This is a genomic window from Comamonas sp. A7-5, assembly GCF_039581385.1.
In the GTDB taxonomy this organism is placed as follows: Bacteria; Pseudomonadota; Gammaproteobacteria; order Burkholderiales; family Burkholderiaceae_C; genus Comamonas; species Comamonas thiooxydans.
Genome location: NZ_JBCPWO010000001.1, coordinates 1 through 56,485, shown reverse-complemented (window position 1 = coordinate 56,485; position 56,485 = coordinate 1). Strand labels below are relative to the sequence as shown.

The 56,485-nt window shown below is 62.1% G+C and carries 50 protein-coding genes (1 of these 50 cut by a window edge); 33 read left to right on the top strand and 17 right to left on the bottom strand.

Features of this window, described 5'->3' with window-relative positions:
* A protein-coding gene (locus AAIL67_RS00250) for a MarR family winged helix-turn-helix transcriptional regulator (protein ID WP_051517731.1) crosses the window boundary here: on the bottom strand, window positions 1-116 show its start. Its footprint begins 451 nt before the window's first position; the window shows 116 of its 567 coding nt (coding positions 1-116); its start codon is at window positions 114-116; its stop codon lies off the left edge, out of view.
* Between the two features lie 230 nt (window positions 117-346).
* Window positions 347-817 carry a CopD family protein gene (locus AAIL67_RS00245; protein ID WP_039048689.1) on the bottom strand — a complete coding sequence of 157 codons (471 nt, stop codon included), beginning with the start codon at window positions 815-817 and terminating at the stop codon, window positions 347-349.
* Between the two features lie 155 nt (window positions 818-972).
* On the opposite strand from AAIL67_RS00245, the gene AAIL67_RS00240 reads away from it, so the two are divergent.
* The gene (locus tag AAIL67_RS00240; protein ID WP_224650903.1) at window positions 973-1,221 is read left to right on the top strand and encodes a hypothetical protein; all 249 of its coding nucleotides are present in this window, start codon (window positions 973-975) and stop codon (window positions 1,219-1,221) included.
* A gap of 106 nt (window positions 1,222-1,327) precedes the next feature.
* Here the strand turns inward: AAIL67_RS00240 and katG are convergent, their stop codons facing one another.
* The gene (gene katG / locus AAIL67_RS00235; RefSeq protein ID WP_343483110.1) at window positions 1,328-3,529 is read right to left on the bottom strand and encodes a catalase/peroxidase HPI; all 2,202 of its coding nucleotides are present in this window, start codon (window positions 3,527-3,529) and stop codon (window positions 1,328-1,330) included.
* A 343-nt stretch (window positions 3,530-3,872) separates the two neighbouring features.
* Window positions 3,873-4,415: a PAS and helix-turn-helix domain-containing protein gene (locus AAIL67_RS00230; RefSeq protein ID WP_003055436.1), complete on the bottom strand. Its 543-nt coding sequence runs from the start codon at window positions 4,413-4,415 to the stop codon at window positions 3,873-3,875.
* 74 nt (window positions 4,416-4,489) lie between these two features.
* Between AAIL67_RS00230 and AAIL67_RS00225 the strand changes: the two genes are divergently transcribed.
* The 7 genes from AAIL67_RS00225 to dnaE all read left to right on the top strand — a co-directional run bounded on the left by AAIL67_RS00225 (window position 4,490) and on the right by dnaE (window position 13,988).
* Window positions 4,490-5,188, top strand: coding sequence for a CoA transferase subunit A (locus AAIL67_RS00225; RefSeq protein WP_003079441.1), 699 nt, complete (start codon window positions 4,490-4,492; stop codon window positions 5,186-5,188).
* Window positions 5,189-5,191: 3 nt separating this feature from the next.
* On the top strand, window positions 5,192-5,668 hold the full coding sequence (locus tag AAIL67_RS00220; protein WP_343483109.1) for a DUF3806 domain-containing protein: 477 nt from the start codon (window positions 5,192-5,194) through the stop codon (window positions 5,666-5,668).
* Between the two features lie 30 nt (window positions 5,669-5,698).
* On the top strand, window positions 5,699-6,337 hold the full coding sequence (locus AAIL67_RS00215; RefSeq protein WP_063661116.1) for a 3-oxoacid CoA-transferase subunit B: 639 nt from the start codon (window positions 5,699-5,701) through the stop codon (window positions 6,335-6,337).
* 197 nt (window positions 6,338-6,534) lie between these two features.
* On the top strand, window positions 6,535-7,887 hold the full coding sequence (locus AAIL67_RS00210; protein WP_253233083.1) for an HD domain-containing phosphohydrolase: 1,353 nt from the start codon (window positions 6,535-6,537) through the stop codon (window positions 7,885-7,887).
* A gap of 258 nt (window positions 7,888-8,145) precedes the next feature.
* Window positions 8,146-9,069, top strand: a complete 924-nt coding sequence (imuA, locus tag AAIL67_RS00205) for a translesion DNA synthesis-associated protein ImuA (RefSeq protein ID WP_224650911.1) — start codon at window positions 8,146-8,148, stop codon at window positions 9,067-9,069.
* Between the two features lies 1 nt (window position 9,070).
* On the top strand, window positions 9,071-10,585 hold the full coding sequence (locus AAIL67_RS00200; protein WP_343483108.1) for a hypothetical protein: 1,515 nt from the start codon (window positions 9,071-9,073) through the stop codon (window positions 10,583-10,585).
* Window positions 10,578-13,988, top strand: coding sequence for a DNA polymerase III subunit alpha (gene dnaE / locus AAIL67_RS00195; protein ID WP_343483107.1), 3,411 nt, complete (start codon window positions 10,578-10,580; stop codon window positions 13,986-13,988). The genes AAIL67_RS00200 and dnaE overlap by 8 nt, the downstream gene beginning before the upstream one ends.
* A gap of 36 nt (window positions 13,989-14,024) precedes the next feature.
* Here dnaE and AAIL67_RS00190 read toward each other — a convergent pair whose 3' ends face one another.
* Window positions 14,025-14,933: a LysR substrate-binding domain-containing protein gene (locus AAIL67_RS00190; RefSeq protein ID WP_004340705.1), complete on the bottom strand. Its 909-nt coding sequence runs from the start codon at window positions 14,931-14,933 to the stop codon at window positions 14,025-14,027.
* 115 nt (window positions 14,934-15,048) lie between these two features.
* Here AAIL67_RS00190 and AAIL67_RS00185 point away from each other — a divergent pair, with 115 nt between their 5' ends.
* The 9 genes from AAIL67_RS00185 to AAIL67_RS00145 all read left to right on the top strand — a co-directional run bounded on the left by AAIL67_RS00185 (window position 15,049) and on the right by AAIL67_RS00145 (window position 24,986).
* Window positions 15,049-16,035 (top strand): tripartite tricarboxylate transporter substrate binding protein, encoded by a 987-nt coding sequence (locus AAIL67_RS00185; protein ID WP_063661119.1) that lies wholly within the window; start codon window positions 15,049-15,051, stop codon window positions 16,033-16,035.
* Window positions 16,032-17,279, top strand: coding sequence for a CaiB/BaiF CoA-transferase family protein (locus AAIL67_RS00180; protein ID WP_063661120.1), 1,248 nt, complete (start codon window positions 16,032-16,034; stop codon window positions 17,277-17,279). Before AAIL67_RS00185 ends, AAIL67_RS00180 begins: the two co-directional genes overlap by 4 nt.
* Entirely contained in the window at window positions 17,276-18,505 is a 1,230-nt protein-coding gene (locus tag AAIL67_RS00175) for a CoA transferase (RefSeq protein WP_063661121.1), read from the top strand. The genes AAIL67_RS00180 and AAIL67_RS00175 overlap by 4 nt, the downstream gene beginning before the upstream one ends.
* A gap of 25 nt (window positions 18,506-18,530) precedes the next feature.
* Window positions 18,531-19,040 (top strand): MaoC family dehydratase, encoded by a 510-nt coding sequence (locus AAIL67_RS00170; protein WP_063661122.1) that lies wholly within the window; start codon window positions 18,531-18,533, stop codon window positions 19,038-19,040.
* Window positions 19,041-19,119: 79 nt separating this feature from the next.
* Window positions 19,120-20,112 carry a tripartite tricarboxylate transporter substrate binding protein gene (locus AAIL67_RS00165; protein WP_343483106.1) on the top strand — a complete coding sequence of 331 codons (993 nt, stop codon included), beginning with the start codon at window positions 19,120-19,122 and terminating at the stop codon, window positions 20,110-20,112.
* Between the two features lie 14 nt (window positions 20,113-20,126).
* Window positions 20,127-21,284 (top strand): acyl-CoA dehydrogenase family protein, encoded by a 1,158-nt coding sequence (locus tag AAIL67_RS00160; protein WP_034352480.1) that lies wholly within the window; start codon window positions 20,127-20,129, stop codon window positions 21,282-21,284.
* 14 nt (window positions 21,285-21,298) lie between these two features.
* Window positions 21,299-22,336, top strand: coding sequence for an acyl-CoA dehydrogenase family protein (locus AAIL67_RS00155; protein ID WP_343483105.1), 1,038 nt, complete (start codon window positions 21,299-21,301; stop codon window positions 22,334-22,336).
* A gap of 31 nt (window positions 22,337-22,367) precedes the next feature.
* Entirely contained in the window at window positions 22,368-23,156 is a 789-nt protein-coding gene (locus AAIL67_RS00150) for a crotonase/enoyl-CoA hydratase family protein (RefSeq protein ID WP_343483104.1), read from the top strand.
* Window positions 23,157-23,435: 279 nt separating this feature from the next.
* Entirely contained in the window at window positions 23,436-24,986 is a 1,551-nt protein-coding gene (locus AAIL67_RS00145; RefSeq protein WP_034352489.1) for a methyl-accepting chemotaxis protein, read from the top strand.
* 183 nt (window positions 24,987-25,169) lie between these two features.
* Here the strand turns inward: AAIL67_RS00145 and AAIL67_RS00140 are convergent, their stop codons facing one another.
* A complete protein-coding gene (locus tag AAIL67_RS00140) occupies window positions 25,170-27,383 on the bottom strand; it encodes an AsmA family protein (RefSeq protein WP_343483103.1) in 2,214 nt (737 codons plus the stop codon).
* A 279-nt stretch (window positions 27,384-27,662) separates the two neighbouring features.
* The gene (locus AAIL67_RS00135) at window positions 27,663-28,613 is read right to left on the bottom strand and encodes a LysR family transcriptional regulator (RefSeq protein WP_224650922.1); all 951 of its coding nucleotides are present in this window, start codon (window positions 28,611-28,613) and stop codon (window positions 27,663-27,665) included.
* A 113-nt stretch (window positions 28,614-28,726) separates the two neighbouring features.
* Here AAIL67_RS00135 and AAIL67_RS00130 point away from each other — a divergent pair, with 113 nt between their 5' ends.
* The 7 genes from AAIL67_RS00130 to AAIL67_RS00100 all read left to right on the top strand — a co-directional run bounded on the left by AAIL67_RS00130 (window position 28,727) and on the right by AAIL67_RS00100 (window position 37,375).
* On the top strand, window positions 28,727-29,842 hold the full coding sequence (locus tag AAIL67_RS00130; RefSeq protein ID WP_034352497.1) for an aryl-sulfate sulfotransferase: 1,116 nt from the start codon (window positions 28,727-28,729) through the stop codon (window positions 29,840-29,842).
* A gap of 29 nt (window positions 29,843-29,871) precedes the next feature.
* On the top strand, window positions 29,872-30,867 hold the full coding sequence (locus tag AAIL67_RS00125) for a tripartite tricarboxylate transporter substrate binding protein (protein WP_034405535.1): 996 nt from the start codon (window positions 29,872-29,874) through the stop codon (window positions 30,865-30,867).
* A gap of 85 nt (window positions 30,868-30,952) precedes the next feature.
* A complete protein-coding gene (locus AAIL67_RS00120) occupies window positions 30,953-31,870 on the top strand; it encodes a pseudouridine synthase (RefSeq protein WP_343483102.1) in 918 nt (305 codons plus the stop codon).
* Window positions 31,871-31,955: 85 nt separating this feature from the next.
* Entirely contained in the window at window positions 31,956-32,504 is a 549-nt protein-coding gene (locus AAIL67_RS00115) for a TetR/AcrR family transcriptional regulator (RefSeq protein WP_034352504.1), read from the top strand.
* Between the two features lie 5 nt (window positions 32,505-32,509).
* Window positions 32,510-34,690 (top strand): MFS transporter, encoded by a 2,181-nt coding sequence (locus AAIL67_RS00110; protein WP_343483101.1) that lies wholly within the window; start codon window positions 32,510-32,512, stop codon window positions 34,688-34,690.
* A 16-nt stretch (window positions 34,691-34,706) separates the two neighbouring features.
* Window positions 34,707-35,930, top strand: coding sequence for an HlyD family secretion protein (locus AAIL67_RS00105; protein ID WP_224650926.1), 1,224 nt, complete (start codon window positions 34,707-34,709; stop codon window positions 35,928-35,930).
* A complete protein-coding gene (locus AAIL67_RS00100; RefSeq protein ID WP_224650927.1) occupies window positions 35,927-37,375 on the top strand; it encodes an efflux transporter outer membrane subunit in 1,449 nt (482 codons plus the stop codon). The genes AAIL67_RS00105 and AAIL67_RS00100 overlap by 4 nt, the downstream gene beginning before the upstream one ends.
* 45 nt (window positions 37,376-37,420) lie before the next feature.
* Here AAIL67_RS00100 and AAIL67_RS00095 read toward each other — a convergent pair whose 3' ends face one another.
* The 3 genes from AAIL67_RS00095 to AAIL67_RS00085 all read right to left on the bottom strand — a co-directional run bounded on the left by AAIL67_RS00095 (window position 37,421) and on the right by AAIL67_RS00085 (window position 39,846).
* Entirely contained in the window at window positions 37,421-38,134 is a 714-nt protein-coding gene (locus tag AAIL67_RS00095; protein WP_343483100.1) for a ribosomal protein L7/L12, read from the bottom strand.
* Between the two features lie 37 nt (window positions 38,135-38,171).
* Window positions 38,172-38,936, bottom strand: a complete 765-nt coding sequence (locus tag AAIL67_RS00090) for a YwqG family protein (protein ID WP_034384256.1) — start codon at window positions 38,934-38,936, stop codon at window positions 38,172-38,174.
* A gap of 127 nt (window positions 38,937-39,063) precedes the next feature.
* On the bottom strand, window positions 39,064-39,846 hold the full coding sequence (locus AAIL67_RS00085; RefSeq protein WP_343483099.1) for a type 1 glutamine amidotransferase: 783 nt from the start codon (window positions 39,844-39,846) through the stop codon (window positions 39,064-39,066).
* A 218-nt stretch (window positions 39,847-40,064) separates the two neighbouring features.
* On the opposite strand from AAIL67_RS00085, the gene AAIL67_RS00080 reads away from it, so the two are divergent.
* Window positions 40,065-41,978: a potassium transporter Kup gene (locus AAIL67_RS00080; protein WP_343483098.1), complete on the top strand. Its 1,914-nt coding sequence runs from the start codon at window positions 40,065-40,067 to the stop codon at window positions 41,976-41,978.
* 51 nt (window positions 41,979-42,029) lie between these two features.
* Here AAIL67_RS00080 and AAIL67_RS00075 read toward each other — a convergent pair whose 3' ends face one another.
* Window positions 42,030-42,359, bottom strand: coding sequence for a carboxymuconolactone decarboxylase family protein (locus tag AAIL67_RS00075; protein ID WP_004340750.1), 330 nt, complete (start codon window positions 42,357-42,359; stop codon window positions 42,030-42,032).
* Between the two features lie 126 nt (window positions 42,360-42,485).
* Between AAIL67_RS00075 and AAIL67_RS00070 the strand changes: the two genes are divergently transcribed.
* The 3 genes from AAIL67_RS00070 (at window position 42,486) to AAIL67_RS00060 (ending at window position 47,860) form a co-directional block, all read left to right on the top strand.
* A complete protein-coding gene (locus AAIL67_RS00070) occupies window positions 42,486-44,246 on the top strand; it encodes a VRR-NUC domain-containing protein (RefSeq protein ID WP_343483097.1) in 1,761 nt (586 codons plus the stop codon).
* Window positions 44,243-46,633, top strand: coding sequence for an ATP-dependent DNA helicase (locus AAIL67_RS00065; protein ID WP_343483096.1), 2,391 nt, complete (start codon window positions 44,243-44,245; stop codon window positions 46,631-46,633). The genes AAIL67_RS00070 and AAIL67_RS00065 overlap by 4 nt, the downstream gene beginning before the upstream one ends.
* Before the next feature lie 99 nt (window positions 46,634-46,732).
* Window positions 46,733-47,860: a suppressor of fused domain protein gene (locus AAIL67_RS00060; protein ID WP_063661134.1), complete on the top strand. Its 1,128-nt coding sequence runs from the start codon at window positions 46,733-46,735 to the stop codon at window positions 47,858-47,860.
* Between the two features lie 81 nt (window positions 47,861-47,941).
* On the opposite strand, the gene tsaA is transcribed toward AAIL67_RS00060, so the two are convergent.
* Window positions 47,942-48,424, bottom strand: coding sequence for a tRNA (N6-threonylcarbamoyladenosine(37)-N6)-methyltransferase TrmO (tsaA, locus tag AAIL67_RS00055; protein ID WP_063661135.1), 483 nt, complete (start codon window positions 48,422-48,424; stop codon window positions 47,942-47,944).
* Window positions 48,424-48,849 (bottom strand): TOBE domain-containing protein, encoded by a 426-nt coding sequence (locus tag AAIL67_RS00050; RefSeq protein WP_012838287.1) that lies wholly within the window; start codon window positions 48,847-48,849, stop codon window positions 48,424-48,426. The genes tsaA and AAIL67_RS00050 overlap by 1 nt, the downstream gene beginning before the upstream one ends.
* A 145-nt stretch (window positions 48,850-48,994) precedes the next feature.
* Between AAIL67_RS00050 and AAIL67_RS00045 the strand changes: the two genes are divergently transcribed.
* Both AAIL67_RS00045 and AAIL67_RS00040 read left to right on the top strand, forming a co-directional pair.
* Window positions 48,995-49,528: a GNAT family N-acetyltransferase gene (locus AAIL67_RS00045; protein ID WP_063661136.1), complete on the top strand. Its 534-nt coding sequence runs from the start codon at window positions 48,995-48,997 to the stop codon at window positions 49,526-49,528.
* Window positions 49,529-49,696: 168 nt separating this feature from the next.
* Window positions 49,697-49,978: a DUF1232 domain-containing protein gene (locus tag AAIL67_RS00040; protein WP_063661137.1), complete on the top strand. Its 282-nt coding sequence runs from the start codon at window positions 49,697-49,699 to the stop codon at window positions 49,976-49,978.
* Between the two features lie 58 nt (window positions 49,979-50,036).
* On the opposite strand, the gene AAIL67_RS00035 is transcribed toward AAIL67_RS00040, so the two are convergent.
* A complete protein-coding gene (locus tag AAIL67_RS00035; RefSeq protein WP_156507034.1) occupies window positions 50,037-50,372 on the bottom strand; it encodes a hypothetical protein in 336 nt (111 codons plus the stop codon).
* A gap of 45 nt (window positions 50,373-50,417) precedes the next feature.
* Between AAIL67_RS00035 and AAIL67_RS00030 the strand changes: the two genes are divergently transcribed.
* Window positions 50,418-50,825 (top strand): hypothetical protein, encoded by a 408-nt coding sequence (locus AAIL67_RS00030; protein ID WP_063661139.1) that lies wholly within the window; start codon window positions 50,418-50,420, stop codon window positions 50,823-50,825.
* Window positions 50,826-51,052: 227 nt separating this feature from the next.
* Here AAIL67_RS00030 and AAIL67_RS00025 read toward each other — a convergent pair whose 3' ends face one another.
* Together AAIL67_RS00025 and AAIL67_RS00020 are read right to left on the bottom strand one after the other, a co-directional pair.
* Window positions 51,053-52,684 (bottom strand): ATP-binding cassette domain-containing protein, encoded by a 1,632-nt coding sequence (locus tag AAIL67_RS00025; protein WP_343483095.1) that lies wholly within the window; start codon window positions 52,682-52,684, stop codon window positions 51,053-51,055.
* 169 nt (window positions 52,685-52,853) lie between these two features.
* Complete coding sequence (locus tag AAIL67_RS00020) at window positions 52,854-53,771, bottom strand: LysR family transcriptional regulator (protein WP_063661141.1); 918 nt, start codon at window positions 53,769-53,771, stop codon at window positions 52,854-52,856.
* 439 nt (window positions 53,772-54,210) lie between these two features.
* On the opposite strand from AAIL67_RS00020, the gene AAIL67_RS00015 reads away from it, so the two are divergent.
* Both AAIL67_RS00015 and AAIL67_RS00010 read left to right on the top strand, forming a co-directional pair.
* On the top strand, window positions 54,211-54,633 hold the full coding sequence (locus AAIL67_RS00015) for a VOC family protein (protein WP_034352550.1): 423 nt from the start codon (window positions 54,211-54,213) through the stop codon (window positions 54,631-54,633).
* A 115-nt stretch (window positions 54,634-54,748) separates the two neighbouring features.
* Window positions 54,749-55,378, top strand: a complete 630-nt coding sequence (locus AAIL67_RS00010; protein WP_063661142.1) for a DUF2625 domain-containing protein — start codon at window positions 54,749-54,751, stop codon at window positions 55,376-55,378.
* Between the two features lie 87 nt (window positions 55,379-55,465).
* Here the strand turns inward: AAIL67_RS00010 and AAIL67_RS00005 are convergent, their stop codons facing one another.
* A complete protein-coding gene (locus AAIL67_RS00005; RefSeq protein WP_063661143.1) occupies window positions 55,466-56,005 on the bottom strand; it encodes a DUF1697 domain-containing protein in 540 nt (179 codons plus the stop codon).
* Window positions 56,006-56,485: the final 480 nt, after the last annotated feature.

The following is a 56,485-nucleotide window of genomic DNA, read 5'->3' as shown; positions in this document are numbered from 1 at the left end:
CTGAGCACGCGCCGCATGAGAAAGCCAATGCTTTTGTCCGGCGCGTAGACCCCTGCCTGATAGAAGAAGCTGGATTCGTCCTGCGGGTCGATGATGGGGTCGGTCTGGTTTTGCAATGGCGCCACCAATATTTGCTTGGTCAATGATTGAGTCGGCAATTATTGTGCAGTTGCAAAAAAATGTCAGCAAGGTTTTGAATGGAGCCGGACCTGCCTGCACAGTCTCTGTTTTTGTTGCTATGAAAACAAAAGCAGTTTGCGCATTGTTGGTATGCGCCAGAGCCTTGTCGGAGTCATAAAAAAAAGCCCGGCCATGAAGACCGGGCTTGCTGAAGGCTGCTTCAGGCTCAGAGCGGCACGCGCAGCACGACCACGATCACCAGGCCCAGGGCCAGATTGAAGGAGACCCATTTGCGGATGCTCTCCAGCGCCTTGCCGCCTGCAGGCCAGTCCTTGAGCTGCACGGCCGCATCCAGGCGCTTGAACAGCGCAAAGCGGATATGACCGAACACGGCCATCATCACCAGGCCCAGAATGCTCATCACAATCCAGTTGACCGGCATATTGAACTGGCCGCCGGCCTGGGCGGCCATGGCGTGAATGCTGCCTATCATGCCGATGCCGGTCGCCAGCACGACGACCACCAGCACGAGGACCCAGGCAAAAAAGCGCTGCAGCACGCCATGCATCAGCGTCACGCGCTCGGGTGGCTGCAGTCCCTGGACGGCAGGACGCAGAAAGAAATGTGCGAAGAACATGCCGCCTACCCAGATGATGATGGCCAGAAGGTGCAGAAGTTTGAACAGAATGAAAAGCATGGTTTGTGGGGCTTGATTGGGGAGACATCGCAAGCCTAACGGAGATCGTCCTACGGGTGGAACACACAGGCCGAAATAGCAGGACTTTCGCTTTGCCCAGGTCTGATTAGACTTGGCTGTAATCCACAACAGCCAGCAATGGCGCAGGAGTCCTTATGTCAGAACAAGCCACCGTCGTCGCCTTCAAGCAGTCTTCCGGGCGGGTTGCCTTGCGCACCGACAACGGCCGCTTTGTGCTGGCCGAGCAGACCGATTCCAGCGCGCTGCTTGAAGGACAGAGTCTGAACGGCAATATGAGCGAGTTCGGCCCGGAGGTCTGGAGCGATGACAGCGGGCAAAATCATTACGAAGTCTTTGTGCTGGGCTGGGATCTGTCGCAGGAAGCGGTCGAGCTGGAGATGTGATGTGTTGATCCTGAAAAAACAGCTGCCAGCGCTTGATTGACAGGCGCTGGCAGCTTTTTCTTTTTGGATTTTCCTGGAGCCGGGGCTTTCACCCCGGCGCGCCCTGTTATTTCTTCAGGTCGAAGCGGTCCAGTTCCATGACCTTGACCCAGGCAGCAACGAAGTCCCGGTAGAACTTCTGCTCGTTGCCCTTTTCGGCATAGACCTCGGCCACGGCACGCAGAATGGCGTTGGAGCCGAAGACCAGATCCACGCGGGTGCCGGTCCACTTCTTGGCGCCGCTCTTGCGGTCCACGCCTTCGTAGTTGCCATCCTCAAGGGGCTGCCACTGTGTGCCCATGTCCAGCAGGTTGACGAAGAAGTCGTTCGTCAGCTTGCCCGGAGTCTGGGTCAGCACGCCGTGGTTGCCGGCGGTGTTGATGTTGATGGCGCGCAGGCCGCCGATCAGCACGGTCATCTCGGGGGCCGTGAGCGTCAGCAACTGGGCCTTGTCGATCAGCAGGGCTTCGGCAGGTGCCGGGAAACGTCCTTGCAGGTGGTTGCGGAAGCCGTCGGCCTTGGGCTCCAGCGGCGCGAAGGATTCGGCATCGGTCTGCTCGTCGCTGGCGTCGCCGCGACCGGGAGTGAAGGGCACGTTGATCTTCACACCCGCGTCTGCAGCCGCTTTTTCAACGCCCGCGCTGCCGGCCAGCACGATCAGATCGGCCAGCGAGATGCGCTTGTCGCCCTCGGCAGCCTTGTTGAATTCGCGCTGGATTTCCTCGAGCTTGCCCAGTACCTTGGCCAGTTGCGCAGGGTTGTTGGCGGCCCAGTCCTTTTGCGGAGCCAGTCGGATGCGGGCACCGTTGGCACCGCCGCGCTTGTCCGAACCGCGGAAGGTGGAGGCCGAGGCCCAGGCCGTGGCCACCAGCTCCTGCACCGACAGGCCCGATGCCAGCAGTCTGGCCTTGAGGGCGGCCACATCGGCGTCGTTGACCAGTTCATGCTTGGCGGCGGGGATGGGGTCTTGCCAGATCAGCTCTTCCCGGGGGACTTCTGGGCCCAGATAGCGTGCACGCGGGCCCATGTCGCGGTGGGTCAGCTTGAACCAGGCGCGGGCAAAGGCTTCGGCAAAAGCCTGCGGGTTTTCGAGGAAGCGGCGCGAGATCTTCTCGTAGGCCGGGTCCATGCGCAGCGACAGGTCGGTGGTCAGCATGGTGGGCTTTTTGTTGGGGCCGCCATGCGCGTCGGGGATGACATCGCCAGCGTCCTTGGCAACCCACTGAATGGCACCCGCAGGGCTTTTTTCCTGCACCCATTCATACTTGAACAGGTTCTCGAAGAAGAAGTTGCTCCACTGTGCAGGAGTCTGGGTCCAGGTCACTTCCAGGCCCGAGGTGATGGCATCGCCGGCCTTGCCGGACTTGTAGCTGCTGGCCCAGCCCAGGCCTTGGGCTTCCAGGCCGGCGGCTTCGGGTTCGGCACCCACATGGCTGGCGGGGCCCGCACCATGGGTCTTGCCGAAGGTGTGGCCACCGGCGATCAGCGCCACGGTTTCCTCGTCATCCATGGCCATGCGGGCAAAGGTGTCGCGGATGTCATGCGCGGCCGAGAGGGGGTCGCCATTGCCGTCCGGGCCTTCGGGGTTGACATAGATCAGACCCATCTGCACGGCGGCCAGCGGGTTCTCGAGGTCGCGCTCGCCGCTGTAGCGGCTGTGCGGGTTCTGGGTGGGGGCCAGCCATTCCTTCTCTGCACCCCAGTACACGTCCTGATCGGGTTCCCAGGTGTCCACGCGACCGCCACCGAAGCCGAAGGTGCGAAAGCCCATGGTTTCCAGTGCGACGTTGCCGCACAGCATCATCAGGTCGCCCCAGGAAATCTGGTTGCCGTACTTTTGCTTGATCGGCCACAGCAGGCGGCGCGACTTGTCGATGTTGACGTTGTCGGGCCAGCTGTTGAGCGGGGCAAAGCGCTGCTGGGCGCGACCGGCGCCGCCGCGACCGTCCTGAATGCGATAGGTGCCGGCGGCGTGCCAGGCCATGCGGATGAACTGAGGGCCGTAGTGGCCGAAGTCTGCAGGCCACCAGTCCTGCGAGTCGGTCATCAGGGCACGCAGGTCGCGTTTGACGGCTTCATAGTCCAGCTTCTGGAAAGCCTGGGCGTAGTTGAAGTTTTCACCCAAGGGGTTGCTTTTGGCGGAGTGCTGGCTCAGCAAATCCACACGCAGCTGATTGGGCCACCAGTCCTTGTTGCTGGTGGCGTTGCCTGCGGCGGCGGTTTCGCTGTTCTGTCCTTGGTGGAAGGGGCACTTGGATTCAGTAGTCATGGGGCTCTCCGTTTCAACGATCCGACAGGTCGGTAGGTCCAGGAAACAGATATCAATCAATGATTGATATCAATCAATTCAACTCAATAGCTATTTGCGATTGGTTGAGATGAATTATCGGTGCGCGGCTGGCCTGAAGGGCGTGTTGTGCTATTGAAATTACTAAGCAGCGCCATAGGAAGAAATATGGGTCGAGTCTTGAGCCGACGCAAAGTCGGGTTCAGATACTTCGCAAAGTGACTGAGACTGTGACTTTTTGAGCGTATGCGAGCCTGCCTGTTTACACAAGCATGAGCCATCAAATCAGGTCGTTGACCTACCTGGCATCAGCTGTGGCAGCGGCTCAGCCGGCTACCAGCTTGTGCACTAGATCGGCTGCGGTGGAGGCGCCGTATTTGCGCATCAGCCGGGCGCGGTAGATTTCCACGGTGCGATGACTGATGGCCAGTGCCTTGCCGATTTCCTTGCTGGTCATGCCTTCGAGAAGACGCGCAGCGACTTCGCGTTCGCGGCCCGTGAGCTCGGCCTTGACGGGGCGATGGGCCGAGAGGTCCTCAAAGCTCCAGATGCCCGAGGCATGGGGATCGTTTCGGTCCAGCGTGCGGCCGCTGACATGACACCAGAACACCTCGCCATTGGCGCGCTTCATGATGCGGTTGTCGGAATAGATGCCTGTGGTGTTGAGAATCGGGGCAATGCGCGCGCCCAGGCGCTCGTATTCATCAACGCTGGGGTATAGCACCTGGAAGGTCTGTCCTATGAGTACTTCGCGCGATGCATGGAACATTTCACACAATTGCCGATTACAGTCAATCATGATGCGGTTGCGCGAGATGACGAGACCTACAGGGGCGGCGTCGAACGCCAGCCGGTAATCCACAACCATGGTACTGCTCTTTACGAAAAACTACTTACTCAAGTACGTAGTATCGTAGCGCATCCAATTTCAAGGAGACATGTGTGAAAAAGCTCTACCCATCCGCAGAAGCGGCGCTGCAGGGCGTGGTGTCCGACGGGCAATTGCTGGCCGTTGGCGGCTTCGGCCTGTGCGGCATTCCCGAGGCCCTGATCGATGCGGTTTGCGCCAGCGGCGTCAAGAACCTCACGGTGGCATCCAACAACGCCGGCGTGGACGGCTTTGGTCTGGGCAAGCTGCTGGACACTCGCCAGGTCAAGAAGATGATCTCCAGCTATGTGGGCGAGAACAAGGAGTTCGAGCGCCAGTACCTGGCCGGTGAGCTGGAGCTGGAATTCACGCCTCAGGGCACGCTGGCCGAGAAGATGCGTGCCGGCGGCGCCGGTATTCCCGCCTTCTTCACCAAGACCGGTGTGGGCACGCTGGTGGCCGAGGGCAAGGAATTGCGCGAATTCGATGGCGAGACCTATGTGATGGAGCACGCCATCGTGGCCGATGTGTCCCTGGTCAAGGCCTGGCGCGCGGACAAGAGCGGCAATCTGCAGTTCCGCCTGACGGCGCGCAACTTCAACCCTGCGGCAGCCACCTGTGGCAAGGTCTGCGTGGTGGAGGTCGAGGAATTGGTGGAAGTGGGCGAGATCGCTCCCGACGACATCCATCTGCCCGGCATCTATGTGCACCGCATCGTGCACAACGCCAATCCCGAAAAGCGCATCGAAAAGCGCACCGTGCGCGAAGCCTGAAATATGGCGGATACGTCCTATTCGCCCGAGGCTGCCGCCCAGGCCGACATACCGGTCTTTCGTGCGCTGGCTGCGCAGGAGCTGGAGCAACTGGAGCGCGAACGCTTGCTGGTGTGCCAGGTCGCGGCCCGTGAACTGGGGCTGAGCGATTGGAGCATGGACCGCTCTGGCCTGGCGCAGCTGCAGCAGTTGCTCGATCGTGGCCTGGTGTTGGCCGACAACCTGCTGCTGGCCCGAGGATTGGGTGTGGTGCTGGGGGACGCGCTGAGCTGCGAAATGGACGATATGGACTGGCATATGGTGAGCGACGACTGGGGAACCGACCCCGTTGTGCGCTACCGCGAAACCAGCATCCAGGTGGGGGCTCGCGACATGGTCCTCAAACGGCTCGAAGACGGCCAGAGCGTCGATCTGCTGCACTTGCTCGATGGTGTGATGGCGCACCTGCAGCCCATGATCGACTCCGGCGACTACCAATAACGTCAATCAAGATTTATTCAGGAGGCTCTTATGCCCTGGACCCAAGACCAGATGGCCGCGCGCGCGGCCCAAGAACTCGAAGACGGTTTCTACGTCAACCTCGGTATCGGCATTCCCACGCTGGTGGCCAACCACACGGGCGACAAGGAAGTGTGGCTGCAGTCCGAGAACGGCATGCTGGGCATCGGCCCCTTCCCGACCGAGGACCAGGTCGACGCCGACCTGATCAACGCCGGCAAGCAGACCGTGACCACGCTTCCCGGCTCGGCCATTTTCGGCTCCGACCAGTCGTTTGCCATGATTCGCGGCGGCAAGATCAATCTGTCCATTCTGGGTGCCATGCAGGTGTCCGAAAAAGGCGATCTGGCCAACTGGATGATTCCCGGCAAGATGGTCAAGGGCATGGGCGGAGCCATGGACCTGGTGGCGGGCGTCAAGCGCGTCATCGTGCTCATGGAACATGTGGCCAGGAAAAAGGACGGCACGACCGACCTGAAGATCCTGCCCAGCTGCACCCTGCCTCTGACGGGTCTGGGCGTGGTGGATCGCATCATCACCGATCTGGGCGTGATGGACGTGACACCCGAAGGCCTGAAGCTGGTGGAACTGGCCGATGGCGTGAGCTTTGACGAGATCCAGTCCAAGACGGGTGTGACGCTGCTGAAATAAGCGGCGCTGCGCTCCCAGGCAAGAACCGCTGCGGCGGTTCTTTTTTTGCGCCTTTTTCTGCAGCATTGACAGAATTAATAGCTGTCGGGGTCGATAGGGCAAGCGATGCAAGCTGTTTTTGCTTTAATTGTGGCCCACAAATTATTGCAATCTGCAACAATCGAGTTTGATTGAGCAGACAGAAACAGAGCGCTTTGATGAGTGAGAACGCTGGTGCGCAAGGGCACGAGACCGATGTACATTTTTTGCGCGCAGTCACTGATATGGCCGAGCATACGGAGGTCATGACAGGCGATGCAATCTATACCGATAAGGGCATGAAACTGGTGGACAAAGGCACACGTGTTGACAGTCGTCTCTATGACCGTCTGGTCATGCACAAGCTGCGTGACCCGATCGATGCCAACCTGATCACGGGCGACCTGGTCGACGTGACATCCCTGGTCGCTCTGGCGCGCCAGCAATGCGAACAGGTCGATCTGCTGCATCGCATGGTGGCGTCCATCGGCGATATCGAGCGTCTGCTGGCGCCGCTCAAGAGTCTGCTGCTGCCCCAGGCCATTGCCTTCAAGCTCACCGTCATGCGCGAGCAGCGCAGCGACCTCTACCAGCACAGTCTGCAGATGACGCTGGTGGCGATCTTTCTGGCGCTCAAGAACGGCTGGACCGAGCGCGAATGCGTGCCGCTGGCCACGGCCGCGCTGCTGCACGATGTAGGCATGCTCTATATGGACCCGGTCTGGACCGACCCGGACCATCGCTTGAGCGGCGAGGAACGCAAGCATCTGGTCGCGCATTCCGTCACCGCCATGCTGGTGGTGCGCAGTACCGAACTGTATTCGCGCGCCGTGGAAATCGCCGTGCTCGAGCACCATGAGCGCATGGATGGCTCCGGCTATCCGCGCGGCATCAAAGGCAACGCCATTTCGCCCATGGGGCAGGTGCTGCTGCTGGCCGAGGTGGTATCGGCCTTTTTCGAGAAATTCACGGACATGCCGGGCCAGCGCCTGTCGCTCATGCTGCGCATGAACCACAAGAGCTATCCGGCCGATCTGGTGCACCTGATTCTGCCGTTGCTCTACGACGAAATCAGTCCCGGCAAGCCGCTGGCGCCGCTGCAGGCCGAGTTCTCCCACAGTATTGCGGCCCTGGAGGCTGCGCTGCGCAAATGGAACGAACTCAGGCGCGACTTTCCCGAGCACTGGCAGCAAATGCCCGATGCGCAGGCGGCAGTGGCCGTGGAGGCCAGTCTTGCACAGCTGCAGAAACAGCTGGCTGAAGCGGGCTCCCACCCCAGTCAGCAGCTGGATGTGCTGAGCTATTTCAAGGACGACGCCTTGGGCATGAGCGAGCTGGCCCTGGTCAACCGCGAGGCTCTGTGGCAGTTGCAGGCCATCATGAACGACTGCCTGCGCCGCTGGCCCACGCTGGGGCAGGGCGGCTCCACGCTGGAAGTCGCCGTGGCCGAGTGGTGCGAGGCCTGCGCTCAGCTGATGCCGCAGGCAGGCCGCAGCTCGGCCATGAATGCCGACAGGCAGTCGCTCAATTGAGGACATTGACTGCGAGTTTTGCCCAGGACGGCTGGCCTCAAGTCTGATAGCGGCAGGCGCTAAACCGGTATTTCTTCAAAATTCTGTGCATCACGCCGCAGCGCGGCGTGCTTTGCTGCGTCTGCTTGCGCCATCCTGAAAAAGTATTTTTGATAGCGCACGACGTCCGATCTACAAGGGTTGACCGTATCTGTAAGGCCTTGTTTTGCGCGGAAACTTGAATAACTGTATATTTGTACAGTATTGAAGAGCTTTCGCATGCATACCCAGCCCATGACATCCTTGGCCCATCCTGGCTCACCGCCCGGCATGACGGAGTCTGTCCGGCAGCAAACAGGTGCAGAGCAGGGCGTGCGGCCGGGTCTGTCCGCTGCGGGCAGCCCGCATTTGTCCGCCATACAGATTCCCGGTGTCTGGCGCGGCACGGACTGGCAGGCGGGCGCCGGCTCTCAGGTCTGGCCCAGCGGTCATGCTGCGCTGGATGCCGAGCTGCCGGGCGGCGGCTGGCCCGGCAATGCCTTGATTCAGCTGCAGCAACCTGCGCACTGCCATGCGGAGTGGGCCTTGCTGTTGCCCGCGCTGGCCGCCCGTGTCCGGCAGCATGCGGCTTCACGCGCGGATTCAGGGCTGGGCCAACTGGTGCTGGTGGCTCCACCCTATCTGCCTTTTGCCCCGGCCTTGCAGGCCGCCGGTATTGACGCGAAGCGGCTGTGCGCGGTGCAGCCGGGGCGCAGTGCCCAGGATCTGGCCTGGGCCTGCGAGCAAGCTCTGCATTGCCGGGATGTGCTGGCGGTGCTGGCCTGGTTGCCCGAACTTCCCGCGTCCACGCTGCGCCGCTTGCAGCTGGCCGCCGCTTCGCAGGGCCGGCCTCTGTGGCTATGGCAGGAGCTGCAGGCCGAGTCGCGCAGCTCCCCCGCCGCATTGCGGTTGAGACTGGAGAGAGTCACGACAGTCTTCGCTGCTCAGCAGGCGCCGGGTTTGCGGATACAGATACTGAAGCGCCGTGGGCCTTTGCTGGAGCGCCCCATACAGCTCGCGCTTTCGCAGTGGGCCTGGCAGCCCGTGCTGCAGGCGCAGGCCCAAAGACATGCGCGCCAGAGCGAGGAGGCTGCCATGCTCATGCAAGGGCGCATGACAGTCGCCGCTCCTGCAACGGCCTCGCCTTGGATGACGGAGGCATGAGATGGGCAGTGCAGAGCACTGGATGGCCTGGCCTCTGGCCTGCCTGAGCGAGTCAAGCCCGGTGGCTGAGAGTGCCTGCTGGTGGGCGCTGGAGTTTTCGCCGCGTGTGGCCTTGCTCGAAGACGCCTTGCTCATGGAGACCAGCCTGGTGCAGCGTCTTTGGGGCGGAGCCGAGGTCTTGCTGGCGCGGCTGGACAGTGCTTTTGCGCAAGCTTGTCAGGCTGGCCCCCCGGAGTCCGGGGGCGGCGATGCGGCATTGCAGCCGCTGCGCGGCCAGGGCGGCACGGCCTGGCAGGCTTTGGCACGGCTGCGGCTACGGTTGCAGCAGGCCCGGCCTTGCGGCTCCGTCCCTGTTTCCCTGTCCATGTCTGAGTCATCGCTGCATGCCGATGCGCTGCCGCTATGGACGCTGAGCGCCCTGGAGCAGCACAGCTCCGTGCTGCTGCGCCTGGGTTGCCGCAGCTGGGGCGATGTGCGAGCATTGCCGCGCGCGGGGCTGTCGCGCCGCATTGGAGCCAAGGCCTTGCGTGCGCTCGACGAGGCCTATGGTCTGCTGCCCCAGCCGCTTGACTGGCTGCAACTGCCCCAGCAATTCCTGCTGCGCCACGACCTGGGTTACCCGGCTCACCATGCCGATGCCGTGCTCCATGCGGCGCAGCCGCTGTTGCGCGCGCTGCAGTCCTGGTTGCAGGCCCGTCACCATGCGGTGCTGGCGCTGCGATTGCGCTGGCACCATGATCTGCGTCGTATCGACGGCCAGGAGCTACCGGCCTGGGAAGCGCTTGTCATCCGCACGGCCCAGCCCACGCAGGGCATGGCGCATTTGCAGCGCCTGTTGCGTGAGCACCTGGGTCAGCAGCGCTGGCGCGCCCCCGTGGACATGCTGGAGTTGCAGGCGCTGGAGACGGTTGCCTGGGCGGCCGAGCCGCTGAGCTGCCTGCCTGCCGTCCAGGGCCAGAGCCCGTCGGACAGCTTGGCCTGGCATGAATGGGTGGAACGCCTGAGCGCCCGCTGGGGCGAGGAAGCCGTGCAAATGGTGCGGCCGCTGGCCGATCACAGGCCCGAGCAGATGCAGTGCTGGCAAGCTGCGGCGAAGCTGCTACAGAGCCAGAAGCCAGGCGGCACCAGGGCTAGCGCCAGGGCCGAGGTGGGAGCCGGCTTCGGGCCACACCGTCAGCCCGGCTGTGCCGACCCCTGGCAAGCCCTGTGGCCGCCCTGGCTGCTGCCCCAGCCCCAGGCCTTGCCCGTGCAGGGCAATCGTCCCCAATGGCATGGGCCGCTGCAGCTCAAGGCCGGGCCCTACAGGCTGGAGTCCGGCTGGTGGGATGCGGCTGGCGATGCGTTTGCCGATGCCCAGGCCGGCGCGCCGGCCGGCCTGGCCGTGCGTGACTATTTCGTGGCCTATAACGCCGTGGTTGGCCATGTCTGGATTTACCGCGAGCGCGCCCGTAGCGAACACCTGATGAGCATGACAGCCAGCCCCGCCAGCTGGTTTGCGCAAGGCGTGTATGGCTGAGCAGATCCTGGTCGAGCTGCCCGCTGCCGCACTGCGCCTCGCAGGGCCGCCGCCTGTCGCCATACCGGCCAGCCCCGTGGCTCAGGGCATGGGCAGAGGGCCGTTGGCCTATGCCGAGCTGCATTGCCTCTCGAATTTCAGTTTTCTGCGCGGTGCTTCATCGCCTGCCGAGCTGGTGCACCGGGCCAAAAGCCTGGGCTATGCGGCGCTGGCGCTGACCGACGAGTGTTCGGTGGCTGGTGCCGTGCGCGCCCATGAGGCGGCGCGGGACTGCGACTTGCACCTGATCCATGGCAGCGAATTCGCCTGGGGCTCGTTCAGGATCGTGGTGCTGGTGCGTGATTTGCAAGGTTGGGGCAATCTCTGTGAATTCATCACCGCTGCACGCAGCCGCTCAGGCAAGGGCGACTATCTGGTTGATGAATCCAGTCCCTGGCAACTGCTGCAGCAAGGCTGCGAATGCCTGCTGCTGCCGCAGCGTGAGCAGCTCGATGCATCGGATTTGATGGCTGTAACCGCTCTTCTGGAAAACGTTGCAGCGCATTTTTCGACAAATAACCTGTGGCTGGGCGTGGAGCTGCATCTGGCGCCCGACGACAGCCTGTGGCTGCAGACCCTGCAGCAGGCTGGCGTGGTGCTGGGCCTGCCGCTGCTGGCCTGCGGAGATGTCCATATGCATGCGCGCTCGCGCAAGCCGCTGCAGGATGTGGTCACGGCAATACGCCTGGGGCGCACCGTGGCCGAATGCGGCTTTGCGCTGCAGCCCAATGCCGAGCGGCATCTGCGCTCGCGTCTGCGGCTGGCTTCGCTCTATCCCAGGGTCATGCTGGAGGCGACGCTGGAGCTGGCCGGGCGCTGCAGCTTCAGCCTGGACGAGATCCGCTACCACTATCCTCAGGAGAGCGTGCTGCCCGGCATGACGGCCACGCAGACCCTGGCCTGGCTGACCTGGGATGGCGCGGCGGGACGCTATCCCCAGGGCATTCCCGAGGACGTGCACGATCAACTGCATAAAGAGCTGGCGCTGATCGAGGATCAGAAGTACGAGATGTACTTTCTCACCGTGCATGACATCGTGCGCTATGCGCGCAGCGTCGGCATTCTGTGCCAGGGGCGCGGATCGGCGGCCAATTCTGCGGTCTGCTACTGCCTGGGCATTACGGCGGTAGATCCGGAAAACAACAATCTGCTGTTCGAGCGCTTTATCAGCAAGGAGCGCAGCGAGCCGCCCGATATCGATGTGGACTTCGAGCATGCGCGGCGTGAAGAGGTCATCCAGTACATCTACGGCAAATACGGGCGCGACCGCGCCGCGCTCACGGCCGTGGTCAGTTGCTGGCGCAGCCGTAGCGCGCTGCGCGATGTGGGCAAGGCGCTGGGCCTGCCTGCCGATCTGATCGATGCCCTGGCTAAGGGGCAGTATTGGTTCAGCGAACATGCCCAGGCGCAAGCACAGACGCATGCAGAGGCGGCCGATTCGGCAGAGGAGGAGCAGGCGCCCGAAGCTTTGCCCGAAGACTGGGGGCAGCGCAAGCTCCAGGAAGCCGAGGTGCTGGCGAGTGAAATGAATTGTGCTGTGGGCGCGCATCGGCTGCGCCTCTGGATAGAGCTGGCCTGGCAGCTCAAGGACAGCCCGCGCCACCTCAGCCAGCATGTGGGCGGCTTTGTGCTGACCGAGGGCAAGCTCACGCGCCTGGTGCCCGTGGAGCCCGCCACGATGGCCAAGCGCTCCGTCATACAGTGGGACAAGGACGATCTCGATGTCGTGGGCCTGCTCAAGGTCGATGTGCTGGCCCTGGGCATGCTCACCATGCTGCGCAATGCCCTGAACGAGCGCGCCCGCTGGCGCGGCGAGCCATGGGAGCTGCACCAGATTCCGCAGGAGGATGCCGCGACCTACGAGATGATTTGCCAGGCCGATACCGTGGGTACTTTCCAGATCGAAAGCCGCGCCCAGATGAGCATGCTGCCGCGCCTGCAGCCGCGCACTTTCTATGACTTGGTGGTCGAGGTTGCCATCGTGCGCCCCGGCCCGATTCAGGGCGGCATGGTCCATCCCTATCTGCTGGCACGTGAGCGTGAACGCCGCAAGCTGCCGCTCAAGCTTGAGAAGCCGGAGCTTGCAAATGCGCTCAAGCGTACCTTGGGTGTGCCCATTTTCCAGGAGCAGGTGATGCAGATCGCCATCGATGCCGCGGGCTTTTCGCCGGGCAGGGCGGACGAGTTGCGCCGCTCCATGGCCGCCTGGAAGCGAAAGGGCGGGGTGCATCGCTTCCGAGACGAGCTTGTCGGCGGCATGCTGGCCAAGGAATACAGCCCCGCATTTGCCAACGCCATCTTTGCGCAGATGCTGGGGTTTGGCGAATATGGCTTCCCCGAAAGTCATGCCTGCAGTTTTGCGCTGCTGGCCTATGCGAGCGCCTGGCTCAAGCGCCATGAGCCAGCCATCTTTCTGCAGGCGCTGCTCAATGCCCAGCCCATGGGTTTTTATTCGCCGTCCCAGCTGGTGCAGGATGCGCGCCGCCATGGCGTGCGCGTGCTGCCCGTCGATGTCTGTCATAGCCACTGGCATTGCACGCTCGAAGCCCCTCTGCAAGCCATGCGCGGCGTGGCCCAGCCCCAGCCGGCCGTGCGCCTGGGGCTGAACCGGGTTGCCAGGCTGGGCAAGGCCGCAGCGCTGCGAATCGAGGGGGAAGCTGCGCAGGCTCCGTGGAAGGACGTGAGCGATCTGGTCATCCGAGCCCGGCTGGACAAGGCGGATATGGAAGCCCTGGCCGCAGCGGATGCGCTGCGCAGCCTGGCCGGTCACCGTCGCCAGCAGATGTGGGATGCTGCTGCGCAGGCCAGCCTGCCGCCCATCTTTGCCCAAGCTGCGATTCATGAGCCAAGGCTTGAACTGCCCCAGGCCGCCGAGGGCGAGGAAATCATGTTCGACTATGCCGCCACCGGTCTGAGCCTGCGCCGCCATCCGCTGGCCTTGCTGCGTCCCAGGCTGGCGCGCCATGGGCTGAAGACCGCAGCCGAGCTGCGTCATATGCTGCCAGGCCAGAAGGTACGCGCCTGCGGCATTGTTACCGTGCGCCAGCGTCCGCCTACCGCCAACGGCACGCTGTTCATCACGCTGGAAGACGAAACCGGCGTCATCAACCTGGTGGTCTGGAGTCAGACCTTTGCCCGCTGGCGCTCTGCGTTGCTGGCCTCGCGTCTGCTGGCCGTGGAGGGCATCTGGCAGCGCAGCACGGCCCCGCAACTGGAGACGCCGGAATCAGCAGGGGATATGCCTGCGGCCCAGACTGGGGATGAACCTGCGGTTCGCCATCTGGTCGTGATGAAGGCCAGGGATGTGACCCGCTGGCTGGGGCGGTTTGCCGAGGTCGGGCTGAACAGCCGGGATTTTCATTGAGCCCGCCCAGGCCGGTGCGCGCTGGCCACTGCGAATTCAGGACGCTGCCGGCAGCTTGGCAAATTGCAGTGCATGTTCAATGAGCGTCTGCACTGCCCGGCTGCCCGGCGTGAGCGAATGCACCAGCGCAATGCCCACATGAAAGCCCGGAGGATTATCCAGCAGCGGCAAACACTTCACGCCGCGCGGCTGAACGAGATGCGAGACACCCGCGACCAGACCCACGCCCAGGCCGGAAGCCACCAGGCTCATGATGGTCTGCACCTGCATGGCCTCCTGGGCGATGCGCGGGGTGAAGCCCGATTGCTGGCAGCGTAGCTTGGCCAGCGCGGCGAGGCTGGGTACCGTGTCCTGCGGATACATCACAAAAGGCTCATGCGCTGCCTCGGACAGGGCAATGGCGTCGCGCTGCGCCAGGGGACTGTTGTCCGAGACGGCCAGCACGAACTCGTCCTGATCCAGCGGCGTGAGCGCGATGCGCTCATCGAGTTCGAGCACGGGGTAGCGAAGCAGGCCGGCATCGAAGCGCCGGCTTGCCAGCCCTTCCAGGATTTCGGCACTGGTCGCCTCATAGAACTCCAGTCCCACCTTGGGGTAGCGCTCGCGAAACGAGGGAATCAGGCGCGGCAGCAGTTCGTAGGTGGCCGAACCGACAAAGCCCAGCCGTATCAGGCCGCCCACGCCTTCCCTGGTATCGCGCACAGCCTGGCGACATTGCTCGGCATGAAACAGGGTGGCGCGTGCGCTCTCCAGCATGGCCTTGCCGGCAGGCGTCAGCACGACTCCGGTACTGGTTCGATCGAACAAGGCGCTGCCCAGCTCCTCTTCCAGCTTGCGAATCGAGATGGACAGCGGCGGCTGGGCCATATGCAGTTGCTCAGCGGCACGGTGAAAGTTGCCGGTTTCGGCCAGGGCAATGAACTGCTGCAGTTGCTTGAGATTCATTGATATTCAATCGATATCAGAAACGAAATTTTTAATATTAGACATTAATTTCACGCCTGCCTAAAGTGGGCTCACAAGAAAAAACACGGCAGCAATTCCGTATCAGGAGACAAACTTGAAACAAGCACGCAGATACCTGCTGGCGGCACTGCTGGGCTGCGGCCTGCTCGGCGCCGGCATGCCCTCCATGGCTCAGGCACCGGCTCAGGGCTTTCCTGCCAAGCCGATCAAGCTCATCGTGCCCTTCGGTCCGGGCAGCGGCACCGACACCTCGGCGCGCTATTTCGGGCGCAAGCTGCAGGAGCTCACGGGCCAGCCTGTGGTCGTCGAAAACAAGGCAGGAGCCAACGGCTTCATTGCCGTCAAGCAGGTGCTGTCTGCGCCCGCCGACGGCTATACCGTGTTCATCGGCAGCAATTCAACGCTGGCGGTCAATGCGGCGCTGTTCAGGCATCTGCCCTACGATCCCTTAACGGACTTTGCGCCGCTGACCATGATGATGCGCTCGCCGGCCATGCTGGCCGTCGCGCCCCAAGCGGCCTACTCCGACCTGAAGGGCCTGATCCGCCATGCCAGGGCTAACCCGGGGAAGGTGAATTTCGGGGCCGGCTCGGCAGGCTATCAGCTGATGGGCGAGCTGCTCAACGACGCTGCCAGGATCGAAACCGTGCATGTCCCGTTCAAGGGCGCAGGGGAGACCACCACGGCCGTCGCTTCAGGGACGGTGGACTACACCTTCGCTGAAGTCACGGCAGTGCAGGAGCTGGCTCGGGGAGGGCGCGTCAAGATCCTGGCGGTGGCCTCCGACAAGCGCGTGAGCACCTCCCCCGAGATCCCCACGGCCACCGAGGCCGGTCTGCCCGGATTCGAGGCCTACACCTGGGTGGGTGCCATGGTGAGCGCCAGGACACCAGCCGCCGAGACTGCCAGGCTCGCCGAGCTTTTCACCGCCATCTCGAAGATGGATGAAACCCGTGCCTTCTACGAGCGTCTGGGGGCCATGCCCATGACCGGCGGCCCGGCACAGATGCATGAATTTCAGAAGAACGAGATCGCGCTCTGGAAGCGCATCGTCGTAAAGGCCAAGGTTCCCCAGCAATGAAAGCCAATGACAGCCGGCCGGTACAGGCGCTGCAGCACATCAAGGTGCTCGATCTTTCGCGGGTATTGGCGGGCCCCTGGGCTGCACAGACCCTGGGTGATCTGGGCGCCGAGGTGATCAAGGTGGAAAGGCCCGGCAGCGGTGACGACACGCGTGCCTGGGGCCCGCCCTATGTGGCCGACCCCGAAGGTCTGCCGACGGGGGAGTCGGCCTACTATATGTGCACCAACCGTAACAAGCAGTCGATTTCCGTGGACTTCACCCGCGGCGAAGGGCAGGAGATCGTGCGTCAGCTGGCGGCCCGATGCGATGTGCTGATCGAGAACTTCAAGACTGGCGGTCTGGCGCAGTACGGGCTTGATTACGCGAGCCTCAGTGCCCTGAATCCCCGCCTTGTCTACTGCTCGGTCACGGGCTTTGGCCAGGACGGTCCCTATGCGCATCGTGCGGGCTATGACTTTCTGATTCAGGGCATGGGGGGGCTGATGAGTATTTCGGGCCACGCCGATGGCCAGCCTGGAGGCGGCCCCATGAAGGTGGGCGTGGCGCTGACCGACATCCTCACCGGGCTATATGCCAGCACGGCGATTCTGGCGGCCCTGCAGGCCCGCGAGCATACGGGGCGCGGCCAGCACATAGATCTGGCTTTGCTCGATGTCGGCGTGGCCAGCCTGGCCAACCAGAGCATGAACTATCTGTACGGGGATCAGGTGCCTCAGCGCATGGGCAACGCGCATCCGAACACGGTGCCCTACCAGGAGTTCCCGACCGAAGACGGCCACATGATTCTGGCCGTGGGCAATGACGGCCAGTTTGCCCGCTTCTGCCAGGCTGCAGGCAGGAGCGAATGGGCCGAGGACGAGCGCTTTCGGAGCAATGCGGCGCGGCTGGCCCATAGAGCCGAGCTGGTGGAAATGATCCGTCGCGTGACGCTCACGCGCAGTACCAGGGCCTGGGTGCAACTGCTTGAGCAGCATGCCGTGCCATGCGGTCCCATCAACACGGTGCGTGAGGTGTTCGAGGATCCGCAGGTCAGGGCTCGCGGCATGCAGATCGCCATGACACACCCCAAGGCGGGCCAGGTGCCGCTGGTCGCCAGCCCCATCCGTTTGTCGGACACACCGGTGACCTACCGCCATGCACCGCCCCAGCTGGGCCAGCACACACAAGAACTGCTGGAGCGCCATCTGGGTCTGTCTGCTCAGCAAATGCAGGCCTATCGGGACAGCGGAGTATTGGGATGAACAGCCAGGAATCGTTGACGCACACGCGCATCGCGTGCCAGGACCAAGCTCTGGGGGCATTGTCAGGGGTGCGGGTGCTGGACCTTTCCAGCGTGATTTTCGGCCCCATGGCCAGCCAGGTGCTGGCCGACTACGGTGCCGAGGTGATCAAGATCGAGCCGCCGGAGGGCGACTCCACGCGCCACACCGGCCCGGCGCTGGAGCCGGGCATGGCGGCCATGTTCATGGGCTCCAATCGCAGCAAGAAAAGTGTGGTGCTGAACCTCAAGCAAGAGCAGGCGCAGGCCGCGCTGCATGCGCTGTTGCAGGGCGCCGATGTGCTCATGCACAGCATGCGCCCGCAAAAGCTGGCCAGGCTCGGGCTCGATCCGGACAGTCTGCGCAAGCAATATCCGCGCCTCATCTATGTGGGCCTGCACGGTTTTGGCGAAGACGGCCCCTATGCCGGGCAGCCTGCATATGACGACGTGATCCAGGGCATGAGTGGCCTGGCCGATCTCATGCAGCGCCAGACGGGCGAGGCCCGCTATCTGCCCACGATTGCGGCCGACAAGACCTGCGCTCTGGTGGCCGCGCATGCGGTGCTGGCGGCGCTCTACCAGCGCGAGCGCAGGGGCGAGGGCAGTTATGTGGAAGTGCCCATGTACGAAACCATGGCGGGCTTCAACCTGGTGGAGCATTTCTACGGCATGCACTTCACACCCGCGCAGAGTGGCGCGGGCTATCCGCGCGTGATGGCGCCCTGGCGCAAGCCCTACAGGACGCTGGACGGCCATGTCTGCCTGATGCCTTACACCGATGCGCACTGGCGCCGTTTCTTTGCAGCCGTTGGCCAGCCCCAGCTGGCACAGGACCAGCGCTTTGCCACCCAGGCGATGCGCACCCGCCACATCGCCGAGTTGCTGGAGACGATGAGCGGCTACGTGGCGCAAAAGGACACCGCCTATTGGCTGGCCAACTGCGAACAGCTGGAGATTCCAGCCGCCCCGGTGACTCGCATGGACGATCTGCCCCATGACCCGCACTTGCAGGCCACCGGCTTTTTTGTCGAGAAGAAAGACGCGGCGATGGGGGTTGTGAGATTTCCGCGTTCGTCCGTGCGCATCAACGGCACGCAGTCAGCCATAGGCATGCCCCCGCGCCTGGGCGAGCACACACAGGCATTGCTGCGCGAGGCAGGCTGGGACGACGCGCGCATTGCGGCCTTGCAGTCGAAGGACTGCTGAACAAACAGTATGAAGCGGAGACAGAATGAGCGTGAGCAATTTGATTTCATCCACTGAAAGCCGTGCCGCAGCGCTAGCAGACACGCCGCGCATGGGCCAGGGTTTTGTCTGGCAGGACCTGCGGGTAGGTCAGCAACTGCGCACCTTTCGCCGTACGGTGACCGAGACCGATCTGGTCAACTTCATCAACACCACGGGCATGCTCGAGGCGATCTTCATCGAGGACGGCTATGACGGCGGTGCCATTCAGGGCCGCGCGGTGCCGGGCGCACTCACCTACACCTTGATCGAAGGCTTCATCCTGCAAAGCATGATCCAGGGTACGGGCCTGGCCATGCTCGAGTTGCACCAGAAGATTCTGGCTCCTGTGGTGGTGGGCGACACCATTGAGGCACTGGTCGAAGTGATCGACATCAAGCCAACGAGCAAAGGCGGTCGCGCAGTAGTGAGTTCGCGGATCGAGGTCTACAACCAGCGTCACCAGCAGGTGATGGTCTATACCGCCGTGCGCCTGCTGGCCGGCCGTGGAGCTTAGGTCCGCGCTGCCGCGGATGCCGTTGCACCGGTGCGCACTTTCCAGTGCGCCGAGATGAGAAAACTACAGGAGACACAAGATGAGTTATCGATTTTCACGTCGGTTGTCGCTGCTCGCCGTTGCCGCGCCGGCCGTTGCCGCGCTGGCCGTTTGTGGTGCGGCGCAGGCGCAGGACAACTGGCCCAGCAAGCCGATCACGCTGATCGTCCCTTTCCCGCCCGGCGGTCCCACAGACATGGTGGCGCGGGTGCTGGCGCAGCAGGTAGGCCAGCAACTGGGGCAGTCGGTCATCGTGGACAACCGGCCTGGTGCCAACGGCAACATCGGCAATGCGCTGGTGGCCAAGGCGCCGGCCGACGGCTACACCGTGCTCTACAACACTTCCTCGATTGCACTCAGTTCGTCGCTCTACAAGAAGATGAGCTATGACGTGACCAGGGATCTGCGCCCCGTGGCCTTGACGGCGGTGGTGCCACTGGGGCTTGTCGTCAATCCCAAGGTGCCTGCCAACACCGTGCAGGAGCTCGTGAATTACGCGCAGGAGCACAAAGGCAAGCTCTCCTACGGCTCGGCTGGCAACGGCAATGTCACGCACCTGGCGGCTTTTCAGGTGGTGCAGCACTACAACATGGATGCAAGTCATGTGCCTTACAAAGGCAGCGCCCCCGCCGACGTGGACCTGGTGGCTGGCCAGATCGATTTCATGACCGACACCATCAATTCGGTGGCGCCTTTCATCAAGGACGGCAGGCTCCGGCTGCTGGCCGTCAGCACGGCCGCACGGATTCCCAATTTCCCCAATGCGCCTACGCTGGCCGAAAGCGGCATGACCGGATTCGAGGCCGGAGCCTGGCAAGGCGTGATGGTGCCCGCCAAAACACCTGTTGCGGTCGTGGAGCGCCTGAATGCCGAGCTGATGAAGGCGCTCAAGGATCCGGGAGTGCTGGAGAAGCTGCGCGTGCAGGGTGCGGAGCCGCTGGGGTCTACGCCCAAAGCGTATGGCGAATACATACAGAGCGAAATCAAGCGCTGGGCAGGGGTTGTCAAAAGCACGGGCGTGTCCCTGGACTGAGAGAAAGCAAGACGATGACCATTCTCGATGGACTGAGCCTGACAGGCATCCCGCCGGAAGGCGAGGCACTGCGCGCCGAGGTGCGTGCTTTTCTGCAGGACGCGGTCAAAGACATTCCTGCGCATGTCCGTGCCAAATCCTGGAGCGGATATGACCCGGCACTCAGCCGCAAGCTGGGTGAAAAGGGCTGGATCGGCATGACCTTGCCCAAGGCTTATGGCGGAGGCGAGCGCAGCGCGTTCGCCCGCTATGTGCTGGTGGAGGAATGCCTGAACTTCGGTGCGCCGGTGGGTTCGCACTGGATTGCCGATCGTCAGAGTGCGCCGCTGATCCTCAAATATGGTACGGAAGCGCAAAAGCAGTTTTACATTCCCAGAGTCTGCCGGGGAGAGGTGTTTTTCTGTATCGGCATGAGCGAGCCCAATGCCGGCTCGGATCTGGCAAGTGTGAGGACTAGAGCGGTTCCCAACGAGCAAGGCTTCTTGCTCAATGGCCAGAAGATCTGGACCACCAACGCGCATCACTGCCAGTACATGATTGCTCTGGTGCGAACCTCCGGCAGTGCCGAGGACCGTCACAAGGGCTTGTCGCAAGTCATCGTGGACCTGACATTGCCAGGTGTGACGGTGCGTCCCATCCAGGATCTATCGGGCGACAGCCATTTCTGCGAGGTTTTTTTCGAGAATGTGCAGCTGTCGGCCGATGCGCTAATCGGTGCCGAAGGTCAGGGCTGGGAACAGGTTACCGCCGAACTCGCTTTCGAGCGCAGCGGCCCGGAGCGCCTTTTCTCCAGCATCGTGCTGTTCGATCAATGGCTGCAGTATGCACGCACGCCGCAGGGACGCACCGAGTCCGGCATGCGGCTTGCGGGCAAGGTGCTGACGCAACTGGCGCCGCTGCGCGCGATGTCGGTATCCGTGCAGCAGAAGCTGACCCAGGGAGCAAGTCCTGTTGTGGAGGCCGCACTGGTCAAGGAGCTGGGCACGACACTGGAGCAGATGATTCCGGCAGCCATTGCCGAGGAGCTGTTTGCCCGACCGGTCGAGGATGTTCCGGTGGAGCTGCTGCTGACGCTCAAATACGTCACCGAAGCTTCTCCCTCGTTTTCCTTGCGCGGTGGCACGCGTGACATTCTGCGCGGCATGATCGCCCGTGGACTGGGTTTGCGCTGATCGGAGACAAGTTCATGAGCAATAACGATTTGTTTGCAGATGCCGCGCGCAAGGTGCTGGCAGACTGGTGCACCCCTCAGGTGATTCGCGAGATCGAGAGCGCTGACAGCCGCTCAGCGGCCGTCGCCCGACTATGGCAGCAGTTGGAGGAAACCGGCCTGGCCGATGCCTTGCTGGCCGAAAAAGAGGGCGGCGCCGGTCTGGGCTTGGGTGAGATATTTGGCGTGCTGGAGCAGTGCGGAGCTCATGCCCTGTCTCTGCCTCTGGGAGAGACCATGCTGGCGCGGGCCATGCTGGCGCAGGCGGATATGGCCTGCCCGGCCGGCAGCATTGCGCTGGCGCAGGGTGCGATGCAGACAGATGGCGGTTTGCATTGCGCGCTGGTGCGAGGCGGGCAAGTCGCGGACTCGGTGCTGGTGCAAGTGCAAGAGGAAGCCGGGGTCTGGCATCTGCTGAGCGTGTCACAGGCTGGGCTTGCGCCGCACGCTATGGCGCTGGACGCGTCGCTGACCTGGTCGCCAGAGCAGTTGCGGGCCGCCGGCGTCATCCGGCCCGGGCCGCAATTCGATGCCCGGAGCCTGCAGGCCGCCGTGGTGGCCGCGCAGATGGCGGGGGCCATGCGTGACGTGTTCCAGCGTAGCTTGCACTATGCGAACGAGCGTCAGCAGTTTGGGCGTGCTATCGGGAAGTTCCAGGCGATCCAGCATCAGCTGGCAGTCATGAGCGAGCATGTGTTTGCCGCCCGCATGGCGGCTCAGCTCGGTTGCAGTGGTGACGGCATCGCGGCTGACAGATTGCGTGTGGCCGTCGCCAAGGCACGCTGCAGCGAGGCGGCTTTGGTGGTCACGGAGCTTGCGCATGCGATTCATGGTGCGATTGGCTTCACCGAGGAATATGACCTGCAGCTGTTTACCCGCAGACTGCATGCATGGCGCTGGACGGCCGGCAGCGAAGCCTATTGGCAGGCATTGGCCGGACAGGCCCTGATGTCGCACGAGGGCATGACACTGGATCTGATCCGGCGGATCACCGATGTCGAGGTTCTGGCTTGAAGCTGCTCAACAACTATGGAGACCATGGAACATGGCATTTCTGAACATTGAACGCGATGGCGGTATCTTGACCGTCACCATGAATCAGCCCGAGACACGCAATGCTCTGACCGGCAATACGGCGGTGGCCGAATTCGTGCAGCTCTGCGCAGATGTGCGCCTGGACGCCAGCGTGAAGGTGCTGATCCTGACCGGCGCCGGCTCTATTTTCAGCTCCGGCGGCAATGTCAAGGACATGAGGCGCTATTTCGATGACGCACTCACTCCCGACATGATTCGCGAGGAATACCGCCAGGGCATTCAGCAAATTCCGAATGCCCTCTACCAGCTGGATGTTCCCGTGATCTGCGCCGTCAACGGCCCGGCTATCGGCGCGGGTCTGGATCTGAGCTGCATGTGCGATATCCGGATTGCATCGGAGAATGCCACTTTTGCGGAGAGCTTTGTTCGAGTGGGCATTGTTCCTGGCGATGGCGGGGCCTGGTTGCTGCCGCGTGTGGTGGGGATGTCAAAGGCCAGCGAGATGGCTTTCACGGGAGAGGCGATCAGCGCGGGCCAGGCATTGGCCTGTGGTCTGGTGAGCCGGGTCGTGCCTCCGGGTGAATTGCTGCCGACAGCCAGGGCATTGGCGCTCAAGATTGCTGCCAATCCGGGCGGGGTGATGCGCATGACAAAGCGTTTGCTGCGCGAGGGCCAGAACGCTACGCTGGCTTCGCTGCTGGAAATATCGGCCGGGTATCAGGCAATTGCCCATAAAACGGCCGATCATCGTGAAGCCGTGACGGCCTTTGTCGAGAAGCGGGCCCCCCGCTTCTCATGAGCCGGCAGGTTTGCTTAACCAGACCAGGTAACAAAGACAGCAAGGGCGCATTTTGCGCCCTTGCTTGTTTTGGCGAAGGTAGCAGGGCCTTGCTTGCTGCGTTGATGTTTCGGGTCGGCCAATCCAGCGACGTAATCCCTTGATAATACTAATTACATTGTGTTGCGATTTGCGCTAAGCGAGTGATGCAGTAAGCGGCTTTGCCGGGTCGGCCCCATTTCATGTATCGGAGCGGCCGCTTTGCCGGCTATTTACTTTTCTATGGAATGGATGAAAGCGATGAGATTGACCAAGCTGAACATTGGTGCCCGACTGGGCCTGGGGTTCGCAGTGGTGTTGGCATTTGCCGTGGTGATCACGGTTATCGGCATCTGGCAGCTGCACTCGGTGGGCAAGGCCACGCAGCAGATGATGCAGGAGCCGCTGACCAAGGAGCGCCTGATCAGCGACTGGAACAGCAATGTCAGCGTGGCGGTGGCACGCACCACGGCCATCGCCAAGAGCAGCGACGCAAGTCTGGTGCAGTTTCTGGCGGTGGATGCGGCTGCCACTACCAAGAGCACAGCCAATGTGCTCAAGCAGATCGAGCCCCTGATCACCCAGCCTGCGGAGCGCGAGATCCTGGACAGGATCATGCAGGTGCGCAAAACCTATATTGCCAGCCGCGACAAGGTCAGTCAGCTCAAGGCCGACGGCATGGCCGAAGAGGCGGAGTCCACGCTGATCAACAGCTATGTGCCGGCCGCCCAGGGCTATCTGAAGCTGCTCGGCGAGCTGCTGAACCTGCAGCGCGCCAGCTTGGATGCCAAGGCGGCGGAGGTGGAGCAGATCGAGAGCAGCAGCAGGACGTACTTCCTGGTTCTGGCCTTGCTGGCTCTGGCCATCGGCTCTGTCAGCGCCTGGCGTCTGACGCAAGGCATCACCGCTCCGCTCAAGCATGCGGTCGGAGTGGCCCGCCGCGTGGCCGATGGTGATCTCACGGCTCAGATCCATGTGAGCAGCAGCGATGAAACCGGGCAGCTCATGCAGGCCTTGCACGATATGAATTCCAGCCTGGATAGGCTGGTGGGGCAGGTGCGTCAGGGCACGGACAGCATTGCCACAGCGTCGGGCCAGATTGCAGCGGGCAACCATGACCTGTCTGCGCGCACGGAAGAGCAGGCCAGTTCCTTGCAGCAGACCGCTGCCTCCATGGAGCAGCTCACTTCCACGGTCAAGCAAAATGCCGATAACGCCAGTCAGGCCAATCAGCTGGCGTTGTCGGCCTCCGATGTGGCTGTCAAGGGAGGCATGGTGGTGTCGCAAGTGGTGGAGACCATGGGCGCCATCAGCCAGTCTTCGCGCAAGATTTCCGACATCATCGGCGTGATCGACAGCATTGCTTTCCAGACCAACATCCTGGCGCTGAACGCGGCCGTGGAAGCGGCCCGTGCCGGCGAACAGGGCCGCGGTTTTGCCGTCGTGGCATCGGAGGTGCGCTCGCTGGCTGGCCGCAGCGCTGAAGCGGCCAAGGAAATCAAGCAGCTGATTCAGGCCTCGGTCACCAAGGTCGAGGAGGGCAGTGCGCAGGTCAGCCAGGCCGGTCAGACCATGGATGAAATCGTCAGCAGCGTGCAGCGCGTGACGGACATCATGGGTGAGATCACCGCCGCCAGCCATGAGCAGACCAGCGGCATCGAGCAGATCAACCGCGCGGTGGCCGAGATGGATCTGGTGACCCAGCAGAATGCCGCCCTTGTGGAAGAGTCCACCGCTGCTGCGCAATCCATGCAGCAGCAGACCAGCGACCTGTCGCAGATGGTCAGCATCTTCCGCCTCAAGAGCGCCTGATTCCGTGACGCTGCCGCAGTCCAGGCTGAAGGGCTTGCGGTTGCCGCTTTTGCTTTGCTGACCTCCGAGACATGAAATAGGGTGTGAGGCACCTCCGCCATATTCCGTCCGAGCGGCTGCCTGCATTCTTTGCAGTGTGCCAGGACTCGATGCTGAGATCGGGCTATGAGCAGCTTGCCCGTATTAGCGATTGCGTACTTGAGTCAGCAACTGCTTGCAGTCCACATCGTCGTCAGCGGCAGGCACGGTCAGCGGCACCACTGCCAGTGCCGCTGGCGCAAAAACGGCAGCAGCCACTGCAGCGCCGGCACGGGCTGCCAGGGGGCCTGGCTCCAGGCCCACATCGGGCTTGGCAAAGCTGCCGCGCACATAAAGTGGCGTGCGCAACGAAAAGAACTTCCACTTCAGCGATTCGGGGACGATGCGCAGATTGAGCTGTTCCTGCGCCAGATTGATCTGGCCTGTGGCCTCGACAACGGCTTCTGTGGTGGCCAGCTTGGCCATGCGTGGGCGGGCAATGCCTTGTTGCACATTGAAGTCGGCCACGGCACAGCGCAGCTGAACTTCCTTGTCGCTGCCAAACAGCTTGGCGATGACAATGGAGCCTACGTTCAGCCCCGCGAGGTCCAGCAGTTGCGAGCTGAAAGTGCCGTCGCGTACAAACAGGCGTAGCGAGCCATTGCCCGTGCCCAGCCACTGTGCCAGTGACTCGCCCTGTCCGGTGAGCGCGACTGCGCCATCGAGCCGGCCCAGGCTTTTCTTCATCTTTTCAATCGTAGGAAACAGCGCGGAGAGCTTGAGCGACTGCACCTGTGCGTTGAGTTTGGCAGCAACGGGCTTGGCATGGCTGTCCACGGTGGCATCGATATTCAGCGTGCCTTCGGCGAGGCCGAACTTCAGTGGCGAGAGGGTGAGTCTGCCGTTGTCCAGCAGCGCATGCACGCTGAGGTCTTGCAGGGGCAGAGCTTCGGGCCGCAGGATATGGCTGCTTTCATAACGCAGGTCGAGATCCATCTTGTCCCAGTTCTCGGTCTGGAACCGAACCTGCGGCAGTACCTTGCCGTTGACGGGCTGGGGCTTGTCGGGGCTACCGGACGGGGCTGCGCCTATGACCGGCCCCAGATCCACCAGTCGCAGTTGTTTGGAGTGCAGCTGTGCCGTCAGCTTTGGCCGAGGCTGGGCGGAGCGGTATTGGAGATCGCCGCGCAAATCGCTCTGACCTAGCTTGCCCTGAAACTTTTCGTACTGCCAGACGGCCTTGCCCGGCGCTAGGCTGCCGATCAGACGGCCGCTGGTCTCGAACGACGGAGTGGCGGGCAGCAGCAGGCCGCTGAGCTCGAACAGGTCGGCCATGCTCTTGCCGCGTACCTGAACTTGAAAGTCCAGTCCGTCCAGTGTCTTGGGATTGTCGAGAATCCCCTCGGCAAACGCTTGTAGGCTGCCGGCCTTGGCCGATATGCGCAGCGGAAAGCGCAGCCTGTCCTGGCGTAGATCCAGTACCGGTCCCGCCAGACCCTGGGCCCGAATCTGCGTGCGGGTCTTGCCTTGATGCAGATAGCCAGCGAGGCCGAAGCGCACACCATAAGGTTGATCGGCGCTGACCGGTCTGCGCAGCGTGTCGATACGGGCGCGCACGGCCATGTTCTTGACGGCGTCGGACCAGCCCAGAACGCCGTCGCTGATGCGCAACTGGCCTATTTCAAAACTCCACTTCGGGCCGCTGCTTGAGGGCTTGTCAAATGTCCAGTTGTTCTCGCCCTTGTCGTTGCGGGCCAGCACCATATCCGGAGCCTGCAACAGCAAGGAGTCGAGTTGTACATGGCGCGCCAATAGTGGCCAAAGGCGCAGGCTGGCCGTGGCATTTGCTGCGGTGATCATGGTGCGAGCATCGCGTTCGGGCGGTTGCCGGCCGGCATCGGCTATGGCGTCGTCGTCATCTACGCTCGTCTTTTTCTCGTTCGCTACCTGGCCTTGCTCGGGCAGGCGACCGGTGTTGAGCTCCTTGGGCGTCGCAGGCAATACCGGCTGTTTGTCATCGGCTTTTTCAGGTGCCTGCCGAACCAGCCAGCCCTGGGGCTGCGAAAGTGTCAGATCGCTGGCATGCAGCACCACTCCGGGCACCCAGTGGCGCCAGCCGGTATCGAGGGGCTGTGGCCAGGTCCATTGCAGCTGCAGGTCACCATTGATGGCAAAGTCGCGGCCCGCGAAAGTGCTGACTTTTTCATTGATCCATGGCCTGAGCTTGTTCCAGTCCATGAAGGCAATCAGCAGTGCCGCAGCCAGAATCAAGGCCAGCAGCAGTGCCATAGCAATGGCCGCCCAGCGCAGCCAGTGGCGCGTCAGGCGCTGATGTGCACGAGTGGAATCAGGGGCTGAAGTACTGGTGGTGTCGACCATGGCTGTTGCATCCTTTTTGCCACATGCTATTACGCATAGGTGAAATGCCTCGTCATCCAATTGCCTGATGCAGGTTTGCCCGCATGTGATCAGCTCAGACTCCGCGACCGATCCGGGATACGGTGTGGCAGTCTGAAGTCTGCTGGAGTCAAGAGTGCAAGCATCTGCAGCAAAGGCTGCGGCGCTTCATGAAGTGCTGCGAAGTGCTGCGCCATTGCGCAAAGGCACCCTCGGCGTTGAGGCGCCTGTGAGTCTCCGATGCTTGCCGATCCTGTGCGGTCAAACGGCAAGATTGCCGATGGACCAGGAAACACCGGTATCGAAGTTCGCCTTCAACTCGTCCGCTGCATGCTCCAGCTCGGTCAGAAACATTTCCATTGCGGCTGCCATCGCATAGCCGGTGCGCTGATAAGCACAGCTGTGCAGTAGCGAACCTGCATCGTGCAACGCACGCCAACTCAGACGCTCAGCGGCCATGTCTTCCGCCACATTGTCCGGCAGCATGAAGGCCAGTGCCTGGCCGCTTGCCACCAGGCGCCGGGCCATGGGGATGCTGCTGGTCTCCACCAGCGGCTGGATCCGGCTCAGCGCACCGTCGCCCAGACGCTCGAGCATGCTGCGCAACTCCATGTCGGGAGTCATCATGATCAGCGGATAGGCCAGGCAGTCACGAAGACGCAGCAGTCGCGGACGCATTCGCAGAGGGTGATCCGGAGCCATCACCACGCCCAGGGGCTGTGCCCAGGAGTGCATCTCCTCGACACCGGCAGGAGGTGTTCGGCGCAGGCAGTAGGCCACATCGATCTCGCCCTGAGCCACATGGCGCAGCAGCTCTTCACCGATTCCGGCACGCACGCTGAAGGTGATATCGGGATAGCGTTGATGCATTGCCGCAATCACCTGAGGCACGAGGTATTCGGCCGTCGCGTGGGGAACACCCACGCTTACATGCCCATGTCGCAAGGCATTCAGATCTTCGACCTGGGCCAGGGCATTGTCAAAGTCTCGCTGACTGCGCCTGACTGCTGCCAGCACGATCTCGCCCGCCACCGTCAGCTGCATGCCTCTGGGCAACCGGTCGAACAGAGGCTGACCGACCTGCGCTTCGAGATTGAGGATCTGCTGGTTGACCGCTGCGGCGGTCAGGTGCAGCGTCGCCGAGGCCTTTCGCACCGAGCCTCGGCGCGCCACCTCGTCAAAGCATCGAAAGGCCTGTGAAATCGCTGGCATGGGCTGAGTGTAAAGTTTTTTCTGACATCTATTAAAAAACAATCAGCTATTCCTGACGCTCTTGAACTTCTAGAGTGGCAGCCATCAATCCCTTCTGTCACAGAAAGAACCCCATGGCTACCACCGTTGACCAGGTCACTCAACGCCGACGCGGCACAGGCCTTATTGCTCATGACAGCACTCTCAGCGCTGGCGGCTACACATTGATCGCCCCCCAGACGGCCGATGGGCATGTCTACCTCATAGATATCCACGGTCAGGTGGCGCATGAGTGGAAGCTGCCCGTGCGCGCCGGCCGCCACGCCGTCATCCTGCCTAACGGCAATCTCGGCTACAACGGCAACCATCGTGAATCGCCTGATCTTTACGCACCCTGGTCCATGTGGCATGGCGGTGATTTCTACGAGGTCAGGCCCGACGGGGAGGTGGTCTGGCGCTATGAAGACCCGACACACCACCATGACGCACAGTGGTTGCCCAACGGTCATCTGCTCTATGCAGCCTGTGCCCCTGTTCCACAGGGCTTTGCCGAACGGGTGCCCGGCGGCACCTCCCTTGCTGCTGACGAGCTGATGTACGGCGATGTGATCCGGGAAGTGGACCGCACAGGTCGATTGGTCTGGGAATGGAAGGCCTGGGAGCATCTGGAGCCTGAGGACTTTCCCATTCACCCAGGCTTCGGCCGCTATCACTGGCCCCTGGTCAACGGCCTCGGGATGGCGGCCGATGGAACAGTGCTCATGAGTCTGCGCACGACCTCGGGAATCATTGGCGTGGACAAGGCCAGCGGCAGGGTGAAGCTGCATATCCCACCTTCGGTGGTCTCGCACCAGCATGCTCCGGTTGCGCTGGCAAACGGCCATGTCCTGACCTTTGACAACGGCAACTTCCGCCAGGGAGCCCATGTGGCTTTCTCGCGTGTGCTGGAGATAGATCCTGTTTCCCACGAGATCGCGTGGAGCTACCAGGACGAGATGGTCAACGCCTTCTACACCGCCTTCATGGGCAGCGCGCAACGTTTGTGGAACGGCAACACGCACATCACGGAGTCGGCCACGGGGCGATTGTTTGAGGTGACGCCGCAGGGCGAGCTGGTATGGGAATTCATTCTGCCCTGGTTTGGCGAGTACCCCGATGCCGCTGCACGCCGCACAGGCCCGGGGCGCTTGAACACGGTGTTCCAGACATGGCGCTACCAGGCAGAGCAACTGCCTTGGCTGCCCCGCTGAGCCATTCCAATCCCAGCAGAAAGATCATCATGCAAATACGACGCAGACAGTTTGCAGCCTGGGCGCTGGGCGCCCCGCTGCTGCAGCAGCTATCACTGGCAAGCCAGGCTGCTGCCCAGCCCTGGCCTGCCCAGGCACTGACGGTGGTAGTTCCCTTCGCGCCCGGAGGCAGTGTGGATGTGGCCGCCAGGCTGGTGATGCCGCGTCTGGCTGAGCGCCTGGGCCAGCCCGTGATCATCGAGAACATGGTCGGAGCATCGGGGACCATTGCAACGCAGCGTGTCATCAAGGCCAGACCCGATGGCTATACCTTGCTCTTCGGTGTGGCCAGCTCGGTGCTGGTCGCACCCATGATCTCGCCGACAAAGTTCCGCTACGACGGTCTGCATGAGTTGAAGCCCGTGGCACCCGTGGCCTCTTCGGTCTTTGCGCTTGTCGCACGCCCGGGCCTTGCTGCAGGCAGTGCGGACGATCTCATTGAACTTGCGCGCCAGAAACCGGGGCGACTGACCTTGGGCACCGATGGCATCGGCACCAGCCTGCACCTGACGGGGGAGCTGATTCAGCAAATGTCCGGTATCGATCTGGTACATGTTCCCTACAGGTCTGGTCCACAGGTGCTGACCGAGCTGGCAGGTGGTCAGATCGACCTTGCCGTGCTGCCTGTTGCGCTGGCTCAGCCGTTTGTCCTGGAGGGCAAGGTCAAGGCACTGGGCGTGACATCCCGCCAGCGCCTGGCCACGTTACCTCAGGCGCCAAGTCTTTCGGAGACACCGGCCCTTCGCAATCTGGAGGTCGAGGCCTGGCAAGGCTTGCTTGCTCCCGCTCATACAGATGCCCATATCGTGAAGCGTCTGGCCGATGAAATCGCGATCCTGCAAGCGGACCCCGAGATGGTCAGAAAACTGACGGAAGCGGGCTTCAAGCCCATGCGCATGGGGCATCCCCAGTTCCTGGCCTATCTGGAGCAGGAGAAAAGAGTTCTGGAGAGCACCATTCGCAAAGCCAATATCCGAACAGACTAGTCAGTGCGAAGTCGCATCATGGTCTGACCAGGGTCCATGCGGCCATGAAAGCCAGGAGTCGGGCCAGCCACTAAAATCCCGCGCCATGCATAACTCCCACGATCCCAAGGTTCTGCCCGTGCGCGATGGCGTCAGCCCCAGCTGTGTGGTGTTGCCCTCCCAGGGCGAGGGGCTGCTGATCGACTTTCTGTGCGAACGTCTGCCTGTCGTCGAACGCGCAGACTGGCTGCGCCGCATGGCTGCCGGTCAAGTGGTCAGCGAAGCGGGAGACAAGGCCGGTCCGAATGCTGCATTCATGCCGGGGCTGCGCTATTACTACTATCGCGAACTGGAGGCCGAGCCAGAGATTCCGTTCGCGGCTGAAGTCATCCATCGCGATGCACATCTGCTCGTTGCGGACAAGCCGCACTTTCTGCCTGTGGTGCCAGCCGGCCACTATTTGCAGAACACGCTGCTGGTGCGGCTCAGGCGCGAGTTCGACCTGCCCGAGCTGTCGCCGATTCATCGCATCGACCGCGACACTGCGGGGCTGGTGGTGTTTTCGGTGCAGCGCGCCACACGTGGCATCTATCAGGGGCTGTTCAGGGACAGGGCGATTCACAAGGTCTACGAGGCCGTGGCGGCTTACCGCGCGGAGCTGAGCTTTCCGCGCGAGCACGCGAGCCGCATGGAGGAGAGTGGGCATTTCTTTCGCATGCATGAGGTCGCGGGCGAGCCCAATAGCCGCACCCTGATGGAAATCATCGAGCACAACAGTGTCTGGGCGCGCTACCGGCTCAGTCCGGTTTCGGGCAAGCGCCATCAGCTGCGTGTGCATATGGCGGCGCTGGGCCTGCCGCTCCGGGGCGATGCCTTCTATCCCGTGGTCAATGATCCGGAGCCGGGCGACTATTCCAGGCCCTTGCAACTGTTGGCTCGCAGCCTGGCCTTTGATGATCCTCTGACTGGACAACGGCGCGAGTTCACCAGCCAGCGCAGCCTGCAGGCGCTGCCGCGCGACTGAGCGCAGTCTTGCCCGACCCTTGCCAGGGCAGGGGAAACGCCGAGCTCTGCAATTTATCGGACAAAACTGTCCGATAATTGGCGCCATGTCCACCACCCGTCCTCCATCCGCCGAACGCCGCGCCCAGTTGCTGGACGCGGCCGATGCCGTGTTTGCCGAGCATGGCGTGACCGCACCCCTGGATCTCATTGTCGAGCGTGCCCAGGTGGGCCGTGCCACGCTGTATCGTCAGTTTCCGGACCGTCGCGCCATCATGTTGGCGCTGCTGGAGCGCTCGGTCGAGAAGACCCGCGCCGCCGCAGCCGCCTGGCATGACGACGACCAGGCCTTCTTCAAGCTGCTGGCTCTGGTGGGCGAGCGCATCGCCGTCTCCGCCACGCTGGTGGACTACTGGCGTACGGTGGACCAGAGCGATGCAGAAGTCATTCATGCGCGCCAGCAGATGTGGCTGGTGTTCGAAGAGCCCATGAAGCGTGCGGTGGCCAAGGGCCTGTGCAAGCAGGCCTTGAACGCCAAGGATCTGTCCCTGGTGTTCGGCATGCTGGGCGGTGCCCTGCGTGGCGAAACACCTGCCCAACGCAAGCAACTGGCGCGTCGTGCCTTGCAAATCATTCTGGACGGAATCAAGGCCTGAGGTTTATGAGTCAAGCTGCAGCACAAGCCAGTGGGGCTCAAGCCAATCAAGAAGGCCCGAAACCTCCCAGCAGCCAGGCTTCAGCTTCTCCAGCCATTCCGCAGGGGCCCGTCATCCTGCTGCGCCGCCCGCCGGACTGGGCCGAGCATGAAAAGCCCGCGCTGCCCGGCTCGCCGGCCATGCCCCCTCACGAGCCCTGGATCCGCGTCTGCTATGGGCTGATTGCGGTCCTGGTCGGGCTGACCGGCGGTCTGGGCAATGCCTTGTTCACCGCAAATCTGCCCACGATTCAGGGACAGCTGGGGCTGACCTCGGTCGAGGCTGCCTGGCTGACGGGCGCCTACGTCATGTTCAATATGACGGCCAATCTGCTGGTCTACAAATTCCGCCAGCAGTTCGGCATGCGCCTGTTCACCGAGATCGGCCTGGGTTGCTACGCGGCGCTCAGCGTGCTGCATCTGCTGCTGGGCAGCTACGACAGCCTGATTCTGCTGCGTGCGGCCAGCGGCCTTGCAGCGGCGACCTGCTCGTCGCTGAGCACGCTCTACATGCTGCAGTCGGCACCGCGCACCTATGTGCTCAAGATGCTGGTGATCGGCGTGGGCGTGGTCCAGCTGGCCACGCCGCTGGCCTGGATTCTGTCGCCGGGTCTGCTCTATAACAGCGAGTGGCACAACCTCTATCTGTTTGAAGCTGGCCTGGCGCTGATGTCCTTTGCCGCCGTGGTGCTGCTCAAGCTGCCCTCGGGCCTGTACATCAAGACCTTCGAGAAGCTGGACTTCGTCACCTTCAGCCTGATGGTGCCGGGTCTGGGCCTGTTGATTGCGGTGCTGGTCCAGGGCTACTCGCGCTGGTGGTTCGATACGCCGGGGCTGGCCTGGATGCTGGTGGCGGCGATCGCGCTGCTCAGCGTCGCGCTTTACATCGAACACCATCGTGCCAACCCCATGTTCCACACGCGCTGGTTCGCGCAGATGCCGACGATCCGTTTCGTGATCGGAGCCATCTTGCTGCGCTTTCTTACGGCCGAGCAGAGTTACGGCGTGGTGGGGTTGATGCGCACGCTGGGCATGACATCCGACCAGATGCAGCCGCTATTCATGGTGATTCTGCTGGGGACACTTATAGGTGTTGCATTGTCTGCTATTACTTTCGGTGTTCCCAATATGGGCAAGCAGATTGTGGTGGCGATTGCACTGTTTGCCGTGGCCGCATTTCTCGATCACCACCGCAGCAGTGTGGACCGTCCTTCGGACTTTTTCTTCAGCCAGTTTCTGCTGGCGGTGGGCTCGGGCGTCTTCATGGGCCCGCTGATGCTGACCGGCATCATCCAGGGGCTGAAATTCGGTGCCAACCACATGCTCACCGCCGTGGTCACGATTTCCATGACGCAGGCCATAGGCGGCTTGCTGGGTTCGGCCTTGCTGAGCACTTACCAGACCTACCGCGAGCAGATCTACTCCGTGGCTCTGGTGGCGCAGATGGACCCGACCGACCCCGTGGTGGCCGAGCGGCTCAAGATACAGGGCCAGATCTACGGCAGGGTGACGCCCGATCCCGCCATGCGCGCCAACCAGGGAGCGCTGCAGCTGTCGCAGATCGTGCGGCGTGAAGCCAATGTCAGGGCCTATAACGATGTGTTTGCGCTGACGGCCGCCATCGCCTTGCTGTATCTGCTCTGGAGCCTGGGAGCATCAGCGCGCGTGCGCCAGGCTGCCGCCATGGTGCGCGCCATGACACGGCAAAGCGGCAACCAGGTGGCGGCAGCCGCCGGGACCGACGGTACGCCTCAGCGCGCACCTTCGGTGGCGCCGGTTGCAGAGCCTGAGGCAGCGAACGCTCATGAGCCCGATGTATCGCAGCGTGTCACGGTGGTGGTGCAGCCCACGGCCACCGATGCCTATGGTGATGTGGAAGAGGGCGGTCAGAACGAGCCCGCCAGTCCGGCGCGGACCGTGGTGATCGAAGGCGCGGAGGCCAGGCGCCTAGCTGCCGCGGCGCAGGCGGCCGAGACTCGCGAGCAGGCCGTGCTGACCAGCCGCGACCCCCTGCAGGACAACGCCCAGGCGCTTGAGCTTGAGGCCGAGCTGGAGCAGGAAATCGACAAGAACGCCCGCAGCAGCCCTGCGGCCGGTGATGGCGGCCGGGATGGCTCCGGCCCCCAGGCAAGGAACTCAGACCGATAACAGCAAGAGATTGAGCATGAGCGACAGTCAACAACCCCATTCCCCCGCCGCATCTGCGGCGACAGCTGCCCCTTCACCCGCTGCAGCATTGCCTCCCACGCCAAAGAAGATCAAGCCTTCTTTGCGCAGCGTGCTCATCATGCTGGTCGTGGCCCTGGCAGGCATGCTGCTCGTGTTGCGGGCCTGGAATCTGTGGCCTTTCAACAGCTCTGTGGTGACCACGGACAATGCCTATGTGCGCGGCGCCGTCACCGTGCTGGCACCGCAGGTCACTGGCTACGTGACCGAGGTGCTGGTCAGGGACTACGAGCAGGTCAAGGCCGGCCAGCCGCTGGTGCGCATCGATAGCCGCAGCTATGAAGCGGCCGTCGCCCAGGCGCAGGCGCAACTGGCCAATGCACAGGCGCAGCTGAGCAATTCCGAACAGACACAGGCCCAGAACCGTGCCACGCTGAGTGCCAGCCGCGCCGGTCTGGCTGCCGTGGAGGCAGAGGCCCAGCGCTCGCAGGCGGAGCTCAAGCGTGTGCAGGAGCTGGCCGAGCGAGGCTCCGTGTCTCTGAACGAACGCGACAAGGTGCGCGCCACCTCGCGCCTGGCAGCGACCAACGTGGCCAAGGCCCAGGCCGACATCGCGATCAACCAGGAAAAGATCAAGGCCACGACCGTGGGCCGTGACTCTCTCAAGGCCCAGGTGCAGATGGCCGAGGCGCTGCTGCGCCAGGCACAGATCAATCTGGACAACACGGTGGTTCATGCGCCCAGCGACGGGCAGGTCAGCGAGGTATCGGTACGCAAGGGCCAGTATGTGGCGGCCGGTACGCAGCTCATGTATGTGGTGCCGCCCACTTACTGGGTGGTGGCCAACTACAAGGAAACCCAGACCGCCCGGGTGCAGATCGGCCAGGCCGTGAGCTTCAGCGTGGACGCGCTGGGCGGCTTGCGCCTCAAGGGCCATGTGCTGGAGATTGCGCCAGCCACGGGTTCGGAGTTCAGCGTGCTCAAGGCCGACAACGCCACGGGTAATTTCACCAAAGTCGTCCAGCGTCTGCCCATCAAAATCGCCATCGACGAGGGCCAGGCCGATGCCGCGCGCCTGCGCCCCGGCATGTCGGTCATCGTGCGCCTCGATACTGCACAAAAAGTAGAGCATTCAGCGCAGACCTCTCAAGCGATTGAGATCGATTTTGCTCAAAAATCTCAAGCGCCCGCAGTTTCCGCATCCGAGCAGGCCAAGCCATGAAGAACGCCTTCCATACCGTGCGTGCCTTGCCACTGGCGCTTGCATTCCTGATGGCCGGCTGCAGCGTGCCCAGTTTGACCCGGGCTCCAGACAGCGCCCAGCCTGCAGTGCCTGTCAGCTGGAGCTCGGACCAGGCCGCAGGCGCTGCCGATGCTGTCCAGGCCGGCTGGTGGCAGGCCTTTGGCGATGCGCAACTGAGCCGCTGGGTGGAGCTGGCGCTCGAGCGCAACAACGATGTGCTCACCGCCGTGTCCCGGGTGGAGGAGGCACGTGCGAATCTCAATGTGGCGGGCTCGGCGGCTGCGCCTCAGCTGTCACTCAGCGCACCGGGCTCGGCCAACCGCAGCCTGAGCGCGCGAACCGGCCAGATGGTGCATGTGCGTTCGGCTCAGCCCGTGCTGCAAGCGAGCTGGGAGCTGGATCTCTGGGATCGCCTGGGCAGTCTGAGCCGGGCCGCCGATCGGCGTCTGCAGGCCAGCCAGGCGGATCGCGACGCGGTACGCCTGACGGTGGCCGCGACCGTGGCGCAGGCCTATATCGCCCTGCGCTCGCTGCAGGCCCAACTGGCCGTGGCCGAGAACACAGTGAAGTCGCGCGAGGATGCGGTGCGTCTGCTCACCGACCAGGTGCGTGTGGGCTATATCTCGCAGCTGCAGCAAAGCCAGGCGCTGGCCGAGCTGGAAAGCGTGCGGCAATCGGTGCAGCAGCTGTCTCTGGCGCTGCAACGCCAGCGCATAGCGCTGATGCAGCTGGTGGGCGGAAGCGGTGATGACCAGGCACAGGCCCTGGCACGTACCACATTGAGCGCCCATGCTGGGCTCGAGTCCATGAGCTTGCCTGCCATGCCTGCACCTGGCTTGCCGTCGAGCTTGCTGGAGCGCCGCCCCGACATTGCACGGGCCCAGCTGCTGCTGGCGGCCAGCGACAGCAATCTTGCGGCACAGCGTGCGGCCTTTTTGCCGCAGGTGAGCCTGAGCGCGAACTTCGGCAGCCTGTTCATCAACGCGCTGGATTACAACCCGGCCCGGGTCTGGTCGCTGGGCGGCAGCATTCTGGCGCCGCTGTTCAACGGCGGTCGCCTGCAGGGTCAGTTCGATGCGGCATCTGCCCAGCGCGATCAGGCCGCCTACGCCTATCGCGGTGTGGTCATCAAGGCCTTTGGCGATGTGGAAACAGCTCTGGTCAGCTCCCAGCAACTGCAAGCCCAGTGGGAGCACGCCAAGGAACGCGAAAAAGTGCTGGGTCGTACCCTGGGCTTTGCCAAGGATCGCTACGAGGCCGGCTACGCCAGCTATCTGGAGGAGCTGGACGCCCAGCGCAATCTGTTTGCCGTGCAGCAGGAAGTGCTGCGCCTGCGTCAGAGCCAGCTGGAAAACGCCGTGGCGCTGTACCAGGCGCTGGGTGGCGGCTGGCAGCTGGCGGATACGGCCGCCCCGCAACCTTGAGTTCAAGTCGAAAGCTCCTGAAAAGTGAGCATTTTCGCTTGTCTCCTATAGGCTCCAAGGCATATTGAAGTAATACCAAAGGCCGGCAGCAGCCAGGGCCAGCACCAGCGGCCATAGATACCGGCCTTGTCCTCTGGGGACTTCGCCCGGTGATGGCGCTCCGGGCTGAAAGCTGCTCGGGACGCTGGCCCGCACCGATTGTCGTTGCAGGATCTGCCAGTCCAGCGCAATGCCATCCATGGCCGCATCGATATGTTCCTTGGCCTGAGCCAGACCCAGGCCCGTGGCCTCGCGCAGCAGCTTGATGGCTTCGATCTTGTTGCCGCGTGCCATGGCGTCTTCCACCTCGGCCCTGGTCTCTGCAGGCACTGCGTTTGCGCCGGACAGCAACGCCTCTATGGCCTCTGCATGATCGCCGCTCACGGTGACGCTGGTGGTGGTCTTGCCATTGACGGTCGTGGTGGTGGTTTTGATGGAAGAGAAGGAACTGCCGGGCGCGGCGTCGTCCCGATTCAGCTGGTCCAGCAGCAACGTGGCATCTTTCATGCCCAGTTTTTCCAGCTGCTCGCGCAACTGCTGTATCGCCTGCGTCTGCTCTGCAGCGCCATGCTGGACAAAGTCCGGCTCGTCGCTGGCTTCCAGCAGGTCCTTGGCCTCCTTCAGACCCAGCCCGCCTTGTTCGCGCAGTTGTTTGATGGCTTCGATCTTGTGACCGCTTTGCCATTGCTTGAGGATTTCTGCAGGAATCTGTGTGGGCATGAGCTGCTCTATATGGTTGTGGCGGTCGAACCAGGCGTCAGCCGCAGTCCACCTGCAGATGGCTGAAGTCCCTGGCGTGCAGCCTGGCATTCTCGATAAAGGCCATGAGCCTGGCGCCGTCCTGCCAGCACCAGTGGAATTCCTCGTGCGACTGCAGCGTCAGTAGCGAGCGCCAGTGCGAGCTGCCAGGGTATTCCTCGGCGTCGGGCGTGGGGTCGTAGCCAAGGCTGTCCCAGGAGGGGCGGCCCAGCAGATAGTCGCGAGGCAGATCGCCGCTTTCTTCAAGTCCATGGAGCCAGTCCTGGAGTTCATCGAACTCCACTGGCCAGTCCTTGCGCAGCTCCTCGTGGCGAGGAAGGTCTATGCCATTTTCAAACTGCAGCGCACGGCTTCCCGTGACCCACTGATGGGGAGCCTGGATTTCATGCATGCCGCTGGTGTCCGGCCAGTAAAAAGCCTTGAGATAGTCCTGGTCGCGCCAGAAGATGGCGTCGTCCTCGTCAAAGCCGTGGAACAGCGACAGAAGGCCGCTGGCCGGCAGCTCTGCAGGGCGGCCGGGCCCGCCCGGGAGCTCGGCAAAGTTGATCTGTCCGACAAACAGGTAGTGGCCGTCCGGATGCTCGGGCCAGACAAAGCCCGCGGGCACCATGGGCTGGCCGCCAAAGCGGCTTTGCAAGGGCTCTCCCATGGTGGGGCCCAGGCGAATGGCGACGGCGGGCTGGGCCAGATTCAGGAAGTATGGCTTGTGCGCCTTCAGCAGTGGCGAGGCATCCAGGTGTTTTTCAAGCGTTGTGAAGTCCATGAAGCTTGGGGCAGTGAGTTTGCCGGTCATTCTGACCCAGACAGCGGCCGGGCCTTGCCAGAGACCGTCCGCCAGATGCAACAAAACGTCTGTTCCCGGCCAGCCCAGGGGCGGCAAGTGTGCAGTCTCATAGCTGCATGCGAAGGTATTCGTCGGAGCGCAGGCGAAATCGGCTCAAAGCTTCCGAGGAACTGCTGCACGAAACCGAAACCGGCCTGTCCAGCTGGTCGGTCCATGCCCTGTAGGTACGCAGTGCCATGGCATGCAACTGGTCTATATGTTGCGGCATTCGGTCCAGGATCTGGGCCTCGCTTTGTGCGGCCGGACCCCGGGCCTGCAGCAGTTCGTCATGGCCCTCGCAGCACCATTGACGCACGCTGTCTGCGGTCACTTCCAGATGGCCTTGAAACGCCCATCGCCGGCCGTGGACAAAGCCCTTGTTCAGGCAATGCTGTCCGTACATGGTGCGCCTGGCGGCCGTCGGAATGTCGAATGTGTCGTAATGCCAGTTGAAGATGGTGGCTTGCGCGGGCAGATTCATCAGTTGCTGGGCGCTGGGGGTGATACGGACTTCGCTCCAGCCTATGTTCGGGCAGGGGTTGCGCCATACGCGTGCGCTCATGGCGCGGGCCAGCATCTGCGCGCCAAAGCAGTGGCCCAGCACGGGGATGTCGTGCTGCAGGGCACTTTGCAGCAGGCAGCGTTCTTCATCGATCCAGAGCAACTGCTCGTTGGCGCAATGGTTGCTGCCCAGCACTATGATGCCGCGATAGTCGCGCGCATTGGCCGGGGCCGTGCCTTCGGCACAGGGATCTATCAGCACATGGGCAATCTCTTGCTGGCGCAGATGGTCGAGCAGGATGCCGGGGCCTTGCGACGCTTCGTGCTGGAGGATGGCGACGGGCTTCATGGGAGACGGGCTTGAAGGGCAAGCCGGTTGTTGCGAAGCCTTGAATCTAGAAAGGCAGGCCTCAAGCCCTGGTATGGATTGTGGCTGCTGCTATCAAGATTGCATAAAGAAAGACAGCTCGGCCCAGCGTCATCCAGCTTTCCAATTTCCGTCAGCGTGCCATACTGGGCTGCCGCCGCCCGGCTGCAGCGGCCTCTATCACTGCAAAAAGCATGGCTATGTCACAAAGCAAACACGGGCTTCAGGGGGCTGGGGATACGGGGCAGGGCAGCAGCCAGTCGGCACTGACATTGGCGGCGCTGGGGGTGGTATTTGGCGATATCGGTACCAGCCCGCTCTATGCGTTCAAGGAGGCATTTACCGGCGTCCATGGGCTGACGGTGGGCCACGAGAATGTGCTGGCCGCGCTCTCGGCCCTGCTCTGGGCCGTGATCGTCATAGTCGCCATCAAGTATGTGTGGGTTGTGCTCAGCCACGATAACGATGGCGAGGGCGGCGTGCTGGCGCTAACGGCACTGGCCCACCGCGTGATGGGCGATCAGTCGCGCCGCTCGCGCTTTGTGGTCGGGGCCGGCGTGTTTGCGGCCGCGCTGTTCTATGGGGATGCCATCATCACGCCAGCGATTTCCGTGCTCTCTGCCGTGGAGGGTATGAGCATTGCCACGCCGGAGTTCGAGCATTTCATCGTACCTATCACGATAGGCATACTGATCGGACTGTTTTCCATTCAGATGAAGGGCACCAGTGTGGTGGGGAGGCTGTTCGGCCCGGTCACCATTGTCTGGTTCCTTTGCATTGCCTGGGCGGGCGTGGCCAGCATTGTGCAGACGCCCATGGTGCTGCAGGCCGTCAACCCGCTGCATGCGCTTCGCTTCGCCGTGCAACACACGGACAAGGCCTTCTTTCTGCTATCGGCCGTGTTTCTTGCCATGACAGGCGCCGAAGCTCTTTATGCCGATATGGGCCACTTCGGCAGCCGGGCCGTGCGTCTGGGCTGGTATGGACTGGTGTTTCCGGCTCTGATGCTCAATTACTTCGGTCAGGGTGCCTTGCTGTTGCGCGATGCGACTGCGGCCAGCAATCCCTTTTTCTTGCTGGCCTCGCCGTCCTGGTTGCTGATTTTTGTGGTGCTGGCCACGGCCGCCACGGTGATTGCCTCTCAGGCGACCATCTCGGGGGCTTATTCCATGACGCTGCAGGCCAACCGTCTGGGGTATCTGCCGCGTGTGCGTGTGTTGCATACCTCCGATCAGGAACAGGGCCAGATCTATATTCCCAGTGTGAACTGGTTGATGCTGCTGGCCGTGATCGCGCTGGTGCTGGCCTTCAAGTCCTCGGGAGCGCTGGCGGCGGCCTATGGCATTGCCGTGTCGGGCACCATGCTGATCACCACCATGCTGGTGGGCTTTGTGGTCTATCTGGGGCGCAGCCGAGCAAGAGCCGTGACACTGGCGGCGCTGGCCTGTTTTGCGGTGCTGGAGATAGGCTTTTTTGCCTCCAACCTGACCAAGCTGGAGCAGGGCGGCTGGCTGCCGCTGACTCTGGGCGCCATCATCTTCATCGCGCTGACCACATGGCGCGACGGTACCCAGCTGGTGGCCGAACATCGCCGTCGCCTTGATATTCCCATGAGCGATCTGATGAGCTCGCCCATGAGCGGCGTGCCGGTGGTGTCCGGCACGGCCGTCTATCTGACTTCCGACCCCAAGCTTGTGCCGAATGCGCTGTTCCACAATCTCAAGCATTTCAAGGTCATGCATGAGCAGACGGTATTTCTCCACGTGATCAACGAGAACACGCCCTATGTGCATGATGGCGAGCGCTTGCAGCTGAAGCCCATGTGCAATGGGGTCTGGGCACTGGACATGCATTTCGGCTTTCGCGAGCAGCCTGATATTCCGGCGGCGCTCCAGCGGATTGCACCGGACGCCGATGGAGAGATACCGAACCTCGACCCCATGACGACCAGCTTCTTTGTGGCCAGGGTGCAGGTGGTCGACGGGCCCGGCGGTCTCTCGGCCTGGCGCTGCGCGCTGTTTGGCTGGATGTCTCGTCAGTCGGCCAGTGCGGCCACTTATTACAAGCTGCCAGCCAACCAGGTGGTGGAGCTGGGCACGCAGGTTGTGCTTTGACGGCTAGGTATGGCTAGCCAGACAGGCGCTGGCTGCTATCTTTTTAGAACGTTACTCGTCCAAAGCGTCCAGAGCGCGAGCCGAGTAGACCATGGCGGCGCCCGCATTCAAGGCCACAGCCACACCCAGGGCTTCGGCAATTTCTTCCCGGCTGGCACCAGCTGCCTTGGCAGCCTTGGTATGCACGGCAATGCAGCCGTCGCAACGCGTGGTCACGCCCACGGCAATGGCAATCAGCTCGCGTGTCTTGGCATCGAGATGGCCGGTCTTCCTGCCCGCACCGGACAAGGCCTTGTAGCCCTCCATGGTGCCTGGGCTCAACTCGGAAAACTCTCCCAGCCTGCCTGCCAATTCCTTGCGGTATTCGTTCCAGTCCAGCATTGCCTGCTCCTTGTTGAATGAAGCATTGATTGTGTGCCACTGTCACCGGGCATTCAAGTCGCAAGCGTTTCGGCCGCTGATCGGCAATCCTGGGTTCGGAGGAGTCTGCAGGGACTTATGGGCTGTATGAAAATACAGGTTTCATGGTCGGCATCCAGCCGTCTTTTCCCCGAGCATTTTGTGAGCGTCACCGTGACCGCATCCCAGGCCGCCATTCTTCCGCCGCACCGCTTCTACTATCTGCACAACTTCCAGCAGGCGCTGGATTGGCTGGCGCAGCGCTATGGAGATCTGCTCAGTGAGCAGGAGGCTGATTTCATTGCCGACTTTGCGCGCTTGCCGCAGAACTCCAGGGCGCTGCTGGTACGCATGCTGATGCGGCGCGGGCCCTGGTTTCGAGCCAGCAAGCTGGCCTACGAGGAGATTCCGGTGACGGGCGACGCCGCAGCACCTTTGCTGGAGCGTGGCTGGCTCAGTACCACCGAGCCCATGGAGGCGGTCGAACTATTCGGCCTGCACACCAAACCCGAGCTGCTTCAGATCTTGACTGGCTTTGAGCTGTGCTCCTCGATGCGCAAGGCCGAGATGCTGCAACTGTTGGCTGAGAGGCAACCCGAGCCTCGGCCGTATGCCGTCTGGCATCCCGAGGCCGTGGAACCTGTCTGGCGCGTCATGGTGGACGAGCTGGGAGAGCGTCTGCGGCTGATGTTCTTTGGCAATCTCTACCAGGACTGGTCGGAGTTCGTGCTGGCCGACCTCGGTATTTTCCGCTACGAGCCGGTGGCGCTGGATGCTGACTCGCGTGCATTTCAGCGCCGCGAAGATCTGGACTTCTATCTGGAGATATCGGCCCGGCGTCGGGACCTCGACGAAGGCGTGGAGCCGGCACAATTGCTGCCTGCGCTTATTGAAAATCATAGCGAGAACCCATGGCTGGACATGCGCCGGGCCAAGGTTCTGCTGAAGCTTGGCCAGATGTGCGAGAGGCTGCAGGACTGGCCGCTGGCGGCTCAGGCCTACACGGCCAGCTGCTATGCGGGTGCACGCCACCGTCATATTCGCGTGCTGGAGCGCATGCAGCGCTTTGATGAGGCACTGGCCCTTGCCAGCCAGGCGCAAGCCGCGCCTGAAAGCGAGGAGGAGCGCCAGCGCGTGGCGCGCATGCTGCCGCGTCTGAGCCGCAGCCTGGGACTGGGGGCCACGGGGCGCCAGCCAGCTCTGGCCCCGGCCGTGGCGGCCCTGCGCTGCGATGTGCTGCTGGACCGACCCGCCCAGCCCATGGCGGTGGAGTACGCGCTGCAAGCCCATTGGCATAGCGCTGATGCGCCCGTGTTCTATGTGGAGAATGCGTTGGTCAACTCGCTATTCGGTCTGCTGTGCTGGCCCGCCATCTTTGCGCCGCTGCCGGGGGCGTTTTTTCATCCCTTCCAGAGTGGGCCGGCCGATCTGGGAGCACCGGATTTTGTGCTGCGCCGCCAGCCTCTGTTTGATGCCTGTCTGGCCGAGCTGGAGGACGGTCGCTACAGGGACACGATTCGCCAGCGTTTTGCCGACAAGCAAGGGGTTCAGTCACCGTTCGTGTTCTGGGGTACGTTGACGCAAGAGCTGCTGGAGTTGGCGCTCGATTGCATGCCTGCCGCCCATCTGCGGATTCTGTTCACACGGCTGCTTTTGGACGTGAAAGCCAACCGCACCGGCTTTCCCGATCTGGTGCGCTTCTGGCCCCATAGGTCCGATGCCGGTTCACGCTACGAGCTGGTGGAAGTCAAGGCACCGGGTGACAAGCTGCAGGACAACCAGATTCGATGGCTGGCCTATTGCACGGAGCAGGGCATTCCCGTGAGCGTCTGTCATGTGCAGTGGCGTGACGAAGGTAGCATGCCATGAAGCCTGCGCTGAGTGTGGCAGTACGCGCACTGTGCGAGTTCACGGTGCGCGGCGGCGATCTGGATCTGCGCTTCACGCCTGCGCCCAGTGCGCTGGAGGGCATGGAAGGCCATGCCGTGGTGCAGAAACGCCGTGAGAAAGCGGGCGGCTACGAGGCGGAGCTGGCGCTCAGCGGCTGGTTCGAAGAGCTGCAGGTTCGCGGTCGGGCCGATGGCTTTGATGCCGTGAAGCAGCAGCTCGAAGAGATCAAGACCTACCGGGGCCGGCTCGACGGCGTGCGCCCCCATCATCGGGCACTGCATTGGGCCCAGGTCAGGGTCTATGGTCATCTGTTGTGTCAGGAGCGCGGCCTTGAGCGGCTCAAGCTGGCGCTGGTTTATTTCCAGATTGGTAGCGCAGAGGAGACTGTGCTGGTGGAAGAGTGTTCTGCCACCGAACTGCAAGCCTTTTTCGAGTTGCAATGTGCCCGCTATCTCGACTGGGCACGCAGCGAGGCCGCCCACCGGCGGGCGCGCGATGCGGCCATGGCCCAGTTGCGGTTTCCCATGCCGGCCTTCAGAGCCGGGCAGCGGGAGCTGGCCGTGGCCGTCTATCGCACGGCCCATGCCAGCTCAGGCGGTCGCTGTCTGATGGCCCAGGCCCCGACAGGCATTGGCAAGACCCTTGCCACCATTTTCCCCATGCTCAAGAGCATGGCAGCAGTCATAACCAGGGGGGCCTCGGAGGCTGATGCCGCTGGTCTGGACAAGCTGTTCTTTCTCACTGCCAAGGGCACCGGCCATGGACTGGCACTGCATGCTCTGCGTCAGCTGCAGCAAGCTTTGTCGGGGTCGGTTGCGCCACTGCGTATCCTGGACATGAAGGCGCGCGAAAAGACCTGCGAGCATCCCGACAAGGCCTGCCATGGAGAGTCCTGTCCGTTGGCGCGCGGTTTCTTTGATCGACTGCCTGCGGCCAGGCAACAGGCGCTGCAATTGCCTCTCTGGGATGCGCCGGCGTTGCGGACTCTGGCCTTGCAGCATGGCATCTGCCCCTATTACCTGTCGCAGGAGCTGGTGCGCTGGGCCGATGTGGTGGTGGCCGACTACCACTATTACTACGACAGTGCCGCCATGCTCTATGCGCTGACCTTGCAGCAGGACTGGCGCGTGGGCGTGCTGGTGGACGAGGCGCACAATCTGCTGGAGCGCGCGCGCAGCATGTACACGGCACCGCTGTTCCAGTTTGATCTGGCGCAGGCCCGCCAAGGCGCGACGGGTGCTGTCAAAAAGGCACTCGATGCACTGCAGCGTCAGTGGCAGGCGCTGAACAAGGCCCAGGATCAGGCCAGTTACCAAAGCTACGAGAGCATTCCTGGCGCGCTGCTGGGCGCCATACAGCGGGCCGCAGGCGCAATAGCGGATCAGCTGGCTGAGCAGGAGATAGCCGGCCATGCAGCCGCAGGGGGGAAGCCTGTGCTTGCCGACCATGCCTTGCTGGATTTTTACTGGGAATTGCTGCACTTTCAGGCGCTGGCCGAGCAGTTCGGGCCGCATGCGCTGTTTGATATTCAACTGGCCACGCCGCTGCAGCGTTCGAGCAGAGTGCGTACGCCGGCATCCACGCTGTGCATTCGCAATGTGGTGCCCGCGCCGCATTTGGCGGCACGCCATGAGGTGGCACAGGCCACGGTGCTGTTTTCGGGCACGCTGAGTCCACCACAGTTCTATCGCGATCTGCTGGGACTGCCTGCGGATACGGCCTGGCTGGATGTTCCGGCGCCGTTTGCGGCCCGGCAGCTGCAGGTGCATATCGCCGGCCATATCTCGACACGCTGGCGAGATCGCGAGGCATCACTGACCCCCATGGCCGAGCTGATCGCGCAGCAATATGCACGACAGCCTGGCAACTATCTGTGTTTTGTCAGCAGTTTTGACTATCTTCAGCAGGTCGCCGCCACTCTGGAACGTCTGCACCCGCAACTGCCGCTATGGCTGCAGCAGCGCGGCATGGACGAAGCTGGGCGTGCCGAATTCCTGGCCCGCTTTGTCGATGGTGGTCAGGGCCTGGGTCTGGCCGTGCTGGGGGGGGCATTTTCCGAAGGCGTGGATCTGCCCGGCAGCCGTCTGATCGGTGCTTTTGTTGCCACGCTGGGTCTGCCCCAGCTCAATCCTGTCAACGAAGCCATGCAGCGTGCCATGGATCAGGCCATGGGAGTGGGGCAGGGCTATGACTACACCTATCTTTACCCCGGCCTGCGCAAGGTGGTGCAGGCGGCTGGCCGGGTCATACGCAGCGAGCACGATCATGGCGTTCTGGTGCTGATGGACGACCGCTTCGCGCGCGCCGAGGTGCGTGCACTGCTGCCGGCCTGGTGGCAGATCGAAGGGGTCGACCGAGGTTTCTGAACGCATGGTTGCCAGAAACGCTCGCTCACATCTCCGTTTGTAATCCGGGTCGAACGGCTTTCGCCTGCCTTGATACTTGGGGCAAAGGAGAAAAAGGCCATGAATTCCCGCGAAACCTACGACTCTCAAACCCACGCTAACGGGGAAGAGGGCAGCCAGGGATGGGATGCAATTGATGGGGCGCTGCAGACGGTTTATGGCGATCAGCAGCCCGTGCATTTCGGGACGCTGATCAAGTTTCGTCTAGGGGGAGAAGAGCCGCTGGACGGCGTCAGCGTCTATCGCAGCGAGCAGGGCGTGCCGCACTGGCACTATGTCAGCTATGGCTTCAGCGATCTGTATGGCGATCTGGACGACAGCTACGACATCGCTCCAGGCAAGCCCAGTGGCTATGGTTTCGAGTTGAGCTTCAGGCTGATGCGTGCCGCCAGCGAGCAGGAGCCACCTAGTTGGCCTGTTAACTTTTTGCAAAATATTGCTCGATATGTATTCCGCACCGGCAATGTGCTGGCCCCCGGCCACTGGATGACGGCCAACGGACCGATCAAGGCCGATGCCGACACGCTGCTGACCGAAATGGGCTTTGTGCAGGATCCCGAGCTGCCGGCCATTCATACACCCTATGGCGACCTGATGTTTCTGCAACTGGTGGGGCTGACCAGTGACGAGTTGCGCGAGGTACGCCGATGGAATGTGCAGGGAGCGCTGCATTCCCTGCAGAGTTATATGCCGCTGTGGATCACCGATCTGGCCCGGCCCAGTCTGCATGACTTGCCCGATGTGCAGGCCGCCATCGACGCAGGGGCGGCTCGAGAAGGCTCGAAGACGGGCGTGCTCTACAACGATGTGCTTGGCTTCAGTCATCGCAAGCGCCTGCTGCGCAGTCCCCAGACCGTGATTCGCCTGGGCAGCCTGGGCGTGCGCGACCTCAAGGCCATGCTGCCTGCTCGCCTGCCCCATGGCCGTCCGCTGATTCTGGCAGGCGATGGTTCCACGCTGGAGCTGGTGCCTGCCGGCGACAGTGAAGGCGGGATGCTGGACTGGCATAGCGACCATGAGCTCAAGCTCAGCCTGACCCAGGCTCAGATGCAGGCCTGGAAGCAGGCCGTCAAGGGACGCGACGGCGAGTACACCGTGCCAGGACTCGATGGTCTGGTCTGGCAGGTCAAGAGCAGTGTGGTGACGGATAGCCAGGGGCGCGTGACCGGCAGGTATGAAGAGCGCTAAGTGCCATGCCGTGCATCAAGTAGCTGCATGCGCTTTGGAGATAGGCACATCAGCTGTTCCAGTTCTGAACACAAGTAGCTCTTAACGCATGCGCTCGTCGGAGAGTCTGTCCGGCAACTGATCCAGCCCTCTGGCAAACCAGCCGATGCGTTCTGTCTCGCGCACATCCAGCTGCGGCACATAGGGTTTGATGTCGAGCACGGGCGTGCCATCCAGCATGTCGTTGCCGCGGAAATGCAGCCAGCATCCGTCCATGCCAAGCAACTCGACAATGGACAGGCCGATGCGGTTGGGCCTTGCCGGTGCCCTTGTTGCAAACACGCCATGGCTGCTGGTGTCCATGAAGGGCACGACTTCCAGCTTTTCCGTGGCCTCATGCAGGTGCGTGAGCAGGATCAGGAATTGAAACTCCTGCACATCGCGCAAGCCCGCGGCAAAAGGTGCAAAAACCTCTATCCTTCCCTCATGCTGCTGGGCGGCAACGGTCTGTATGGGCATGCCCACGGCATGCTTGAACGGGCTGTGTACGCGGCCTATCGGCTGCAGAACAATGGATTCGTTCATCAGGGCAGCACCGCCAGCACGACCTGAGAAGCCTTGAACAAGGCCGTGGCCGTCTTGCCCACAGCAAGGCCCAGGTTTTCGGTGCTCTCCTGCGTGACCATGGCCACCACCTGCAGACCCTGGGCGTCTATGGTCACTTCGGCATTCACCGCGCCGGGCTTGATTCGGGTGATCTTGCCGTTGAGCTGGTTGCGCGCCGAAAAGCGCACGCCTTCGCAATTCGTCACCACCATCACGGACGGCGCCTTGACCATGGCGATCACCGTACTGCCGGCCTTCAGGCCCAGGCTGACGGCGCTGCCATGCGTGATGGTCGCCACCAGCTCTGCATTGTGTTCGGTACGGATCTGGACTTCATCGGTGACGATGCCGTGGCTGATATGGGAGACACTGCCCTTGAACTGGTTGCGTGCGCTGCTTTGCATGAGGGTTTCCTGAAAATACCGGCGAGAAGGAAGATGGATCTATTCTTATAGCATCCAGGCCTGTGCAGTTAATTGCTACACAGGCCACGACTGCTTGGTCCTTGCCCATAATACCGTCTCTAATTTGGGTGCCTGAGGCCAAGAAATGAGTGATCTGAACATCGTGCAATGCACGCACGAACGCCACGCCGCTGCGATTCTGGACATTTTCAACGATGCCATCGTCAACTCCACGGCGCTCTACGACTACCAGCCGCGCACCACACAAAACATGGTCAGCTGGTTCGAGGCCAAGCGTGCAGGCGGCTTCCCCGTCATCGGCATTGAAGATGCGCAAGGCCGGTTGCTGGGCTTTTGCAGCTGGGGAGGCTTTCGCGCCTACCCCGCCTACAAGTACACGGTCGAGCATTCGGTCTATGTCCATCCACAGCACCGAGGCCGAGGTTTGGGGCAGCAACTGATGGAGCTGCTGATTGCCGAGGCCAGGCAGCGTGGAGATGTGCATGTGCTCGTCGGAGCCATCGACGCTGCCAATGCGGGCAGCATTGCACTGCACAAGCGGCTGGGCTTTGAGTCCGTGGGCCTGATGCCTCAGGTGGGCTTCAAGTTCGGCCGCTGGCTGGATCTGGCCTTCTACCAGCTCACGCTGCAGACGCCGGAACACCCCGTCGACGGTTGATCTGCTGTTGAATCAGGAGCATCAATCTTTTCCAATGGAAGGATTGATGCTTTTGGGGTTTCAGCTCTTGGATACATTCTGTGGCAGACCGGCAATGCCTCGCTCTTGTCATCGTCCAGTTCGACCGCAGTTGAGATTTGTTTTTTCACTTTTGCTGGAGTGACTGCCATGTGGAAACTGGGTCGTCTGCTGACAAGCTTTCGCAAAGAACTGCTGCTCGCCTGGGCCGTACTGCGCGACCCGCGCTCACCCAGGGCGGCCAAGCTGGTCACCCTGCTGGCGGCGCTCTATATCGTCAGCCCCATAGACTTCGTACCTGACACCATTCCCATTCTGGGCTGGCTGGACGATGGCCTGATCGGCTTTTTGCTGCTGCAACTGGCTTTCAGGTTTCTGCCGACCGAGCTTCTGGCATCACTGCGCGAACGCGTGGGCACCAGGCTCGGTTAAGTCGCAGTCACTACAACCGTAGCGACCAGCGCTGATGCATCAGGCGCTGGTCGCTTTTTTACAAGTCCGCTAGGCCTTGGATGCCCAGAAATTGAAACGGTGCCAAGGGCTTTAGTTCTGCGGTGGCATTGCCCGAAGGGACATGGCTCTGGTCTGCACCCAGTTCAAGCTTCATGACCTTGTCGGTTTTCAGGTCGAAGTCCAATGCCTTGAGACTCACCCGGAAGGTATGAGGCGTGGGGCCGATTTGAAAAAATACAGCTTGCGCTGGTGCTCTGACACTGTGCTCCAGAGGGGGCGAGATATTGGGCTGGTCGCGCGCGCTGATGCCGTAAGGCATGAAGACCTCGCGGGTCACAGGAAACACAGGCTGACGGCTCTGGTTCTCCAACACGATTTCAGTCGTGGCGATTGCAAGCAACTGGCATACTGAACTCTCATGATCGCAAAGCCCTTGTTTTCCTTTGTGCTGGCGCTGACTGGTCTGGCGGGGTGCAACTCTGGCGAAACCCAAGCACCTCTGAGCAAGCAGGCGCAGGCCACGCGCGATGCAGTGCCGGAGCAGGTCTTCAAGGGCGTGCTGGCAGGCCAGGCGGTATTCCTGTTGGTCCACGATTGCGAGGTCTTTCTTGTGGAGCCTTTGGAAAAGGGCGAAGTCCGCTGGGAAAAGGTACTGGCGCCCGAGCCATATCCGTTCTTCACCTCCTGTCAGCGTCAATCCATCCGCTATGAGGCAGGCGTGCTGCGGGTCACATTGGGACGCATGGCCTTTGGTGCGGGCGGTTGCTGTGCCACGGGTGGTGACTATCGCTCCACTGACGGAAGACGCTGGAAAAAGACCTCCTGAACCCCTGAAGTCGAAAACAGAGGGCCAGCACGTGAATGGTCGGGGAGCGTGGGAACATGGTGTGCATAGGTGCCTCGTGCATTGCCGAACCGCAGGCAGGATGCAGGGCGTTGCTCAACCGAGATTCAACCGAGATTCAACCGAGATTCAACCGAGATTCAACCGAGATTCAACCGAGAGCTGGCCCTGCCAGCCGGCACTGCCCGTGACAGGGTAGGTTGCCGCGGTCAGAGCGTTGTCAATGTCCATGTTTCAGCGGCAAAGTTCAGCTGGTGCGTCAACTTCAGCGCACGGAGCAGCATGGTGTCGTGCGAAACGATAATCAGCGTGCCTGTGTATTGGCACAACATGCTCTCCAATGCCTGAAGGGATGGCAGATCCAGGTGGTTGTCAGGTTCGTCCAGCAGCAGCAATTGCGCCGGCTCGTCACGGTAAAGCGCGCAGGCCATGGCGGCCTTGAGGCGTTCACCACCGCTGAGTTGCCCGCTAGGCTGATCGATATGGCGCGCATCCAGCCCGACCTGTGCCAGCCGCATACGTTGCAGCGACTCGGGCGTACGTGGACTGGCGGCCAGCAACTGGCTCAGCACCGGTGATTCGGCGTGCAACAGACTCTGGTGCTGGTCCAGCATCGCAAACGGCGTTTTCAGGCAGCACTCGCCCGTCAGTGGTTGCAACTGCCCGGCCAGCAGTTGCAACAGCATGGACTTGCCGCAGCCATTGGGGCCGCTGACGGCCATGCGCTGACCGGCGCGCAGCACCAGGTTCAGAGGAGGGTGCGGTTCAACACGAGGCAGTTGCACATCACGCAGCTCGGCAACGATGCCGTCTCCGTGGCTCCTCGGCTCTTGAGGCGCATGCCAGTGGATGCCGTCGGCCTGCCAGTCCACCTGGCGCTGCAATGCCTGGGCGGCCTCGCGCACGCTTTGGTTCAGGGCTTCGCGCGTTGCGGCCTGTTGGGTCACCAGCTTGCCGCCCGAGCTCTGGGCGCGTTCCTTGCTTGCGTCCAGAAGAATCTTGGCCTGATTGCCGTTCTTACCCAACTTTTCACCACGTGCCTGCCTGCGACTCTGACGTTCCTGCTGCGTGCGCAAGGCTTGCTCTGCGCGGCTGCGTTCCTGCTTGAGGCGGGCCAGTTCGTCTTGTGCATTCTGGCTTTTCTGGCGCTGGACTTCTCTGTAGAAAGAGTAGTTTCCTCCATAGATGTTGATTGCGCTGGGGGTCAGTTCCGCAACGGAGTCAATGACCTCCAGCAAGACTCTGTCATGGCTGATCAGCAGCAGGCCGCTGCGCCATTGCTGCAGTTGCTGCGCCAGGGCAGAGCGGCTGGCAGCGTCCAGATGATTGCTGGGCTCGTCCAGAATCAGAAAGTCGGCCTGGGACAGTTGTGCACCCAGCAGCGCCACGCGCATGGCCTGGCCGCCACTGAGCTGGCTGGCAGGTGTTTGCGGTGCCAGCGGAGGCAGGCCGATCCGTTCGAGCTGCATCTGAAACTGCTGACGTATGTCCCAGCGCTCGGCTAGCAGTTCGTAGTCGCTGGCTTCGCAGCTGCCTTGCTCAATTCGCTCCAGTGCCAGCAGCGTGTCGCTCAGGCCTGCCAGTGCAGCGATGCTCAGATCTGGACGGGATGCCAGAGGGTTCTGCGGCAGATAGTGAAGGCGGCCCGCATACGTCACGCTGCCGCTGCCGGGAGGCAGCTCGCCAGCCAGAATGCGGGCCAGTACGGTTTTGCCCACTCCATTGCGGCCCACCAGCGCCGTGCGCTGTGAGCCGACGTTGCAGCAAAGATTGGAAAAGAGTGGCCGCCCATTGGGCAGTGTGTAAGAGACGCCATGCAGCGTCAGGCGAGCTTCTGTCATAAGACCATGCGATGGGTTGATGCCTAACATCTCCAGGCTGCACATGTGCACGGCAGCGATTGGGAGGAGGGGAGGTGGCCGTCAATCAGACGGCGGCATCAATGGCGCATGGGTGAAGAGTCTCGTTGGAAAGCGAAAACGTCCAATTCTAGGCAGTCCAGCGCTGAGGTCAAGCGAGCTGTGGTGCGGACGCTGTTGCCTGATTGCCGAACTCTGCCAGCACCGTCAGCACGCTGGCGGTCGCAGGGTTCAGCGTTGGCAATTGGCGATGGGCGATGGCCATGGGTCGCATCAAGGTGGGTGACAGGTGCCGTATCTGTACGCTGCTCTGTTGCTGCTGCTCTTCCATGGCCTCCAGCGGCAGCAGGGCTGCAGCCTGGCCGGCGGCTGCCAGGCTTTTTAGCGCCTCTGTATAGGTCAGGGCAATGAATGGGCGGGGACTCAGGCCTGCCTGGCCGAACCAGCCGGCAATCAGTCCATGCATCTGCGTGGCGGACGCAAAGCAGGCCCATGGGCGACTTGCCAGCCATTCGGGGCTGACCCGTTCGGGGACCTCCCAGGCCGCGGGCAATAGTGCCACCATGGGATCGTTACGCCAGGGCGTGAGCATGATCTCGGCGCTCTCCGCCTGCGGGCTGGCGACCAGGCCGATATCGAGAGTTCCGGCCTTGAGGCGCTGCATGGAGTCGGCTGAGCCCACAGCCTCCAGCTTGATGTCAATGCCCGGGCTGTGACGGCTGAGGGCGTCGAGCATCAGCGGAAACAGCCGAATATTGACCCCGGCCGATACGCCTACCTTGACCAGCCCAGCGCGGCCGCTGGCGTGACGCTGCACCTGATCGATCAGGTCGTCGCCGGCCTCGAGCAGCTTGCGTCCTTTCTGCACCAGCACCTGGCCGGCCGATGTCAGCTCCGCCTGGCGCCTGCCGCGCAGCAACAGCGTGGCGTTCATGCGTGCCTCCAACTCCTTGATATGCAGGCTGACCGTGGGTGGTGCCAGATGCAGCGCCTGGGCTGCTGCGGCAAAGGTGCCGAGATCGGCGATGGCAATCAGCGTCTGCAGCTGATCGAGGTTCAGGTTCCGCATGGACTTTAAGTCAGATTTTCTGAACTGAATGGTCAGATCATTCAACTTTACAGATGTTTGGCCGCCAAAGACTATTGGTCGACCATGAAAAATCATCGAATTGAAGACCGCGGCGCGGGATATGACGCATTGGATGGCGGGGCTGCAGCTGCGCCCACACACAGGCTTGAAGCGGCAGGGCCCGGGGAGGCCCGCGCATGGCGCTGGCTGGCACAAGTCCGGAATTGGCTGGAGCGCGCCGAGGCGCGAGTAGGGGCGGGCTTCAGAGTGCCACCCAATGGAGGGTGAAGAGGAGGCCGGCATTCTCGGGGATCGATTACTCCTGGCTGCTGTGTGGCATGCTTCTCAGGCGATCTCAGCTTCTGCATATCGGCTGCTTTTCAGCACCAGGCCAGCGCTATATTTGTGGACCGCTGTTTTGCAGAGTCCTTGAGAGCTTATGTTGCTGAAGCAAATTGAATCCGTCGTGCTGTTTGTCCAAGATATTGATGCCACTGCTATCTGGTATGCCGAATTGTTTCAGACCGAGGTGCAATATGAGAATCATCACTACGCTTTTATCCGGACACCGGGTTGCCTGATTGGTTTCCATCCGCAGGACAGCAAGTGTCCGGGGGGAGCCGGCGGGGCGACAGTCTATTGGGAGGTAGCTGATCTGCAGGATGCGATAAGGAGACTTGAACAAAGAGGGGCAGTTTTGTACCGAGGTCCTATTGTCACAAGCCTTGGTGCAACTGCGGCAATGCTGCTTGACCCCTTTGGTTGCACCATAGGGCTGAATCAGTCACACCCTCATTCCGCGCCAGCGCTCCAGACATTGCCAAGCGTCAGCCAGCAGCTGGAGTCGCTGCCTGGCGAATGAGCCATCAAGTTAATGTCGAGCCAAGCATCGATTTGAAGCCTTTCACGAGACTTCTGGATATCAAGATCAAATGTCAGAATTCCGATGTTGTTGACTTTTGCATCAAGGGAGATCGATGCGTGCACTGGCAGAACTTTTGGAGCGCGACGAGCCGGCCTTGTCGCTGATACAAGCTTGGGCGCAGGACACGAGCATTCCTGTCGAATGTCTTCCTCCGTCGGCTCAGAGAGACTCGGTGTTGCTTGCTTTGCAGGTCACGACACGCTCGCCGCTGGGGGCCATAGCTCATGGAACCGGTGGAATTCTCATCGATGGGGGCTGGCTCAGAATGCTGGGCTCGGGGCATCCCAGGCTCACACGCGATCTTGCGGCGTGGAATCGCGCGCGTAGCAGCGGATTTTTGCTGATTGCCGACGATGCGGTGGGTGGATTCTTTGCCATCAATGGCGGGGCCCTGGGCGAGGATCTGGGGGCTGTCCATTACCTGGCTCCGGACACCTGGGCCTGGGAATCGCTGGAGATGGGGCATACGGCTTTTGTGCAATGGGCTTTCACAGGTGGGCTGCGCGACTTCTACCGTGATTTACGTTGGGAAGGCTGGGAAGCCGAGGTGGCCGGCATGGGGAATGATGCTTGCATGAGCTTCTATCCTTTTCTCTTCACGGGGCAGGGCTCCATACATTCGAGTGCACGCAAGCCGGTACCGGCAGCAGAACACTACGCCTTCATGAGCAAGAGTGGATAGAAGGAGCCTGCCTGAGCCAAGACAATGGATGAGACGTCAGTGGCTGTACCGCTTTCTCCGCCTGCGTGCCACAGGTTAAAGCGAGTATCAGCGCTCTTTCCGTGTCGCAACCTCTTGGCGTGCTGTCGCCATTTCAACCAATTGGGCAATCGTGTTGATATTTCTGGCCGTACCTTGGGCAGCTGCTGCAATCCTGAGCTTGGAACTGCCCATTCCAGCACCATAAGCCACATAGATCTCGCGCCGTCCCAACTGCAGTTGTTCGTCGTTGCGGCCTTTGATCTGGGTCAGCGCGTCTGTTGGTGGTGCTTCATCGAGAAAGATGGCAACAGTGCGGTTGCCCGGGGATTCGGGAAAGGGGTTGTTGGCCAGCACCTCCATCATCTCCCGGGCCGTGCGCACGATGACATCCACGGGCTTACCCGCATAACTGGCCAGGCGTCGCTCCAATGTCGACTTGAGCTGCTGCTCGGTGCAATCTGCATCCAGCACCACATTGCCGCTGGCAATATAGGTCTGTACCTGCGCAAACCCTTCGGCCTCGCACATGGACTTCAACTCCGCCATGGGGAGTTTGCCGGTTCCGCCGACATTGACGGCCCGCAGCAGAGCGACATAGATGGGCATGACTGATAAATGGAGCGGATCTCGAAGGGGCAGGCGGAGAAATCCCGCACGATGTGACGGAGCACCAAGGCGCAAAGAGGATGCTAGCGTATCGCAACAGCCCGCGAGATTAGGTTTGTCTGGATGGAGAGGATTCAGGAGGACTTGCAGTCCACAATGGATCAGGCTGAGATGGATTTGTCCTTCCACGAGACAGAAATTCCACAGCAGCACCAACCGTGCTTGGCTTGGGGCAAAGCCCTAGTCATTGCACGGATTGCTGCTGCATTTCACAGAATTCGCCCAGGCTCAGGCTGCCCTTGTGTCCCCCGCCGGGATTGGCCTGAGCGCTTGTCAGTTCGGATAGAGGCTTGCCGTTTGCCTGGACTCGATTGCCTGCTCGAGACTGGTGCCAGAAACGGCCTGCGCGGTAGGCGGTGCAGGACTGCCTTGTGCTGAAGCATCCGGCCCATAGTGGTTGCGGCGCTCATCTGCAGTCAT

Bases quoted from the DNA above. Each gene is read 5' to 3' on its own strand.
- AAIL67_RS00105 (WP_224650926.1), top strand. From the start codon at position 34,707: ATGAGCGACAGTCAACAACCCCATTCCCCCGCCGCATCTGCGGCGACA.
- AAIL67_RS00200 (WP_343483108.1), top strand. From the start codon at position 9,071: ATGGGCAGTGCAGAGCACTGGATGGCCTGGCCTCTGGCCTGCCTGAGC.
- AAIL67_RS00230 (WP_003055436.1), bottom strand. From the start codon at position 4,415: ATGGTTGTGGATTACCGGCTGGCGTTCGACGCCGCCCCTGTAGGTCTC.
- AAIL67_RS00050 (WP_012838287.1), bottom strand. From the start codon at position 48,849: ATGCAAAGCAGCGCACGCAACCAGTTCAAGGGCAGTGTCTCCCATATC.
- AAIL67_RS00070 (WP_343483097.1), top strand. From the start codon at position 42,486: ATGAAAATACAGGTTTCATGGTCGGCATCCAGCCGTCTTTTCCCCGAG.
- AAIL67_RS00140 (WP_343483103.1), bottom strand. From the start codon at position 27,383: ATGGTCGACACCACCAGTACTTCAGCCCCTGATTCCACTCGTGCACAT.
- AAIL67_RS00080 (WP_343483098.1), top strand. From the start codon at position 40,065: ATGTCACAAAGCAAACACGGGCTTCAGGGGGCTGGGGATACGGGGCAG.
- AAIL67_RS00170 (WP_063661122.1), top strand. From the start codon at position 18,531: ATGAGCGTGAGCAATTTGATTTCATCCACTGAAAGCCGTGCCGCAGCG.
- AAIL67_RS00040 (WP_063661137.1), top strand. From the start codon at position 49,697: ATGTGGAAACTGGGTCGTCTGCTGACAAGCTTTCGCAAAGAACTGCTG.
- AAIL67_RS00120 (WP_343483102.1), top strand. From the start codon at position 30,953: ATGCATAACTCCCACGATCCCAAGGTTCTGCCCGTGCGCGATGGCGTC.
- AAIL67_RS00090 (WP_034384256.1), bottom strand. From the start codon at position 38,936: ATGGACTTCACAACGCTTGAAAAACACCTGGATGCCTCGCCACTGCTG.
- AAIL67_RS00135 (WP_224650922.1), bottom strand. From the start codon at position 28,613: ATGCCAGCGATTTCACAGGCCTTTCGATGCTTTGACGAGGTGGCGCGC.
- AAIL67_RS00020 (WP_063661141.1), bottom strand. From the start codon at position 53,771: ATGCGGAACCTGAACCTCGATCAGCTGCAGACGCTGATTGCCATCGCC.
- AAIL67_RS00005 (WP_063661143.1), bottom strand. From the start codon at position 56,005: ATGCCCATCTATGTCGCTCTGCTGCGGGCCGTCAATGTCGGCGGAACC.
- AAIL67_RS00025 (WP_343483095.1), bottom strand. From the start codon at position 52,684: ATGACAGAAGCTCGCCTGACGCTGCATGGCGTCTCTTACACACTGCCC.
- AAIL67_RS00125 (WP_034405535.1), top strand. From the start codon at position 29,872: ATGCAAATACGACGCAGACAGTTTGCAGCCTGGGCGCTGGGCGCCCCG.
- AAIL67_RS00075 (WP_004340750.1), bottom strand. From the start codon at position 42,359: ATGCTGGACTGGAACGAATACCGCAAGGAATTGGCAGGCAGGCTGGGA.
- AAIL67_RS00095 (WP_343483100.1), bottom strand. From the start codon at position 38,134: ATGCCCACACAGATTCCTGCAGAAATCCTCAAGCAATGGCAAAGCGGT.
- AAIL67_RS00245 (WP_039048689.1), bottom strand. From the start codon at position 817: ATGCTTTTCATTCTGTTCAAACTTCTGCACCTTCTGGCCATCATCATC.
- AAIL67_RS00190 (WP_004340705.1), bottom strand. From the start codon at position 14,933: ATGAATCTCAAGCAACTGCAGCAGTTCATTGCCCTGGCCGAAACCGGC.
- katG (WP_343483110.1), bottom strand. From the start codon at position 3,529: ATGACTACTGAATCCAAGTGCCCCTTCCACCAAGGACAGAACAGCGAA.
- AAIL67_RS00065 (WP_343483096.1), top strand. From the start codon at position 44,243: ATGAAGCCTGCGCTGAGTGTGGCAGTACGCGCACTGTGCGAGTTCACG.
- AAIL67_RS00210 (WP_253233083.1), top strand. From the start codon at position 6,535: ATGAGTGAGAACGCTGGTGCGCAAGGGCACGAGACCGATGTACATTTT.
- AAIL67_RS00155 (WP_343483105.1), top strand. From the start codon at position 21,299: ATGAGCAATAACGATTTGTTTGCAGATGCCGCGCGCAAGGTGCTGGCA.
- dnaE (WP_343483107.1), top strand. From the start codon at position 10,578: ATGGCTGAGCAGATCCTGGTCGAGCTGCCCGCTGCCGCACTGCGCCTC.
- AAIL67_RS00175 (WP_063661121.1), top strand. From the start codon at position 17,276: ATGAACAGCCAGGAATCGTTGACGCACACGCGCATCGCGTGCCAGGAC.
- AAIL67_RS00165 (WP_343483106.1), top strand. From the start codon at position 19,120: ATGAGTTATCGATTTTCACGTCGGTTGTCGCTGCTCGCCGTTGCCGCG.
- AAIL67_RS00015 (WP_034352550.1), top strand. From the start codon at position 54,211: ATGTTGCTGAAGCAAATTGAATCCGTCGTGCTGTTTGTCCAAGATATT.
- AAIL67_RS00145 (WP_034352489.1), top strand. From the start codon at position 23,436: ATGAGATTGACCAAGCTGAACATTGGTGCCCGACTGGGCCTGGGGTTC.
- AAIL67_RS00215 (WP_063661116.1), top strand. From the start codon at position 5,699: ATGCCCTGGACCCAAGACCAGATGGCCGCGCGCGCGGCCCAAGAACTC.
- imuA (WP_224650911.1), top strand. From the start codon at position 8,146: ATGCATACCCAGCCCATGACATCCTTGGCCCATCCTGGCTCACCGCCC.
- AAIL67_RS00130 (WP_034352497.1), top strand. From the start codon at position 28,727: ATGGCTACCACCGTTGACCAGGTCACTCAACGCCGACGCGGCACAGGC.
- AAIL67_RS00030 (WP_063661139.1), top strand. From the start codon at position 50,418: ATGATCGCAAAGCCCTTGTTTTCCTTTGTGCTGGCGCTGACTGGTCTG.
- AAIL67_RS00110 (WP_343483101.1), top strand. From the start codon at position 32,510: ATGAGTCAAGCTGCAGCACAAGCCAGTGGGGCTCAAGCCAATCAAGAA.
- AAIL67_RS00045 (WP_063661136.1), top strand. From the start codon at position 48,995: ATGAGTGATCTGAACATCGTGCAATGCACGCACGAACGCCACGCCGCT.
- AAIL67_RS00100 (WP_224650927.1), top strand. From the start codon at position 35,927: ATGAAGAACGCCTTCCATACCGTGCGTGCCTTGCCACTGGCGCTTGCA.
- AAIL67_RS00150 (WP_343483104.1), top strand. From the start codon at position 22,368: ATGGCATTTCTGAACATTGAACGCGATGGCGGTATCTTGACCGTCACC.
- AAIL67_RS00115 (WP_034352504.1), top strand. From the start codon at position 31,956: ATGTCCACCACCCGTCCTCCATCCGCCGAACGCCGCGCCCAGTTGCTG.
- AAIL67_RS00010 (WP_063661142.1), top strand. From the start codon at position 54,749: ATGCGTGCACTGGCAGAACTTTTGGAGCGCGACGAGCCGGCCTTGTCG.
- AAIL67_RS00060 (WP_063661134.1), top strand. From the start codon at position 46,733: ATGAATTCCCGCGAAACCTACGACTCTCAAACCCACGCTAACGGGGAA.
- AAIL67_RS00180 (WP_063661120.1), top strand. From the start codon at position 16,032: ATGAAAGCCAATGACAGCCGGCCGGTACAGGCGCTGCAGCACATCAAG.
- AAIL67_RS00085 (WP_343483099.1), bottom strand. From the start codon at position 39,846: ATGAAGCCCGTCGCCATCCTCCAGCACGAAGCGTCGCAAGGCCCCGGC.
- AAIL67_RS00160 (WP_034352480.1), top strand. From the start codon at position 20,127: ATGACCATTCTCGATGGACTGAGCCTGACAGGCATCCCGCCGGAAGGC.
- AAIL67_RS00240 (WP_224650903.1), top strand. From the start codon at position 973: ATGTCAGAACAAGCCACCGTCGTCGCCTTCAAGCAGTCTTCCGGGCGG.
- tsaA (WP_063661135.1), bottom strand. From the start codon at position 48,424: ATGAACGAATCCATTGTTCTGCAGCCGATAGGCCGCGTACACAGCCCG.
- AAIL67_RS00220 (WP_343483109.1), top strand. From the start codon at position 5,192: ATGGCGGATACGTCCTATTCGCCCGAGGCTGCCGCCCAGGCCGACATA.